Annotated in this window: 52 protein-coding genes and 1 riboswitch (2 of these 53 only partly in view); of the genes, 14 read left to right on the forward strand and 38 right to left on the reverse strand. The window is 67.8% G+C overall.

All coding sequences use genetic code 11. The annotated features are described in order from the left end of the window. A protein-coding gene (locus AC1DJ5_RS05960; protein ID WP_477019990.1) for a putative bifunctional diguanylate cyclase/phosphodiesterase crosses the window boundary here: on the forward strand, nucleotides 1-989 show its 3' portion. The gene continues 679 nt to the left of window position 1, outside the view; the window shows 989 of its 1,668 coding nt (coding positions 680-1,668); its start codon lies off the left edge, out of view; its stop codon occupies nucleotides 987-989. Between the two features lie 16 nt (nucleotides 990-1,005). On the opposite strand, the gene AC1DJ5_RS05965 is transcribed toward AC1DJ5_RS05960, so the two are convergent. Beyond that, nucleotides 1,006-1,578 (reverse strand): YqgE/AlgH family protein, encoded by a 573-nt coding sequence (locus AC1DJ5_RS05965; RefSeq protein ID WP_441454196.1) that lies wholly within the window; start codon nucleotides 1,576-1,578, stop codon nucleotides 1,006-1,008. Between the two features lie 140 nt (nucleotides 1,579-1,718). Here AC1DJ5_RS05965 and AC1DJ5_RS05970 point away from each other — a divergent pair, with 140 nt between their 5' ends. Together AC1DJ5_RS05970 and AC1DJ5_RS05975 are read left to right on the forward strand one after the other, a co-directional pair. After that, nucleotides 1,719-2,207 (forward strand): peroxiredoxin, encoded by a 489-nt coding sequence (locus AC1DJ5_RS05970; protein WP_441454195.1) that lies wholly within the window; start codon nucleotides 1,719-1,721, stop codon nucleotides 2,205-2,207. A gap of 23 nt (nucleotides 2,208-2,230) precedes the next feature. Continuing rightward, nucleotides 2,231-2,653, forward strand: coding sequence for a very short patch repair endonuclease (locus AC1DJ5_RS05975; protein ID WP_441454194.1), 423 nt, complete (start codon nucleotides 2,231-2,233; stop codon nucleotides 2,651-2,653). 9 nt (nucleotides 2,654-2,662) lie between these two features. On the opposite strand, the gene AC1DJ5_RS05980 is transcribed toward AC1DJ5_RS05975, so the two are convergent. From AC1DJ5_RS05980 to AC1DJ5_RS06000, 5 genes are all read right to left on the reverse strand, one after another. Next, nucleotides 2,663-4,558: an ATP-binding protein gene (locus tag AC1DJ5_RS05980; RefSeq protein WP_477019991.1), complete on the reverse strand. Its 1,896-nt coding sequence runs from the start codon at nucleotides 4,556-4,558 to the stop codon at nucleotides 2,663-2,665. Nucleotides 4,559-4,626: 68 nt separating this feature from the next. Next, entirely contained in the window at nucleotides 4,627-5,664 is a 1,038-nt protein-coding gene (locus tag AC1DJ5_RS05985; RefSeq protein WP_477019992.1) for a quinone-dependent dihydroorotate dehydrogenase, read from the reverse strand. Then, a complete protein-coding gene (locus tag AC1DJ5_RS05990; protein ID WP_477019993.1) occupies nucleotides 5,661-6,017 on the reverse strand; it encodes a DUF952 domain-containing protein in 357 nt (118 codons plus the stop codon). The genes AC1DJ5_RS05985 and AC1DJ5_RS05990 overlap by 4 nt, the downstream gene beginning before the upstream one ends. Continuing rightward, nucleotides 6,014-6,511: a SixA phosphatase family protein gene (locus AC1DJ5_RS05995; protein WP_441454190.1), complete on the reverse strand. Its 498-nt coding sequence runs from the start codon at nucleotides 6,509-6,511 to the stop codon at nucleotides 6,014-6,016. Before AC1DJ5_RS05995 ends, AC1DJ5_RS05990 begins: the two co-directional genes overlap by 4 nt. A gap of 10 nt (nucleotides 6,512-6,521) precedes the next feature. Further along, nucleotides 6,522-7,313 carry a class I SAM-dependent methyltransferase gene (locus AC1DJ5_RS06000; RefSeq protein WP_441454189.1) on the reverse strand — a complete coding sequence of 264 codons (792 nt, stop codon included), beginning with the start codon at nucleotides 7,311-7,313 and terminating at the stop codon, nucleotides 6,522-6,524. Between the two features lie 46 nt (nucleotides 7,314-7,359). Between AC1DJ5_RS06000 and gloB the strand changes: the two genes are divergently transcribed. Further along, nucleotides 7,360-8,088: a hydroxyacylglutathione hydrolase gene (gloB, locus tag AC1DJ5_RS06005; RefSeq protein ID WP_441454188.1), complete on the forward strand. Its 729-nt coding sequence runs from the start codon at nucleotides 7,360-7,362 to the stop codon at nucleotides 8,086-8,088. Between the two features lie 37 nt (nucleotides 8,089-8,125). On the opposite strand, the gene AC1DJ5_RS06010 is transcribed toward gloB, so the two are convergent. The 6 genes from AC1DJ5_RS06010 to AC1DJ5_RS06035 all read right to left on the reverse strand — a co-directional run bounded on the left by AC1DJ5_RS06010 (nucleotide 8,126) and on the right by AC1DJ5_RS06035 (nucleotide 13,416). Continuing rightward, entirely contained in the window at nucleotides 8,126-8,803 is a 678-nt protein-coding gene (locus tag AC1DJ5_RS06010; protein ID WP_477019994.1) for a hypothetical protein, read from the reverse strand. A 137-nt stretch (nucleotides 8,804-8,940) separates the two neighbouring features. Continuing rightward, nucleotides 8,941-9,777 (reverse strand): DUF4908 domain-containing protein, encoded by an 837-nt coding sequence (locus tag AC1DJ5_RS06015; protein ID WP_441454186.1) that lies wholly within the window; start codon nucleotides 9,775-9,777, stop codon nucleotides 8,941-8,943. 48 nt (nucleotides 9,778-9,825) lie between these two features. Beyond that, nucleotides 9,826-10,551 carry an acetoacetyl-CoA reductase gene (gene phbB / locus AC1DJ5_RS06020; protein ID WP_441454185.1) on the reverse strand — a complete coding sequence of 242 codons (726 nt, stop codon included), beginning with the start codon at nucleotides 10,549-10,551 and terminating at the stop codon, nucleotides 9,826-9,828. A gap of 94 nt (nucleotides 10,552-10,645) precedes the next feature. Further along, the gene (locus tag AC1DJ5_RS06025; protein ID WP_441454184.1) at nucleotides 10,646-11,716 is read right to left on the reverse strand and encodes an NAD(P)-dependent alcohol dehydrogenase; all 1,071 of its coding nucleotides are present in this window, start codon (nucleotides 11,714-11,716) and stop codon (nucleotides 10,646-10,648) included. Nucleotides 11,717-11,721: 5 nt separating this feature from the next. Then, nucleotides 11,722-12,474, reverse strand: a complete 753-nt coding sequence (locus AC1DJ5_RS06030; RefSeq protein WP_441454183.1) for a DUF72 domain-containing protein — start codon at nucleotides 12,472-12,474, stop codon at nucleotides 11,722-11,724. 153 nt (nucleotides 12,475-12,627) lie between these two features. Then, nucleotides 12,628-13,416, reverse strand: coding sequence for a hypothetical protein (locus AC1DJ5_RS06035; RefSeq protein ID WP_477019995.1), 789 nt, complete (start codon nucleotides 13,414-13,416; stop codon nucleotides 12,628-12,630). A gap of 255 nt (nucleotides 13,417-13,671) precedes the next feature. Here AC1DJ5_RS06035 and AC1DJ5_RS06040 point away from each other — a divergent pair, with 255 nt between their 5' ends. Continuing rightward, nucleotides 13,672-14,463 (forward strand): TSUP family transporter, encoded by a 792-nt coding sequence (locus AC1DJ5_RS06040; RefSeq protein WP_477019996.1) that lies wholly within the window; start codon nucleotides 13,672-13,674, stop codon nucleotides 14,461-14,463. Between the two features lie 56 nt (nucleotides 14,464-14,519). Continuing rightward, on the forward strand, nucleotides 14,520-15,527 hold the full coding sequence (locus tag AC1DJ5_RS06045) for a histone deacetylase family protein (protein ID WP_477019997.1): 1,008 nt from the start codon (nucleotides 14,520-14,522) through the stop codon (nucleotides 15,525-15,527). 6 nt (nucleotides 15,528-15,533) lie between these two features. Here AC1DJ5_RS06045 and AC1DJ5_RS06050 read toward each other — a convergent pair whose 3' ends face one another. From AC1DJ5_RS06050 to AC1DJ5_RS06095, 10 genes are all read right to left on the reverse strand, one after another. After that, nucleotides 15,534-17,108 (reverse strand): ATP-binding protein, encoded by a 1,575-nt coding sequence (locus AC1DJ5_RS06050; protein WP_477019998.1) that lies wholly within the window; start codon nucleotides 17,106-17,108, stop codon nucleotides 15,534-15,536. A 61-nt stretch (nucleotides 17,109-17,169) separates the two neighbouring features. Next, nucleotides 17,170-18,531: a glutamate--cysteine ligase gene (locus AC1DJ5_RS06055; protein ID WP_441454178.1), complete on the reverse strand. Its 1,362-nt coding sequence runs from the start codon at nucleotides 18,529-18,531 to the stop codon at nucleotides 17,170-17,172. 69 nt (nucleotides 18,532-18,600) lie between these two features. Next, nucleotides 18,601-19,320 carry a 16S rRNA (uracil(1498)-N(3))-methyltransferase gene (locus AC1DJ5_RS06060; RefSeq protein WP_477019999.1) on the reverse strand — a complete coding sequence of 240 codons (720 nt, stop codon included), beginning with the start codon at nucleotides 19,318-19,320 and terminating at the stop codon, nucleotides 18,601-18,603. Further along, entirely contained in the window at nucleotides 19,317-19,562 is a 246-nt protein-coding gene (locus AC1DJ5_RS06065) for a hypothetical protein (RefSeq protein WP_441454176.1), read from the reverse strand. Before AC1DJ5_RS06065 ends, AC1DJ5_RS06060 begins: the two co-directional genes overlap by 4 nt. Before the next feature lie 32 nt (nucleotides 19,563-19,594). Continuing rightward, entirely contained in the window at nucleotides 19,595-20,758 is a 1,164-nt protein-coding gene (locus AC1DJ5_RS06070) for an acyl-CoA dehydrogenase family protein (protein WP_441454175.1), read from the reverse strand. Next, the gene (locus AC1DJ5_RS06075) at nucleotides 20,755-21,801 is read right to left on the reverse strand and encodes an alpha/beta fold hydrolase (protein WP_477020000.1); all 1,047 of its coding nucleotides are present in this window, start codon (nucleotides 21,799-21,801) and stop codon (nucleotides 20,755-20,757) included. The genes AC1DJ5_RS06070 and AC1DJ5_RS06075 overlap by 4 nt, the downstream gene beginning before the upstream one ends. Before the next feature lie 27 nt (nucleotides 21,802-21,828). Continuing rightward, nucleotides 21,829-23,610 (reverse strand): acyl-CoA dehydrogenase C-terminal domain-containing protein, encoded by a 1,782-nt coding sequence (locus tag AC1DJ5_RS06080; protein ID WP_477020001.1) that lies wholly within the window; start codon nucleotides 23,608-23,610, stop codon nucleotides 21,829-21,831. 2 nt (nucleotides 23,611-23,612) lie between these two features. Then, entirely contained in the window at nucleotides 23,613-24,098 is a 486-nt protein-coding gene (locus tag AC1DJ5_RS06085; protein ID WP_441454173.1) for a MerR family transcriptional regulator, read from the reverse strand. A gap of 158 nt (nucleotides 24,099-24,256) precedes the next feature. Then, nucleotides 24,257-24,667, reverse strand: coding sequence for a DoxX family protein (locus AC1DJ5_RS06090; RefSeq protein ID WP_441454172.1), 411 nt, complete (start codon nucleotides 24,665-24,667; stop codon nucleotides 24,257-24,259). A gap of 214 nt (nucleotides 24,668-24,881) precedes the next feature. Then, the gene (locus AC1DJ5_RS06095; RefSeq protein ID WP_441454171.1) at nucleotides 24,882-26,342 is read right to left on the reverse strand and encodes a protein adenylyltransferase SelO family protein; all 1,461 of its coding nucleotides are present in this window, start codon (nucleotides 26,340-26,342) and stop codon (nucleotides 24,882-24,884) included. 212 nt (nucleotides 26,343-26,554) lie between these two features. Between AC1DJ5_RS06095 and nhaA the strand changes: the two genes are divergently transcribed. Both nhaA and AC1DJ5_RS06105 read left to right on the forward strand, forming a co-directional pair. Continuing rightward, nucleotides 26,555-27,766 carry a Na+/H+ antiporter NhaA gene (gene nhaA / locus AC1DJ5_RS06100; RefSeq protein ID WP_441454170.1) on the forward strand — a complete coding sequence of 404 codons (1,212 nt, stop codon included), beginning with the start codon at nucleotides 26,555-26,557 and terminating at the stop codon, nucleotides 27,764-27,766. A gap of 231 nt (nucleotides 27,767-27,997) precedes the next feature. Next, nucleotides 27,998-30,598: a TonB-dependent receptor gene (locus AC1DJ5_RS06105; protein ID WP_441454169.1), complete on the forward strand. Its 2,601-nt coding sequence runs from the start codon at nucleotides 27,998-28,000 to the stop codon at nucleotides 30,596-30,598. Nucleotides 30,599-30,763: 165 nt separating this feature from the next. On the opposite strand, the gene AC1DJ5_RS06110 is transcribed toward AC1DJ5_RS06105, so the two are convergent. From AC1DJ5_RS06110 to AC1DJ5_RS06150, 9 genes are all read right to left on the reverse strand, one after another. Next, nucleotides 30,764-33,850: an efflux RND transporter permease subunit gene (locus AC1DJ5_RS06110; RefSeq protein ID WP_477020002.1), complete on the reverse strand. Its 3,087-nt coding sequence runs from the start codon at nucleotides 33,848-33,850 to the stop codon at nucleotides 30,764-30,766. A gap of 9 nt (nucleotides 33,851-33,859) precedes the next feature. Beyond that, nucleotides 33,860-35,008, reverse strand: coding sequence for an efflux RND transporter periplasmic adaptor subunit (locus AC1DJ5_RS06115; protein ID WP_477020003.1), 1,149 nt, complete (start codon nucleotides 35,006-35,008; stop codon nucleotides 33,860-33,862). A gap of 172 nt (nucleotides 35,009-35,180) precedes the next feature. Continuing rightward, nucleotides 35,181-35,594 carry a DUF6491 family protein gene (locus tag AC1DJ5_RS06120; protein WP_441454166.1) on the reverse strand — a complete coding sequence of 138 codons (414 nt, stop codon included), beginning with the start codon at nucleotides 35,592-35,594 and terminating at the stop codon, nucleotides 35,181-35,183. A 58-nt stretch (nucleotides 35,595-35,652) separates the two neighbouring features. Continuing rightward, the gene (gene mnmC, locus AC1DJ5_RS06125) at nucleotides 35,653-37,485 is read right to left on the reverse strand and encodes a bifunctional tRNA (5-methylaminomethyl-2-thiouridine)(34)-methyltransferase MnmC2/FAD-dependent 5-carboxymethylaminomethyl-2-thiouridine(34) oxidoreductase MnmC1 (RefSeq protein WP_477020004.1); all 1,833 of its coding nucleotides are present in this window, start codon (nucleotides 37,483-37,485) and stop codon (nucleotides 35,653-35,655) included. Nucleotides 37,486-37,600: 115 nt separating this feature from the next. Then, nucleotides 37,601-37,870, reverse strand: coding sequence for a hypothetical protein (locus AC1DJ5_RS06130; protein WP_441454164.1), 270 nt, complete (start codon nucleotides 37,868-37,870; stop codon nucleotides 37,601-37,603). A gap of 178 nt (nucleotides 37,871-38,048) precedes the next feature. Beyond that, entirely contained in the window at nucleotides 38,049-38,357 is a 309-nt protein-coding gene (locus AC1DJ5_RS06135; RefSeq protein WP_441454163.1) for a hypothetical protein, read from the reverse strand. Nucleotides 38,358-38,533: 176 nt separating this feature from the next. Beyond that, the gene (gene motA, locus AC1DJ5_RS06140; protein ID WP_441454162.1) at nucleotides 38,534-39,403 is read right to left on the reverse strand and encodes a flagellar motor stator protein MotA; all 870 of its coding nucleotides are present in this window, start codon (nucleotides 39,401-39,403) and stop codon (nucleotides 38,534-38,536) included. Between the two features lie 97 nt (nucleotides 39,404-39,500). After that, entirely contained in the window at nucleotides 39,501-41,300 is a 1,800-nt protein-coding gene (locus AC1DJ5_RS06145; protein WP_477020005.1) for a long-chain-acyl-CoA synthetase, read from the reverse strand. A 251-nt stretch (nucleotides 41,301-41,551) separates the two neighbouring features. Then, on the reverse strand, nucleotides 41,552-42,883 hold the full coding sequence (locus tag AC1DJ5_RS06150; protein WP_477020006.1) for a PQQ-dependent sugar dehydrogenase: 1,332 nt from the start codon (nucleotides 42,881-42,883) through the stop codon (nucleotides 41,552-41,554). Nucleotides 42,884-43,044: 161 nt separating this feature from the next. On the opposite strand from AC1DJ5_RS06150, the gene AC1DJ5_RS06155 reads away from it, so the two are divergent. From AC1DJ5_RS06155 to AC1DJ5_RS06165, 3 genes are all read left to right on the forward strand, one after another. Continuing rightward, nucleotides 43,045-43,980: an ABC transporter ATP-binding protein gene (locus tag AC1DJ5_RS06155; RefSeq protein WP_477020007.1), complete on the forward strand. Its 936-nt coding sequence runs from the start codon at nucleotides 43,045-43,047 to the stop codon at nucleotides 43,978-43,980. Further along, nucleotides 43,980-44,762: an ABC transporter permease gene (locus tag AC1DJ5_RS06160; protein WP_477020008.1), complete on the forward strand. Its 783-nt coding sequence runs from the start codon at nucleotides 43,980-43,982 to the stop codon at nucleotides 44,760-44,762. The genes AC1DJ5_RS06155 and AC1DJ5_RS06160 overlap by 1 nt, the downstream gene beginning before the upstream one ends. A 98-nt stretch (nucleotides 44,763-44,860) precedes the next feature. Continuing rightward, nucleotides 44,861-45,868: a hypothetical protein gene (locus tag AC1DJ5_RS06165; protein WP_477020009.1), complete on the forward strand. Its 1,008-nt coding sequence runs from the start codon at nucleotides 44,861-44,863 to the stop codon at nucleotides 45,866-45,868. On the opposite strand, the gene AC1DJ5_RS06170 is transcribed toward AC1DJ5_RS06165, so the two are convergent. From AC1DJ5_RS06170 to AC1DJ5_RS06180, 3 genes are read right to left on the reverse strand one after another with little or no spacing between them, the layout of a single operon-like run. Continuing rightward, the gene (locus AC1DJ5_RS06170; protein ID WP_477020010.1) at nucleotides 45,865-46,410 is read right to left on the reverse strand and encodes a hypothetical protein; all 546 of its coding nucleotides are present in this window, start codon (nucleotides 46,408-46,410) and stop codon (nucleotides 45,865-45,867) included. The genes AC1DJ5_RS06165 and AC1DJ5_RS06170 overlap by 4 nt on opposite strands. Nucleotides 46,411-46,437: 27 nt before the next feature. Next, nucleotides 46,438-46,815 (reverse strand): hypothetical protein, encoded by a 378-nt coding sequence (locus tag AC1DJ5_RS06175; protein ID WP_477020011.1) that lies wholly within the window; start codon nucleotides 46,813-46,815, stop codon nucleotides 46,438-46,440. A gap of 47 nt (nucleotides 46,816-46,862) precedes the next feature. Further along, nucleotides 46,863-47,642 (reverse strand): ribonuclease T2 family protein, encoded by a 780-nt coding sequence (locus AC1DJ5_RS06180; RefSeq protein WP_477020012.1) that lies wholly within the window; start codon nucleotides 47,640-47,642, stop codon nucleotides 46,863-46,865. A gap of 122 nt (nucleotides 47,643-47,764) precedes the next feature. Between AC1DJ5_RS06180 and AC1DJ5_RS06185 the strand changes: the two genes are divergently transcribed. Together AC1DJ5_RS06185 and AC1DJ5_RS06190 are read left to right on the forward strand one after the other, a co-directional pair. After that, complete coding sequence (locus tag AC1DJ5_RS06185) at nucleotides 47,765-48,052, forward strand: hypothetical protein (protein ID WP_441454153.1); 288 nt, start codon at nucleotides 47,765-47,767, stop codon at nucleotides 48,050-48,052. Between the two features lie 75 nt (nucleotides 48,053-48,127). Continuing rightward, nucleotides 48,128-48,802: a DsbA family oxidoreductase gene (locus tag AC1DJ5_RS06190; protein ID WP_477020013.1), complete on the forward strand. Its 675-nt coding sequence runs from the start codon at nucleotides 48,128-48,130 to the stop codon at nucleotides 48,800-48,802. Between the two features lie 146 nt (nucleotides 48,803-48,948). Here the strand turns inward: AC1DJ5_RS06190 and AC1DJ5_RS06195 are convergent, their stop codons facing one another. The 4 genes from AC1DJ5_RS06195 to thiC form a co-directional block, all read right to left on the reverse strand. After that, nucleotides 48,949-49,827 (reverse strand): hypothetical protein, encoded by an 879-nt coding sequence (locus AC1DJ5_RS06195; protein ID WP_477020014.1) that lies wholly within the window; start codon nucleotides 49,825-49,827, stop codon nucleotides 48,949-48,951. A gap of 112 nt (nucleotides 49,828-49,939) precedes the next feature. Beyond that, on the reverse strand, nucleotides 49,940-51,067 hold the full coding sequence (locus AC1DJ5_RS06200; protein WP_477020015.1) for a helix-turn-helix domain-containing protein: 1,128 nt from the start codon (nucleotides 51,065-51,067) through the stop codon (nucleotides 49,940-49,942). 34 nt (nucleotides 51,068-51,101) lie between these two features. Then, nucleotides 51,102-51,776, reverse strand: coding sequence for a hypothetical protein (locus AC1DJ5_RS06205; protein ID WP_477020016.1), 675 nt, complete (start codon nucleotides 51,774-51,776; stop codon nucleotides 51,102-51,104). Nucleotides 51,777-52,049: 273 nt separating this feature from the next. Beyond that, nucleotides 52,050-53,969, reverse strand: coding sequence for a phosphomethylpyrimidine synthase ThiC (gene thiC / locus AC1DJ5_RS06210; protein ID WP_477020017.1), 1,920 nt, complete (start codon nucleotides 53,967-53,969; stop codon nucleotides 52,050-52,052). Between the two features lie 68 nt (nucleotides 53,970-54,037). After that, a riboswitch (TPP riboswitch) is annotated at nucleotides 54,038-54,147 on the reverse strand. Nucleotides 54,148-54,365: 218 nt separating this feature from the next. On the opposite strand from thiC, the gene cuyA reads away from it, so the two are divergent. Continuing rightward, on the forward strand, nucleotides 54,366-54,425 hold the beginning of the coding sequence (gene cuyA / locus AC1DJ5_RS06215; protein ID WP_477020018.1) for a D-cysteate sulfo-lyase. 942 nt of this gene lie beyond the right edge of the window; 60 of the gene's 1,002 nt are visible here — the first part of the coding sequence; it begins with the start codon at nucleotides 54,366-54,368; its stop codon lies beyond the right edge, outside the window.

Raw genomic sequence — 54,425 nt, forward strand, 5'->3', positions numbered from 1 at the left:
CCGGCTTCGACATCTATCCGACCGTCTCCATCGGCGCCGTCGCCGCCGAGGGCGGGCCGGACGCGGCCGATCCGGCCGAACTTCTGCGCCGGGTCGAATTGGCCGTCGAGCAGGCCAAGACGGCCGGGCGCGGCGGAGCGGCCGCCTATGGCCGGGCGCTGGAGTCAGACAGCCTGTCGCGGCTGGCGCTGGAAGCGGATCTGCGCAACGCCTTCGTGCGCGGTGAGGTCGAGCCCTTCTACCAGCCCATCGTCAACCTCAACACCGGGGCCGTCGCCGGGTTCGAGGCCCTGGTGCGCTGGCGTCACCCCCGGCGCGGCCTGGTGCCGCCGGACGAGTTTCTCACCCTGGCCGATGAAATGGGCCTGATGAACGAACTGGGTCTGCTGATGATGACCCAGGCGTCGCGTCAACTGGCGGAATGGCTGCAGCGCCACCCCAGCGCGGGCAAGCTGTTCTGCAGCGTCAACCTGTCGGTCGGCGAGATCGAGCGGCCGCACCTGGTCGAGGACGTGGCGCGCATCATCCAGGAGGCCGGGCTGCCGCGCGGCGCGTTGAAGCTGGAGGTCACCGAGGGCGACATCATGCGCGACACCGCGCACGCCGCCGAGGTCCTGACCCGGCTGCGCGAGGTCGGGGCCAGTCTGGCGCTGGACGATTTCGGCACCGGGTTCTCGTCACTGTCCTATCTGGCCCGCCTGCCGTTCGACACACTCAAGATCGACCGCTACTTCGTTCTGACGATGGACAAGGACGAGGGGTCGGCCAAGATCGTCAAGTCCGTCGTCAACCTGGGCCGCGACCTGTCGCTCGAGGTCGTCGCCGAAGGGGTGGAGAACGCCGGGCTGGCGCGGTTGCTGTTGGACGCCAGTTGCCACTACGGTCAGGGTTTCGGCTATGCGCCCGCCCTGCCGGCCCAGGAGGCCGAGGTCTATCTGAACGAGTCGCTGGCCGACGGCACGGCGCCGATCAAGGCGCGCTCGGCCTAGCGTCTGCGGCCGGCCGTCAGGCGCGGCCGCTCTGAGCGGACAAACGGGCGGCGTCGACGCCGAGACCCGCCAGGACACGGCTCCACTTGGTCTGATAGTCGCCGTCGAAGATCAGGTCGGAATCGGCGTCGGCGGTCAGCCAGACGTTCTCGCTGAGCTCTTCCTCCAACTGACCTTCGCCCCAGCCGGCGTAGCCCAGCAGCAGGATCGACTGGCGCGGTCCGTCCTCGGCGTCGGTCATGGCGCTCAGGGCGTCGCGCGTGCCGGTCATGGCCAGGCCGTCGCCGAAGGTCAGGGTGACGTCCTCCTCGCTGGTCCAGTCGTCGGTGTGCAGGACGAAGCCGCGCTCGCGTTCCACCGGCCCGCCGATCAGCACGGAGCGGTCCTTCATGGCGTCGGCGTTCGGCGTGTCCAGCTTATGAAGCACGTCGGACAGGGAGACGCCCGGCGCCGGCTGGTCCAGCCGCAGACCCATGGCGTGCTCGTCGTCGTGGGCGCAGATCAGGATGACGGCGTGGCGGAAACGGTCGTCGTCGATGCCCGGCATGGCTACCAGAAGACGCCCGGTCAGGGAGGAAAAGGCGGTCATTCCTCTATCATCGGGGTCCGGCGGCCCCGACGCAAGGCGCACATGGAACGAAGCCGCCTTGGCGATCCCGGTTAGCCTCTCTATCTGAGCATCTGAACGCCGCCCGGATTCCCCGGGCCTTTCAGCCCCGGAGACCCCGCATGACTATCCAGATCGGCGACCGCATCCCCGACGCGACCCTGACCACCATGACCGCCGACGGCCCCAAGCCGGTCACCACCAGCGAACTGTTCGCGGGCAAGACCGTGGCCCTGTTCGCCGTGCCGGGCGCCTTCACCCCGACCTGCTCGGCCCGCCACCTGCCGGGCTACGCGGACAACCGCGCCGACCTGGCGGCCAAGGGCGTCGACACGGTCGCCTGCCTGTCTGTCAACGACGCCTTCGTCATGGGCGCCTGGGCCAAGGACCATGGCCTCAACGGCGCGGACGACATCGTCATGCTGGCCGACGGCAACGGCGACTTCACCCGCAGCGTCGGCCTGACGCTGGACGCCAAGGGCTTCGGCATGGGCGAGCGTTCGCAGCGCTACTCCATGCTGGTGAAGGACGGCGTGGTCGACCAACTGAACATCGAACAGGGCGGCGAGTTCAAGGTGTCCACGGCCGAACACCTGCTGGCCCAGCTGTGATCCCGGCCGTCATGGGTTGAACCATGACGACCGACGTCTTCACCCCGGAAAAACGCAGCGCGGTCATGCGTCGGGTGAAGGGGCGCGACACCGCGCCCGAACTGAAGGTCCGGCGGATGCTGCGCGCCGCCGGGATCGGCTATCGTCTGGGCGGCTGCGGCCTGCCCGGACGGCCTGATCTGGTGATGAAGGGGCGCAAGCTCGCCGTCTTCGTCCACGGCTGTTTCTGGCACGGCCACGACTGTCCGCGCGGCGCGCGAAAGCCCCAGACCAACGCGGACTATTGGATCGCCAAGATCGACAGAAATCGCGCCCGCGACGCCCGCGTGGAGGCGGAACTGACGGCGGCGGGCTGGCGGGTCGTGACGGTGTGGGAATGCCGTCTGCGCGAGCCCGACTTTGGCGAGGCTCTTCTGGCCGAGATCCGCGGCGAAGCCGTCAACTAGAAGCGGAGGTCAGGCCGCCGCGCTCTCGGGGGCGACAGCGGCTTCTTCCAGGACCTGAGACAGGGCTTGAAGCAGGGCGCCCGGCGTCAGGGGCTTGGACACGAAATAGTTCATCCCGGCGGCGGTGCAGGCGGCGATGTCCTCGGGCGCGGTGTCGGCGGTGACGGCGATGACCGGCGTCGCTGCGTTGATCCCGCCGGCGGCGCGCAGGCGGCGCGTGGTCTCGCGGCCATCCAGTTCGGGCATCCGCACGTCCATGAAGATGACGTCGAAGGGCGCGCCCTCGCAGGCCTGAAGCGCGGCCATCCCGTCTTCGGCCATAGTGATTTCGCAGTCCAGCGACTGGAGGATCAACTGGATGGCGCGTCGGTTGATGGCGTGGTCGTCCACCACCAGCACCCGCAGCGGGCGTCCGTCGTCCGGCTGGGCGGCCTCTTCGACTTCGGCGGGAGGCTCGACGGCCGCGAGCGGTTCCGGCTCTGCCGCAGCCGGAGGCGAAGGCGCGACTGATCTCGTTCGGGGCAGGGGTTTGGCGACTAGGCCTCGCGCTTGGGGCGTCAGGACGGTTTGAATATCGGCGGCCGAGCCGCGCGGCAGGACCAGGGAAACGGTGAAGACGGCGCCTTCGCCGGGCGCGCTGCGCACTGTCAGCCGTCCGCCCATCAGCTGGATCAGGTCGCGGCTGATCGCCAGCCCCAGGCCCGACCCGCCGTACAGGGCGGCGACGCCGTCCGTCGTCTGGTCGAAGGGCGTGAACAGGCGGGCCAGTTGGGCGGCGCTCATGCCGGGGCCGGTGTCGGCGACGCTGATCAGCAGTACATGGGCGCCGTGTTCGTCCGGCCAGGCCTGAAGGTCGAGCGTGATCGAACCCGCCTCGGTGAATTTCATCGCGTTGGAGATCAGATTGTTCAGCACCTGACGCAGCCGCATGGCGTCGCCGCGCACCATGCGGGGCAGGAGGCGAGCGCCCTCCATCCGCAGGCGCAGACCCTTGGCGCGCGCCGGTCCGGCCCACAGGCGGGCCGTCTGGGACAGCAGCAGCCGCAGATCGAAATCGCGGCTCTCGACATTCATCCGCCCGGCGTCGAGCCGCGCGTGATCCAGAAGATCGTCCAGCATCGCCTTCATCATCAGGCCGGCGTCGGTGATCAGGGCGATCTGTTGACGGGCCAGGGCGGGCTTGGCGGCTATATCGAGTTCGTTGGCGCCCGTCAGGATGGCGCTGATCGGCGTGCGCAGGTCGTGGCCGACAGCCGCCAGGAAGGCGCTGCGGTCCGCCATGGCGGTCTCCGCCTCTTCGCGCCTGCGCTCCGCGTCCAGGCGCGCGCGGCTTTCGGCGAGGCCGACGCGGTAGATGTGCTGGCGCGTGTTCAGGCAGAAGACGGTGTAGGACAGGACGCCGATGGCGACGGCGGTGACGAAATGCGGCGGCGCGCCCCACTGAATCATGAACAGCGGTGTGAGGGCGAGATAGGCCAGTTGCGGCAGCACGGTGCAGGCGAAGACCCGCATGGATCCGGCCGACATGACCACCGAGTTGACCGTTCCGGCCGAAAGGAGGATGGCGGCCGCCACGCCGCCCATCGGGCCTCCGATCAGCCACAGCGGGATCGCCAGAACGCCCAGGAAGCCGGCGTTGAGGATCAGCACTAGGTCGCCGCACAGGCCCCGCCATCCAGCGGGGGCCGTGACCTTGCCCGCCACCACGGGGGCGAAGATCGCCGCTTCGGCGAACTGGATCAGGAAATAGATCGCCAGCCAGGCCGTGCTGAGCCCCCAGCCCAGCACCGGGCTGAACACCAATGCCGTCGCCGCGCCCATGACGAGGCGTTGCAGCATCGACTTGCGTCGCTGGCGAATGGCGGGCGCCCATACGGTCAGGGCGTCGGCGGCGATTTGCGTCATGCGTCCTTCCGAGCAGGCGGGAGTCCGCCTATCGAGACGATGATGGCGCGGTTTGCCCTAATGCTCCGTCAACGGCCCGAACCGACCGCTTCGGAAAGCGCGGCGAAGCCCTCGGCGCGCAGACGCGCGGCGAGGTCCCGTTTGATCCGTCCGATCAGGCCGGGGCCTTCATAGATGAGGGCCGAATAGACCTGGACCGCCGAGGCGCCGGCGCGGATGCGGGCGAAGGCGTCCTCGCCGCTCTCGATGCCGCCCACCGCGATCAGCGGCAGCCGCCCGGCGGCGGCTTCGGCGGCGGCCTGCAGCGCCTTCAGCGCGAAGGGTTTCAGCGGCGCGCCCGATAGGCCGCCGGCCTCGCCCGCGAAGGCGGATCTCAGCGAGGCGGGCCGTTCCAGCGTGGTGTTGGACACGATCAGGGCGTCGATGCCGTGCGCCAGCGACGCCTCGACGATCATGCCGATTTCTTCGCCGATCAGGTCGGGGGCGATCTTCAGGAAGACCGGGGCGCCGTCACCGGGGCGGGCCTCGTTGATGCGGCCCAGCAGGTCGTCCAGCGCCTCGCGGCCCTGAAGCGCCCGCAGGCCCGGCGTATTGGGCGAGGAGATGTTGATGGTGAAATAGTCCGCGAGGCCCGCCAGACGACGCAGACCCGCGACATAGTCAGCTGCCTTGTCCTCGGTGTCCTTGTTGGCCCCCAGGTTGGCGCCGACGACGGCGCGTTTTGGGCGACGCGCCAGCCGGACGGCGAAGGGCTCCAGCCCCTCGTTGTTGAAGCCCATCCGGTTGATGACGGCCCGGTCCTCCGCCAGGCGGAACAGGCGCGGCTTGGGATTTCCGGCTTGAGCGCGCGGCGTGACCGAGCCGCATTCCACCGCGCCGAAGCCGAGCCGCGACAGGCCTTCCAGCGCCTCGCCGTTCTTGTCGAGGCCCGCCGCCAAACCGACGGGATTGGGCATGTCCAGACCGGCCACACGGGTGCGCAGGATCGGATCGTCGGCGCCCGGCGTCGGAAGCGGCGTGACCTGAAGGGCGCGGATCGCCAACCGGTGCGCGGTCTCGGGGTCCAGCTGGCGCAGGGCGATGGCGCCGAGGTCGGTCAGGCTCATGGGGTCTCGCTCAGGATCATCTCGCCCGCGTCCGTCACCAACAGGGCGCGCACGCCCCGCGTCGCCGCGACGGGCAGGGGGCCGTAGATGTGGGGGAACAACGCCCCGCCGCGCGACGGTTCCCAGACGAGGGCGTTGCCCAGGGCCGTCAGGTCGACCTCGACCAGCATCAACTCGTCCTGGCCCGCATAATGCTTGGCGGCGGTGCCGGCCAACTGGTCGGCGGCGGACAGGTGGATATAGCCGTCAGCATGGTCGACGGGTGAACCGTCATAGCCGCCCTCGGCCAGGGCGGCGCGCCAATCGGCGCGGCTCAGGATCTTGAAGGCCGTGGTCGGCAGGTCGTCGGTCATTTTTCGACGTCGTGCGGGGTCAGCCAACCCTCATAGGAAGGGCGTCCGGCGACATCGACGGCGAAGACGGCCGCCGCCCCGGTGGGGAAGCCGCCGCTCATCTTGTCCAGCACGCTGGGCGAGGCCGCGCTCTCGATCAGATATTCGACAGCCAGCTGATGCACCCCCGGATTGTGCGCCACCAGCAGCAGGCAGCCGGCCTCGTCCTCGGCGGCCTCGACCGCGCGGCGCAGCGTTGCGGTGGAGGCGTTGTAGAGGGAGGGAAGCAGATGCACCTCGACGTCGCCCATGGCTTCGCTGACCGCATCCCAGGTTTCGTGGGTGCGACGCGCGCTGGACACCAGGGCCGTGTCGGGGCGCAGACCGCGTTCCGCCAGGGCGCGGCCCATGGCCAAGGCGTCGTCGCGGCCATGCTTGGACAGGGGGCGGTCGATGTCGCCGCCGGGGGCGGTCTTCTCGGCCTTGGCGTGGCGCATCAGGATCAGTCGCTGCATGGGGCCCGCCTTAAGGCCGTTTGGGCGCGGCGCCCATAGCGGCGTGGGCGGTTTGGGCCGCATGGGCGGGCGGTCCGTGGTCGCGCGAAGCCGGCGACGGCGTCAGCGACGGCCGCGCGGCCAGCACCGCCTGGGCCAGTCCCTGCGGCCGCACCCGGGCATAGGCCTGACGCGTGGCCTCCAGCATGATCAGGCCCGCCGCGCCGGGGAAGACCCGACTTCCGACCTGCTCGAACCCCTCAGCCATGGGAAGAAGGAGGCGCCACGGCGGGACATAGAGGGCTTGCGACCAGGCGGCGGGCTCCAGCCCGACCTCGCGCACCAGCCGCTCCAGCTGACCGCGCGTAAAGGGCCGTCCATGGCCGAAGGGGGTGGTTTCCGCCCGCGCCCAGAGGCCCCCGCGCGCCGCCGTGGCCAGAATGATCCGTCCGGCGGGGGCCAGGGCCCGCACCGCCTCGGTCAGCAGGGCCAGGGGATCGTCGGCCTCCTCCAGCGCATGGACCAGCAGGATGCGGTCGAAGGCGCCGGCGGCGAAGGGCAGGCGTTTCTCATCCACCAGCAGGGTGCGGTTTCGCCCCGCCGCCGCCCATTGCTCGGCCCCCTGCGCCCCCGGCATGGCGGCGATCACCCGCCGCGCGCCGACGAAGCCGCCCAGCCAGGGCGTGGCGTAGCCCAGGCCCAGAACGTCGCAGCCCGTCGCCTCGCCCCAGGCGTCGTCCAGCCGCCGCGCCAGCATGCGCCGCACCAGCGCGCCGGTCGGCTCGCCGTAGAAGGTGCGAAGATCGTCGATGCTGCGCCGCATGGACGCACTATAGTCCGTTGACCGCCCCCGCTGCTAGGATGCGTCCATGACCCTGACCGTGCGCCAATTTTCCTGTCTGTCGGACAATTACGGCTTCCTGATTCGGGACGAGGCGACCGGTCTGGTCGCCACTGTGGACACGCCCGACGCCGAGGCCATCCTCGCCGATCTGGCGGCCTCGGGCTGGGGCCGGCTGGACCTGATCCTCAACACCCACTGGCACCCCGACCACACGGGCGGCAACGAACGGCTGAAGGCCGAGACCGGCTGCGAGATCGTGGGACCGGAGGAAGTCCGTCGCGCCGCGCCTCTGGACCGCGTCGTGGTCGACGGCGACGTGGTGATGCTGGGCCAGACGGCGTTGGAGGTCATGGTCACGCCCGGCCATACCCTGGACCATGTGGTCTATCGGTCGGTCGAGGATGATCTGGCCTTCGTCGGCGACACCCTGTTCGCCCTCGGCTGCGGCCGGCTGTTCGAAGGGACGCCGGACCAGATGTGGGACAGTCTGAACCGCATCGCGGCCTGGCCCGAATCGACGACCCTCTATTGCGCTCACGAATACACCGCCGCCAACGCCCGCTTCGCCCTCAGCCTGGACGACCGGCCGGAAATGCAGACCCACGCCGAGGCGATCTTCGCCGCCCGCGAACGCGGCCAACCGACCGTGCCGACCCGCGTCGGTCTGGAGCGCCGCTTCAACCCCTTCCTTCGCGCCGCGAACGCCGCCGACTTCGCCGCGCGGCGCGCCGCCAAGGACGGGTTCACGGGGTAGGGCGAGTGTCCGCCAAGGACATCAAGGGGATGGGCGGCTAGGCGATGAAGCCTTGGCGTCCAAGCGCGCCAGCGCGGCTGAGCCGGATAGGGCGCAGACTGTACCAAATGATGAAACCGACTATCGCCGCCATGCCAACGGCCGAAGGAAGGACCTGGCTCAGTGGCTGCCACTCGGCCAGAAGATTGCCAGCGCCGGCCGAGAGCATGGCGAAGTAGAAGCCGATCATCTTGACGCCGTGATCCAGCGGCCGAACCCGGCGATACCAAACCCCGACCCACAGCGGGCGGCTGAGATCATAGGCGGTCATCGTGAGCAGATAGCCGATGGCCGAGTAACCGATGGCTGGGGTCCACGAGGCATCGCCTTGTCCCATCTGGAACGCCACGAGCAAGGCCAATCCCACGCCCAGCATTGAAAGCAGCGTGTCCGGCAGGCGCGGCCCGCGACGGGTAAGCGACAGGCTGCGTAGCCCGCTCAAATATTGATAGCCGGCCGTGAGGGTCGCGGCGACCAGCGGCGCGGGCGGCCGGAACAGGATCACCGCCAGCACCGCGCTGGACAGGACCACCAGTCCCAGCCCTGCGGTCGCTCGCCCAGACCAGCGATGCAGCGGGCCGCCTTTGCGGCTGAACAGCGGTATAAGGCCAATGAGCAGGGCCAGGGCCCCGGTCGCGACATGGGTTAGTATGTTCAACGTGTGCGCATCGATCATACGCAGAACATGCATATCCGAAAGCGACTTTGGCAAGCGGGTTAGGATGACCAAGGTGTTCGCCGCACTAGCGGGCGTGTGGAGGGCCTGGAAGCGGACTCTCCCGGCGTCCGCAACCGACCGCGCAGGCGGCGGCCTCAGTCCTGCGGGATCACTGCACGGATGACGCGGGCCGAGGAGGGGCGGCCGGCGATGCCGCGTTTGGGGTCGACGACGACACGCAGGTCGCCCTGGGCGTAGCTGACCGAGGCGCGCGAGCCTTCGACGATGGTGATGCTGCGCAGCCGTTCCAGGAAGGGGCGGGCGCTGGGCGAGCGGGCGATGCGGACCACGGCGTCGGTGGTGACGATCAGGGCCTCGATGCACAGGGCCTCGGATTCCTCGCCGAAGACGTTGATACGGACCAGCCGGCCCATGGCTTCGCTGACCACGCCGCTTCGGCGGGTCATCAGATTGAACATCTGCACCGGGCCGAGGGTGGGGGGCTCCAGGCTGGCGGCGGGACCGGACAGGGACACGGGCGAACCGCCCGGACTGCGGCTCGTATAGACGGTGACGCCGCCGCTGGCCGTGACGCGCAGCACCTGTTCCCCGGCGTCGTTGCGATAGATGGTGTCGCCGCGCGGGGCCGAAGACGGGCGCAGGGCCCAGGTCTCGCTCGACCGTTCAAAGCGCAGCAGGGTCAGGGAGCCCGCACGGTCCAGCATGAAGCTCTGACCGGCTTCGGAAACATAGCGTCCCGGCGGAGGCAGGGTGCGGGTCACCGACTGGTCGCGGATCACCCGACTCTGTTCGACCTGGACGTTGGAGCGGGTCTGAGCCTCGGCCGCGCCGGCGGCACCCGCCGTCAGGCAGGCGGCCAGCACCAGCAGGCAGGCGGCGTCCAGGCGCAGACCCGCGACCGTCGTGGCGCGCGGCGCCGCGACGGCGAAGCACGACGGATTCTCCGCCTCGACCTCGACCGTTCCCATCATGAGGAAAGTGGTGGAACGCCCGAACGGCGGATTTTGGGCGAAGCAGGCTTAGCCAACCAGGTACTGGCCGCCGTTCAGCGACAGGGTGCAGCCTGTGACATATCCGGCACGCTCGCCGGTCAGCCACGACACCATGTCGGCGATTTCCTCGCCTTTTCCGAGTCTTCCAACGGGGATCTGGGAGATGATGGCGTCCAGCACCTTTTGATCCATGGCTCCGACCATTTCGGTGTCGATATAGCCCGGTGCGATGCAGTTCACGGTCACGCCCTTGCGCGCGTTTTCCAGCGCCAGCGCCTTGGTGAAGCCGATCATCCCGGCCTTGGCGGCGGAATAGTTGGTCTGGCCGATCTGGCCCTTCTGCCCGTTGATCGAGGAGATGTTGACGATCCGGCCGAAGCCCCGGTCGCGCATGCCGTTGATCACCTGACGCGTCATGTTGAAGACGCTGTCCATGTTGACGCGGATCACGTCGGACCACTGGTCCGCGCTCATCTTGTGGAAGAAGCCGTCGCGGGTGATACCGGCGTTGTTCACCAAGATGTCGATGGGACCCAGTTCGGTCTCGACCTCCTTCACGGCGCGCTCGCAATCCGCGAACGAGCCGACATTGCCCTTGATCACCATGACGCCCAGTTCGCGCGCCGTGGCGGCGGCCGCTTCGTCATTGCCGGAATAGCCCGCGGCGACGGCCATGCCGTCTTCCCTCAGCCGCTGGACGATCGCCTTGCCTATGCCCCGGGTTCCCCCGGTCACCAGAGCCACTCGCGCCATGATCCGCTCCCCTGTGCTGACGACGCCCGCTTGAACGTCGACCTACCCTCTGGAACAAGCCTTAGCTTGGCAAGGCTTGCGCGAGAAGACGCCGTCAGGCGGCTTGACCCATCTGGGCCATGTCGATGACGAAGCGATAACGGACGTCGGACTTCTCCATCCGCGCATAGGCCTCGTTGATCTGATGCGGGGCTATGGTTTCGATGTCGCAGACGATGCCGTGCTGGGCGCAGAAATCGAGCATCTCCTGGGTCTCGCGGATGCCGCCGATCAGGCTGCCGGCGACGCTGCGGCGACGCCACAACAGCGGCAGGGCGAAGATCGGCAGACCCTCGGTGGTCAGGCCCAGCATGACCATGGTCCCGTCGCGGGCCAAAAGGCCCACGTGGCGGGCGATCTCGTGGGTGGCGGACACCGTGTTGATGATCAGGTCGAACGTCTCGCCCGCCGCCTTCATCGCCGCCTTGTCGGAATTGATCAGGAAGTGCCTGGCTCCCATCCGTTCGGCGTCGGCCTTCTTGCGATCCGAGGTCGACAGGACGGTGACCTCGGCCCCCATGGCGACGGCCAGCTTCACGGCCATGTGACCCAGACCGCCCAGGCCGACGACCGCCACCTTGGACCCCGGCCCAACCTTCCAGTGACGCAAGGGGCTGTAGGTGGTGATCCCGGCGCACAGCAGGGGCGCGGCCGCATCCAGCGGCAGGCTGTCGGGAATGGACAGGATATAGGCCTGATCCACCGTGATGTGGTCGGAATAGCCGCCCTGGGTCATGGTCTGGCCGACCGCCGCCCCCTTGGGGTCCGGCGAGCCATAGGTGCCGGTCAGGCCGGGGACGCAGTATTGCTCCTCGCCCGACTGGCACGAGGAACAGGTGCGGCAACTGTCGACCATGCAGCCGACGCCGACCCGGTCGCCTTCCTTGAAGCGGACGACATTGGCGCCGACCGCCGTGATCACGCCCGCGATCTCGTGGCCCGGCACGATGGGATAGACGGTCCCGCCCATGTCGTTCTGAACCGCATGCAGGTCGGAATGGCAGACGCCGCAGTATTTGATCTCGATCGCCACATCGTCCGGCCCCGGATCGCGCCGGTCAAAGCTATAGGGGGCCAGCGGCTGGTCAGCAGCGGTGGCGGCGAAGGCGCGGGTCTTGATGGCCATGAGGCTCAGTCCTTGAGTTTGGCGATCAGCGCCTGGGCCGCCGCGGGGTTCCGCACCTTCGCCCCCGAGATGAAGTAGGCGAAGACATCGCCGCGCCTGGCCCATTCGCGGGTCTGGACCGCCACGGCGTCCAGTTCGGCCGAGGTCATGCCAGTCGGCTCGTCCTCGCGGCTGGACATCAGACGGGCGTAGGTAAAGTCGGCGGTGGCCTCGTCGATCTGCGGCCAGGTCGGGGATTCGTCATCGACGGCATAGACGATGGCCGCGCCGTACTGGCGGGCCAGGTCATAGAATTCCTGACAGGCGAAGGTCGGGTTGCGGACCTCCAGGGCATGGCGCAGACGCACGCCGTCCTTCTCCTGGGGCAGCAGCTTCAGGAAGCCCTCGAAGTCCTCGGCGTCGAACTTCTTGGTGCCCATGAACTGCCAGTTGATCGGTCCCAGCTTGTCGCCCAGCAGGGTCAGTCCCTGCGACAGGAAGCGGTCGAAGCTCTCGCCGCCCTCGGACAGGACCTTGCGGTTGGTGCAGAACCGGCTGGCCTTGACCGCAAAGACGAAGCCGTCCGGCGTCTCGTCGCGCCACTTCATCCAGCTGTCGGGCTTGAAGGTTGAATAGTAGGTCCCGTTGATCTCGATCGAGGTCAGCGCCCGGCTGGCGAACTCCAACTCGCGCTTCTGCGTCAGCCCCTCGGGATAGAAGACTCCGCGCCACGGCTCGAAGGTCCAGCCGCCGACGCCTATCCTGATCGCACCCGTCATGATGTCCTCCTGCTCCGGCCTTGATCGCAGGAATTTCGAGCCTTCGCTACGGGAAGCGGACCTGGGGGACCTTCGTCGCGTCGACCCGACAAGAACGCGGCCCCGCCTGACGTCAGGCGGGGCCGTTCTCCGATCAACCCTGGCGACAGACGCCTATTGCCTGATCACCTTGTAGGTCGTGGTCGTGCCGTCTTTCAGGCTTTCATACTTGATCGTCATCGCCCCGTCCGCCGGCGGCGTCAGGGTCGTTATCGAAGTCGCCTCGCCGTTGATGTGTTCGGCTTCTTCGATGCTCCCGTCCGCCAGTTGGCGTACGGTCGCTGTGGCCCCCGCCAGGTCGCCGATGATCGGAACCGCCGGGCCGCCGAGGCGAGCTTCATAGCGGTAGCCGGTCCCCGACGTGAAGCTGAAGACGCCGTCCGCCAGATGCACGGTCGCGGTGAGGCTGGCCTCCGAGGCGCTGGACACGGCTTCGCTCTTCCACGACCCCGAAATCGCGTGGGCGCCCGTCGCGCCGGCGGCGATCCGGCTCATCGTGCCTTCGCCGGAACCGGTCGTGCCGTCGGGCGCGCTGGTGTCCGTCCAGGCCGTGATCAGCGTAGCGCCGTCGGCCGAGACCTGGCTCCGGAACGTGGCCACTGGCCGCCCGCGCAGCTTCTGGGCCTCCTCCACCGTCTGGCCGTCCACGATCCGCATCGAAGTCTCGTCCCAATACGAGAAGCCCTCGACCTTGTGCATCTTGCCGTCGGCCGGGATCGAATAGACGGGCACGCAAGAGCTGCAGGTATAGACCCCGTCCTTGAGCGACTGGACGTAGGGCTTGTCCGGCAGTTGGGCCGATGCGAGGTCGACCTTCCACACGCCGTCGAAGGCACTCTGGGCGAAGGCTGGCGTGGTCAGGGTGAGCAGGCCAGCCAACGCGAACGGGAGAACCAGTTTCATCATGGGTTTCCTCCGGAAGACATCGACGCGCGTCACGCTCGCCGTGCAAAGCCAAGGTTACACGAACAATGTTCGTCGACATAACGCTTTCCAATCGTAGCCAGGATTGGGCCCATCCCCTCAGCCGCAGAAGCCCGACATTAGCCAGCGGCGGTCCATAGAGCTTTTCCCCACCGAGCCATCCAAGCCTGTCGGCGCGGTGGCGGTTTCCGGCCGCGGGGTCTATAGCGCCGCCGTTGCTGGAGTATTGTGCGCGTGTTGGACCTGACGCCTGAAGTCATCGGCCTGTTGGGTCTTGCGGCGGCAGTCGCCGGTTTCATCGATGCCATCGCGGGTGGCGGGGGGCTGATTTCCTTGCCCGCCCTGTTGTCGGTGGGGCTGAACCCTGTGGCGGCGATCGCCACCAACAAGGTGCAGGGCAGCGTCGGAACGGCCTCCGCCCTGTGGAATTTCTGGCGCAAGGGGCGGGTGGATTTCCGCCTGATCCGCTGGCCGCTGATACTGGTCGGCGTCGGCGCGGGGCTGGGGGCCATGGCCGTGACCCTGGTGGATACCCGCTGGCTGATGATCCTGCTGCCGGTGCTGCTGATCGGCATCGCCCTGTATTTTCTGTTCGGTCCCAAGGCGTCGGACGAGGACGCCCATGCCCGGCTGACCCCCCTGGCCTACGCCTTCGTGGCGGGCGGGATCGGTTTCTACGACGGCTTTTTCGGGCCGGGGACGGGCTCCTTTTTCGCCCTCAGTCTGGTGATGTTGCTGGGCATGGGGCTGACGCGGGCGACGGCGCACACCAAGGCGCTGAACCTGATGAGCAATGTCGTCGGCATCGTGGTGCTGGCGGCCGGCGGGCACGTGGTCTGGGCCCTGGCGGGCATCATGGCCGTGGGCCAGTTCGTCGGCGGGCGGCTAGGGTCGCACGCCGCCATGCGGTTCGGGCCGCGCTTGATCCGGCCCCTGCTGGTGATCATCTCCCTGGCCATCACCGCTCGGCTGCTGTCCGACCCGGCCAACCCGTTGCGGGTCATGGCAGCGGGCTGGCTTTCCTAGGCGGTTTCTGGTCCGTTTGTGGGGAAGGACGACGATGGAATGGCGGAGGGACCCCGATGTTCAAGGTGTTCGACGAGCGGCAGCTGGCGCACGCGCCGGCGCAGGAGATGCACAACGGCGGCTGGACGGCCTATAACGAGACCCCGTCGCGCGCCCTGCTGCTGCGCGAGCGGCTTGGGCCCTTGGCGCCGGCCCGGGACTTCGGCCGGGGGCCGCTGGAACGGGTGCACGCGCCCGACTATCTCGACTTCCTTGAACACGCCCACGCCCGCTGGGTCGCCGCGGGCCGTGAGGGCGACGCCGTAGGCTACGTCTGGCCCGTGGTGCGGCGCCGACCGCTGAACCTCGACCGCATCGACGCCCAGCTGGGCCGGTTCAGCTACGACGCCGGGACGCCGATCACCGCCCAGACCTGGGACGCGGCCTACTGGGCGGCGCAGACGGCGCTGACGGCGCTGCAGCCGCTGCTGGAGGGGACCGAGCGTGCGACCTTCGCCCTGTGCCGTCCGCCGGGGCACCACGCCGGCGCCGACTACATGGGCGGCTACTGCTACCTGAACAACGCCGCCATCGTCGCGCGGGCGGCACGCGATGGCGGGATCGACCGCGTGGCGATCCTCGACGTGGACTACCACCACGGCAACGGCACCCAGGACATCTTCTGGGAGGACGGCTCAGTCTTCTTCGCCTCGATCCACGGCGACCCGAGGACCGAGTATCCCTTCTTCTGGGGCCATGCGGACGAGCACGGCGAGGGCGACGGCGAGGGCGCCACCCTCAACCTGCCGCTGCCGCGCGGCACGACTGCCGAGCCCTATCTGGCGGCGTTGGACCGGGCGATGGAGGCGATCGCCGCCTTTGACCCCGGGCTGCTGGTGGTGTCGTTCGGCGCCGACACCTGGGAGGAGGACCCGATCTCGCACTTCAAGCTGACCACCGAGGACTTTCCGAAGCTGGCGGCGCGCATCGCCACGCTCGACCGACCGACCCTGATCGTCATGGAAGGCGGCTATGCGGTGGGCGCTCTGGGCGACAACGTGGCCGGGTTCCTGGCGGGCTTCTAAGGCGGCTCAGCCGGGGATCAGCATCGCCAGCGCGGTCAGCAGGTCGCGGGCGGTGATCGGTTTGGCCAGGTGCAGGTCGGCGCCGGCGGCGCGGGCGGCGTCGCGGTGCTCGGCCATGGCGTTGGCGCTCAGCATCAGGATCGGCGTGCGCTGGGCTGCGGGGCGGGCGGCCTCAAGGGCGCGGATGGCGCGGGTCGCCGTCAGCCCGTCCATGCCGGGCATCTGCATGTCCATCAGCACCACGTCGAACTGCCGGGTCTCCAAGGCGACGACCGCCTGGGCGCCGTCGTCCACGATCACCAGCTCGCTGGTATGGTCGGCCAGGATCAACTGGACGAGGCGCTGGTTGATCGGATGGTCCTCCGCCAGCAGGACGCGCAGGGGCCGCGACGGTCGCGGGGCGACAGCGATGTCGCTTTGCTCGAAGCCATGGGCGCGGGGCAGGGGCAGTTCGACCCGGAACCGGCTGCCGACCCCGGGCGTCGAGGCCCCCTCGATCCGCCCGCCCATCATCTCGACTAGGGAGCGGCAGATCGACAGGCCCAGCCCCGTGCCGCCAAAGCGCCGCGTGATGCTGCTGTCGGCCTGGGAGAAGCGCTGGAACAACTGGGCGGCGTGGTCGGCGTCGAAGCCGACGCCCGTGTCCTCGATCTCGAACGACAGCAGGGTCGGGGCGCCGTCGTCCTCGCTCAGGGCGAAGCGGACAGAGACGGAGCCTTCGGCGGTGAATTTGACGGCGTTGGACAACAGGTTGCCCAGGATCTGGCCGACGCGGACGCTGTCGCCGATGAAGGCGCCGCGCGCATGGGGGGCGCGCTCGACATGGAAGGCCAGTCCCTTGACCTCGGCGCGCATCCGCATTGTGTCCAAAGGGGCGCCCAGGGCCTCGTCCAGATCGAAGGGCCGCAGTTCCAACTCCAGCTTGCCGGCCTCGATCCGCGACACGTCCAGCATGTCCGAAACCAGCCGCTCCAGAGTGATGCCCGAAGTGGCGATCAGGGCGACCATCTCGGCCTGATCGGGCGACAGCGGGGTGCGCGACAGGGCGTCGACGATGCCGATCACGCCGTTCAGCGGGGTGCGGATCTCGTGGCTCATATTGGCCAGGAAGTCGGACTTGGCCCGGTTGGCGGCCTCGGCGGCGGCCTTGGCCTCGATCAGAGCCTGTTCGGCGGCGATCTTGGCGGTCACGTCGCGGGCCACGGCGTAGATGCGGTCGCCGAACCTCTGGGCGCGCCACTCCAGGGTGACGTAGTGGCCGTCGCGGTGGCGGTAGCGGTTGACGTGGCCCAGGACCGGGGCGCCGGGCCCCCGAGTCTCGACCTCGACCACGCTGTCGTGGGTGCCGGGCAGGTCGTCGGGATGAACCAGAGTCAGGATGGCGAGGCCGACCAGATCTTCCGGCCGATAGCCCAGGGCAGGGAACCATGAGGCGCTGACCCGGACGATGAACCCCTCCAGATCGCGGATCACCAGCAGGTCCAGCGACACGTCGAAAAAGGTCGCCAGATCGGCCGCCACGTCGCGCGCCGGCTGCGGCTGTCCCGTCAGCGATGGGGCGGCGGCGGGGGCGAAAGTCATGGGCGATCCTTACGAACTCGACGCCCTGTCTAGACCGGGTCGGTTAAGGCCGCCTTGCGTCTCAGTAGGCGAAGTCGCGATAGATGCGGCTGACGTCGCCCTGCCATTCGCCGTGATACAGCTCCAGCAGCCGGTCGGCCGGGGTCACGCCGCTGTCGGCGATGTCTTCCAGTTCCGACAGATAGCCGCGCTCGTCGACCATGCCGCCGCTGAAGCGGGCGCGGTTCTTCAGGCCGTGCTTGGCGATCTCGACCAGATCGACGGCGATGTCGCGCACGCTGCGGCCCGCCACCTCGGCCTTGAGGCCCAGACGGGTCACGTCGCGGCGCAGGCGCTCGTGGTCGGCGATGTCCCAGTCCTTGCACAGGTCCCAGGCCGCCGCGAGCGACGGCGCATCGTACAGGATCCCGGCCCACAGGGCGGGCAGGGCGCAGATCCGGCTCCACGGGCCGCCGTCGGCGCCACGCATCTCAAGATACTGTTTCAGCCGGACTTCGGGGAAGAGGGTGGTCAGGTGGTCGACCCAGTCCTTATCCGTGGCGCGGTCGCCGGGCAGGGCGTCCAGCTTGCCCTCGATGAAGGCGCGGAACGACTGGCCCGACAAGTCGACATAGGTCTCGCCGCGCTTGGCGAAATACATGGGGGTGTCCAGGGCGTAGTCGGCGTAGCGCTCGTAGCCGAAGCCGTCGGCGAAGACGAAGTCCAGCATCCCCGTGCGGTCGGGGTCGGTGTCGGTCCAGACGTTGGCGCGCGCCGACAGGAAGCCGGTCGGCTTGCCCTCGATGAAGGGCGAACAGGCGAACAGGGCGGTGGCGATGGGCTGAAGCGCCAGCGAGGTGCGGAACTTCATCACCATGTCGGCTTCGGATTCGAAGTCGAGATTGGCCTGGATGGTGCAGGTGCGCAGCATCATGTCGAGGCCCAGCGTGCCCCGCTTGGGCATGTAGGCGCGCATGATGTCATAGCGACCCTTGGGCATGACGGGGATGTCCTCGCGCCGCCACAGGGGGTCGAAGCCGGCGCCGAGGAAGCCGAGGTTCAGCTGATCCGCCACCTGTTTCACCTCCATCAGGTGCTGGCCGGTTTCCGAACAGATGTCGTGGATGGTCTGCAGCGGCGCGCCCGATAGCTCGAACTGACCGCCCGGCTCCAAGCTGATGGAGGCGGTCAAGCCCTCGGCGTTCTTGCGCTCCAGGGCGATGACGTGGCCGGCTTCTTCCACCGGCGCCCAGCCAAAGCGTTGCAGCCCGGTCAGCATAGCCAGGATGCCGCTGTCGCCCTCATAGGCGGGGCGGCGCAGGGTGGATTTGTCGAAGCCGAACTTCTCGTGCTCCGTGCCGATGCGCCACTGGTCGGCGGGCTTCTCGCCCTTCGACATGGCGTGGATCAGGTCATCTCTGGAAAGCGGCGCCGTGTCGGACATCTGTAACCCCTGCTGTCGCGGCTAGATGGGCGACGAAACGGCCTCGCTCAAGAGGGGAGAGGCAAACTTCTAGCGTTCCCAGTCGCCGATCGCAGCCTGCCACAGGGTCAGGGCGGCGATGGCGGCGGTGTCGGCGCGCAGGATGCGCGGGCCGAGAGAGACGGCGGTGGTGAAGGGCAGGGCGCGCAGACGCGCGCCTTCTTCGGGCGAGAAACCGCCCTCGGGACCGATCAGGATGGCCCATTTGCCTTCGCCAGCAGCCGCCAGAGCCGACATGGCGGGCGCGCCGCCGGTCTCGTCGCAGAACATCAGGCGGCGCGAGGCGTCCCAGCCGTCCAGCAGGGCGTCCAGCTTGACCGGGTCATCGACCGGCGGCACGTCCAGGCGCCCGGTCTGTTCGGCGGCCTCCTCGGCGATGGCGTCCAGCCGGTCCAGCCGAAGCCGCTCGGCGTTGGTGCGATGGGTCAGGACCAGACGCACCCGCTTGGCGCCCAGTTCGGTCGCCTTCTCGACGATGGTTTCGACGCGGGCCTTCTTCACTACGGCGACGATCAGTTCCAGATCAGGGCCGTGGGTCTGCTCGCGCACCTGCTCCTCGGCGCGCAGGACGACGCCCTTCTTCAGCACCTCGGCGACGCTGGCGCGCCACTCGCCGTGACGGCCGTTGAAGACCAGCAGGTCGTCGCCCGCCTTCAGCCGCATCACTTGGGTCAGGTAGCGCGACTGGTCGAGGGTCGGGGCGACGGCGAGGCCGGGGGCGAGGTCGGAGGTGACGTGGAGGCGGATCATCGTTGGGGCGTGTCATCATCGGGAGGATTTCCCCGACCCGCTTGCTCCTGCGTCTTTTCCTTGCGCGCTTCAATCACATGTTCAGTTGATGGGCTGACGAATTTCTGCAGTTCGACCATTGCTCCGGCCATGCCGCCACCGCCGCCGCGACGCCGGGCGTCCGCCTGCATTGCGCCTACCGCCCGGGGCAACAGCCACAAGGCGCCGAGTAAAACGACCGCCGCCGCCAGCCATTCCCACATTGCATGCTCCCCGATTTGAAAAGTGGATGACTTTACAGCGTGCGCGCGATTAGCAGCTTCATGATCTCGTTCGTCCCGCCGTAGATGCGCTGGACACGGGCGTCCTTGTAGAGCTGGGCGATCGGATACTCGTTCATGTAGCCGTAGCCGCCGAAGAGCTGAAGCATCTCGTCGATGGTCTCGCCCTGGATGTCGGTGACCCAATATTTGGCCATGGAGGCCGTGGCGGCGTCCAACTGGCCCTTCAGGTGCAGGCCGATGCAGTGGTCGACGAAGACCTTGGCCACGGTCAGCTTGGTCTTGACCTCGGCCAGCTTGAACTGGGTGTTCTGGAAGTCGATGACGCGTTTCCCAAACGCCTTGCGCTGCTTGACGTAGTCGAGCGTCGCCTCCAGCCCGCGCTCGGCGGCGGCCACGCCCTGGACGGCGATGTTCAGGCGTTCCTGCGGCAACTGCTGCATCAGCTGGACGAAGCCCTGGCCCTCGCCGCCGCCGATGACGTTCTCCAGCGGCACCTTCACGTCGTTGAAGAAGAGCTCGGAGGTGTCGTTGGCCTCCATGCCGATCTTGTGCAGGTTGCGGCCGCGCTCGAAGCCTTCCGCGCCATCGGTCTCGACCACGATCAGGCTGGTGCCCTTGGCGCCCTCGGCCGGGTCGGTCTTGGCGACGACGATGATGAAGTTGGCCAGCTGGCCGTTGGTGATGAAGGTCTTGGAGCCGTTCAGGACGTAGTGGTCGCCCGACTTGATGGCGGTGGTCTTGACGCCCTGCAGGTCGGACCCGGCGCCCGGCTCAGTCATGGCGATGGCGCCGACCAGTTCGCCCGAGGCCAGACGCGGCAGCCAGCGCGCCTTCTGCTCATCGGTGCCATAATGCCAGACGTAGGGCATGACGATGGCGTTGTGCAGACTGATGCCGAAGTGGTCCGCGCCCTTCCAGCCCAGTTGGCGCATCAGCACGACTTCATGGCGATAGTCGCCGCCCATGCCGCCGTCTTCCTCGGGCAGGGAGATGCCCAGAAGGCCCGCGTCGCCCGCGTCGTTCCACAACTGACGCGGCACCGACGAGTTGGCGATCCACTGCTGGAACTTCTCGGGCGGGGCGTGCTCGTCGATCCATTTGCCGACGCTGTCGGAGAAGAGGACGATCTCCTCGTCCTGCATGAAGTCGGGTTCGGGGACGTTGAGGATGTTCATGGTGTCGGCGTTTCCTTGGAGCGGGCCGTTTTGACGACCTCTAGGATTGTGGCGATGACGATGTCGGGGCGATCCGTCTGGATGTAGTGGGTCGCGTCTTGAACCACGCGATTGACTCCGCGCGTCGAGAGGGCGGCGACTTGGTCGTGAGCACGCATCCAGGCGGCGCGCCAGAGCGGCAATTGGGCCAGAACGGGTTCAGGCAGTTCGGGCGGTGTTTCATCCCCAGCCGTCAGCACGACTAAAGGCATGTCGCCGTAATTGCGGGCTGGATTGACCAGTTGATCGCCGCTTTCGACGAACTGTTCGGTGAGGGAAGCCTGGGTCGCCAGCCGCCGAGGATCGCTGTCGCGTCGACCGAGGTTTTCGGCCAGGGAGGCCGGAAAGGCCGCCGGTTGGCGCAGACAGCCGTCAGGGTCCGAGTCGCCGAAACTGACGCGAGCCGCCTCGAGATCGGCGATGCATTTGTGGAGCGGCGCTGTAGCGCTCGCGATATAGGCGTCGAAACCATCGGCGACGAGCGGCGCAGCCGCCCGCATGAGGCCCATCTGGTTCGGAACGCTGCCATCGACGGACACCATGCCGACGACTTCGGCCTGGCGTCGGTCGGTGAACGCCAGGGTTTCGTAGGCGCCCATGGAGTGGCCGACCATGACATAGGGACCCTCGATCCGGGCAGACGTCAGCGCGGCCTCCAGATCGGCGGTGGTCGTCATGGAGGTCTGAGCCTTGGCGCTCGCGTCGCTGAGGCCGAAACCGGCCCGGTCCCAGGCGCAGACGCGGGTATGTTCGGCGACCGGCCGTTGCACCTTGATCCAGGTCGCGCTCCAATCTCCCATGCCCGCCGTCAGGATGACCGTCGGCGCCCCCTGGCCCATGCAGACGAGGTGAATTAGCCGGCCATCGGGCAGGACCGCCATCTGCCCGTCCCCATAGCCGTCATAGGCGGGGTCGGGAGCTGGCGGCTCCGCGGTCTGCGCCTGGACGGAGACTGGAAGCAGCAAGGTCCCAAGCATGACGAGGCGGATGGCGTTCGTGCGCATGATCTTGTCCCATAAGACGTCGACCGATCAGAACGCCTCGGCCGGCATCTGCATTAGCACGTCTGCTCCGGTCTTCATCTTGGCCAGGTGGGCCTGCGCGTCAGGCAGGATGCGCTCGACGAAGTAGCGGCCGGTCTGCAGCTTGGTCGCGTAGTAGGGATCGGCGTCGCCGGCGGCGATCTTGGCTTGGGCGGCCTTGGCCATCTGCGCCCACATATAGGCCAGGGCCGTCAGGCCGAAGATGTGCAGGTAGTCGGTCGAGGCGGCGGCGGCGTTGTCGGGGTTGGCCATGCCGTTCTGCATCAGCCACATGGTGCCGTCCTGCAGCTTCTTCTTGGTGTCGGCCAAGCCGTCGACGAAAGGCTTGATGGCCTCGTCGTCGCCGTTCTCCGCTGTGAAGGCGTCGATGTCGGCGAACCAGCTCATGATGGCCCGGCCGCCGTTCGACGGCAGCTTGCGGCCCACCAAGTCGAGCGCCTGAATGCCGTTGGTGCCTTCGTAGATCATGGTGATCCGCGCATCGCGCAGATATTGCGAGGCGGGGAAGTGCTCGGTGTAGCCCGAGCCGCCGTGGACCTGCATGGCCAGCGAGGCGACGTGGAAGCCCTTGTCGGTCAGGTAGGCCTTCAGCACGGGCGTGATCAGGCCCATGTAGTCCTTGGCCTTGGTCGCCGTGGCCTCGTCCGAGGACTTCTGCAGGTCGGCTTGCAGGGCGGTCCACAGGATGAAGGCGCGGCCGCCTTCGACAAAAGCCTTCGACTCCAGCAGCATCCGGCGCACGTCGGGGTGGACCATGATGGGGTCGGCGGGGCCGTCTGGATTCTTGGCGCCGGTCAGGGCGCGGCCTTGCAGGCGGTCGTTGGCGAACTCGACGGCGGCTTGATAGGCGGCGTCGCCGATGGCCAGGCCCTGCAGGCCGGTGCCCAGGCGGGCCTCATTCATGACCACGAACATGTTGTTCATGCCCCGGCCTTCTTCGCCGATCAGCCAGCCCTTGGCGTTGTCATAGGCCATGACGCAGGTGGCGTTGCCGTGGATGCCCATCTTGTGCTCCAAGCCGGCGCAACTCACGCCGTTGCGCTCGCCGACGGAGCCGTCGTCGTTCACGAGGAACTTCGGCACCACGAACAGGCTCAGGCCCTTGATGCCCGGAACCGCGCCTTCGACGCGGGCCAGCACGGTGTGGATGATGTTGTCGGCGAAGTCGTGCTCGCCCGCCGAAATCCAGATCTTCTGGCCGGTGATCGAATAGGAGCCGTCGCCGTTCGGCGCAGCCTTGGTGCGGACCATGCCCAGGTCGGTGCCGCACTGGGGCTCGGTCAGGTTCATGGTGCCGGTCCATTCGCCGGTCGCCATCTTCGGCAGGTATTTCTGCTTCAGCTCGTCCGACCCGCTGGCCTCGATGCCGTGATAGGCGCCGCCCGTCAGGCCGGGATACATGGAGAAGGCGGCCGATGCGCCGGCCGTGAACTGGCCCACCGCCATCGACACGATCGCGGGCAGACCCTGGCCGCCGAATTCCGTGCCGAAGGACAGGCTGGTCCAGCCGGCCTCGACCATCTGGCGATAGGCTTCTTTCCAGCCCTTGGGCGTGGTGACGACGTCGCCCTGGATATGGCAGCCTTCCTGATCGCCCGCACGGTTGATCGGGGCGATGACCTCCTCGGCGAACTTGCCGCCCTCCGCGATGATCTGGTCGATCAGGTCGCGCGACAGGTCGGCGTCGGCGAAATGGTTGGCGTAGCGTTCGACCTCCAGCACGTCGTGCAGGACGAAGGACAGGTCGCGGACAGGCGCCTTGTAGGCCATGGTCAGGCTCTCGCTTTGAAGGGCTGGAACTGGGTGTCGGGGTTGAGCCGTTCGCTCAGCAGCGTGGCGTATTCCTCGGCTCCCGGCAGAAGGTCGGGGCGGTGTTCGCCCAGTTTGGACTCCATCCAGGCGCAGGCCTCCTCGGCCGTCTGGATGGCGCCTTCGATGTCTTCGAGCTGTTGTTTCAGCGCCTCGACCTGGGCGCGGTGACGACGCAGAGCCACTGCCATCTGATGGACGTTGTGATCCTTGCGATCGTACAGATCCAGCATCTCCTGGATCTCCTGCAGGGTGAAGCCGATGCGGCGTCCCCTTAGGATCAGCTTCAGTCGGGCGCGGTCGCGGGCGTCATAGACGCGCGTCTGGCCCTTGCGGGCAGGGGTCAGCAGACCCTTGTCCTCATAGAAGCGGAGGGCGCGCGCGGTGGCGCCGAACTCGCGGCACAGGTGCCGGATGGAATAGGTGCGGTGATCGTCAGCGGTCGCCATACGTCACACATAACTTGACGCGGACGTAAAGGGAAGCTTCTCACTGTCCGCTTCGACAACTTGTGAACGTCGTCGGCGGGAGCGGCGCTCAAACGCAAATCGGCCGCGGAGAGCTTGCGCCCGCCGCGGCCGATCCGGGGAGGAAATCTGTCGGGCGATCAGGCGCGGCGGAACCACAGCACCGGCGCCGTGATGGCGATCAGGAAGAGGTTGGTCAGGGCCAAGCCGATGTCCAGGTTCAGAGCATGCACGCCCAGCATGATGGTCTCGAGCGCCAGAAGGCCTGCAGCCCCCGTCAGCAGCAGGGGGCGGCCGAAGCGCCATGAGATCAGCGGCGTCAGAACCATGACCGCCAATACGATCTCGGCGATGCCCAGGCCGCGCACGAAGCTGACGCTGGCCATGGCTGGCCAGTGCATCAGCACCGTCAGGTTCTCCATCGACTCGGTCAGCTTGGCGTAACCGGCGGCGATGAAGAACATCGCGATCCAACCCTGGAACGTCCACAGCGTCAGGTTCAGGTAGTCGGCTTTCGCGCGGGAACGGGGAGAGAGGGTGGTGGAGGTCATGGCCGCATCAAGGGGGTTGATTGGTAACAGTCACTAGATCAGATTGCTTGGCTCCCGATTCAAGGAACTGTAACAAAACTGTGAACAGAGGTACGCGCGACCTGCGGCGGAGACGTGGCTGAAACCACAATTTCTCGTAACCCAACGCCGGTCACGAAACGGCATTAGGCCGGTCGAAAGCGTTCGTCAACGGTCGATGACATCAATTGATGACTTAGAACGCCCAGGCGTCCCGCGCGGCGTCCAGGCGGGTCAGCTTGGCATGCAGCGGCGCCCAGTCGTCGCCCTGTTCGATGGCGGACCACAGGGCCTCGACCTCGTCGATCAGCATCTCTTCCGGCTCGGGGGCGGCGAACATCGGATGCTCCAGCCGTTCGGGCCGGTCGGGCTCGTGCTCCAGCAGGGCGAAGCGGAAGGCGTCGAAAGTCTCGCCCTGATAGGTCTTGCCGCGCAGCCCGCCCAGCGCCCGCGCGCCGGAACTGAACCCGCCGAACCAGTCGAAGAAGAGGGGCTCCCAGCGCAGGGCCTCGCCCTTGTCCCGCGCCAGGGCCAGGGTCGCGTCCAGCAGCCGTTGGTCCGCCGCCTCGCCCAGGCTCTTGACCCCCAGGCGGTTGAGGAAGGCGGCGCGCAGATGACGGATATAGGCGGGACCGAAACCATTCAGCGCCTCGGTCAGGGCGGCGACCTGCGGCTCTGCGATCAGCTTCAGGCAGCCGGCCAGCTGGGTCAGGTTCCAGAACACGGCCTCGGGCTGACGCGCGAAGGCGTAGAGGCCCTCGCGGTCGAAATAGGCGGCGGTGAAGCCGGGTTCGTAGTGGGGCAGGAAGCGCCACGGCCCGTAGTCGAAGCTCTCGCCTGTCACGTTCAGATTGTCGGTGTTCAGCACCCCGTGGACGAAGCCGGCGGAAATCCATTTCGCCGTCAGCCGGGCCGAGGCCTCGACCACGGCGGCGAGGAAGCCCGGCGCGTCGCCGGTCGCGACCGACGGATGATACAGGCTGCGGGCATGCTCCAGCAGGACCTCGATCTGATCCTTGCGGCCGTAATAGGCGGCGCGCTGGAAGGTGCCGAAGCGAATATGGCTGTGCGACAGCCGCACCATGACGGCCGAGCGGGTGGGCGAGGGTTCGTCGTGACGCTCCAGCGCTTCGCCGGTCTCGACCAGCGACAGGATGCGGCAGGTCGGCACGCCCAGGCTTTCCAGCATGGCGGCGGCCAACACCTCGCGCACTCCGCCCTTCAGCGTCAGCCGCCCGTCGGCGTGTCGCGACCAGGGCGTCTGGCCCGAGCCTTTTGTGCCCAGATCGAGAAGTCGGCCTGGAAGGGCGCTATCGCTCGCGACGCGGTCGCTCGCTGCTTGAGTGCCGACCATCTCGCGCAGTTGCGCCGCCAGAAACCCGCGCCCGTCGCCGATGTCGGGGTTGTAGGTGCGGAACTGATGGCCGTGATAGCGCATGGCTAAGGGGGCGGGCTGGCCGGGCAGGGGCTGGAAACGGCCGAAATGGGCCAGCCATTCCGCATCCGTCAGCGTCTCCAGCCCGACGCTCGCCGCCGCCCGGTCGTTGCGGACGCGCAGAATGGTCTGGGGGAAGTCCGCCGCCTGCACCGGATCGCCGTAGTCGGGGCCGAGGTCGATGAAGCGCGGGTCGGGGCGATAGGCGGGGGAGACGGGCATGGTCGGCAGATGCGCGCTCGCAGCGTCTTTCGCAACCGCGAAGCCGGGGTTGAATCGCGGGCTGGGTCGCGTATTTTCAACGGCAGAGATCAGGTCCCGCTTCGCCAAATGCGCGTCGGGGCCAGGCCGGCGCCGTCATCCGACGGGCGAATCCGGTCCGGCGTCCGTCGATAACCTGACGCCACGACAGTCCTTTGATTTCGGAGACCGCCGTGGCCAGAAAAACCACCCTCGAATTTCTCAAGACCGAAGCTGGTTCGGGCGCCGCCCTCGGGCTGGCGGCCCTGGCGGCCCTGATCGTCGCCAACTCGCCCTGGGCCGGCGACTATTACGCCTGGCTGAAGAGCGTCCACGTGCTTCAGGTCGGCCCGCTGCGGCTGGAGGAGACGATCTCCAACTGGATCAAGGAAGGCCTGATGGCGGTCTTCTTCCTCGTGGTCGGGCTGGAGATCAAATACGAGATTCTCAAGGGCGAACTGAGCAATCCCAAGAAGCTGGCCCTGCCGATCATCGCCGCCATCGGCGGGATGGCGGTTCCCGGCCTGGTCTATCTGGCCGTCGCCCAGATGCTGGGCGGGCCGGGCCAGGGCTGGCCCATCCCCCTGGCCACCGACATCGCCTTCGCCCTGGCCGTCTTCGCGGTGGTGGGCAAGGGCCTGCCCAGTTCGCTGCGGGTCTTCCTGCTGACCCTGGCCATCGTCGACGACCTGGGGGCCATCGCCCTGATCGCCGTCCTGTTCAGCCAGGGCGTGCAGTGGCTGCCGCTGCTTGGCGTGGCGGGCCTGCTGGCCGCCTTTGCGCTTCTGGGCCGTCGGCGTCTGGCCGGACCCTTCTGGGTGTTGGGCTTTGCGGCGGTGTGGTGGCTGACGGTCCAGTCCGGCCTGTCGACATCGCTGACGGCGGTGGCCTTCGCCATGATCGTGCCGGTCGAACCGCGCCGCGAAACCTCGCAAAGTCCGCTGAAGGAGGCCATGCACGACCTCCACCCCTATGTCGCCTTCCTGGTCCTGCCGCTGTTCGCCTTCGCCAAGGCGGGGGTGTCGTTCGCCGGTCTGTCGCTGGAGCAGGCGTTTGCGCCCCTGGTCATCGCCATCGCCCTGGGTCTGTTCATCGGCAAGCAGATCGGCGTCTTCGGCGCCGCCTGGCTGGCCGCCAAGCTGAAGATCGGCGCCAAGCCCTCGGGCGCCAGCTGGCTGCAGCTCTACGGCGTCAGCCTGTTGTGCGGCATCGGCTTCACCATGAGCCTGTTCATCGGCGTCCTCGCCTTCCCCGGCGCCGTGGATTCGCCCGAACAGGTCGAGGTCAAACTGGGCGTGATCGGCGGATCAGTGCTGTCGGCCCTCGTCGCAGCCGGGATTTTGAACCTGGCCGGGCGGCGTCAGCAGCAAAGAGAAGATGCGTCATCTGCTAAAATATTGTCCTGAACGCCGGTAATATTGACCTTGCGTAACCGGTTTTTGTCGCTTTCCCGCCACACGTAGAGCGGCGTTGGCTGAAATCGCCGTTCGCAGCTTGGCGGCTTCTTGTCGCTGTCTCAGGCTTAGCTTACCCAAAGCCATGGAGAATTCGCGTCGTTCAATGAGCGCGGATCGACTGGGACAGGAATCGCCACGGTCGCCGCGGGCGGCCGGGCCATAGAGCCGGGGAGCCGCCTTATGCGTTTCAACCTAATTCTTCGCTGCACCGCGTCGGCCGCCGTCGTCGGCGCCGTGGCGTTCGGCTTCGTCGGCGCCGCGTCGGCCCAGGAAGGCCCGACCACGGTCGACGACATCATCGTCACCGCCCAGAAGCGCGAGCAAAGCCTGCAGGACGTGCCGATCGTGGTCACGACCCTGTCGCAGGAACAACTGCACGGCGCCGGGGTGCGCGACATCAAGGATCTGCAGATCCTGACGCCGGGCATGACCGTCACCTCGACCCAGTCGGAAGCCTCGACCACGGCCCGCATCCGCGGCGTCGGCACGGTCGGCGACAACCCGGGCCTGGAAAGCTCGGTCGGCGTGGTCATCGACGGCGTCTATCGTTCGCGTAACGGCGTCGGCTTCGGCGACCTCGGCGAACTGAGCCGCATCGAAGTGCTGAAGGGGCCGCAGGGCACCCTGTTCGGCAAGAACACCTCGGCCGGCGTCATCAACATCATCACCGAGGCGCCGTCCTTCACGCCGGGCTTCAACGCCGAGGCGACCTACGGCAATTTCAACGCCTGGGGCGTGGCGGGCTCGGTCACCGGCCCGATCACCGATCAGATCGCCGGCCGCCTCTATGTGGCCAAGCGCGAGCGTGACGGCTTCTACGACGTGATCACCGGCGCCGGTCCGCGCACCGAGACCGACGACCAGAACCAGAACTTCTGGACCGCGCGCGGCCAACTGCTGATCCTGCCCTCGGACCAAGTGTCGATCCGTCTGATCGCCGACTATTCCAAGCGCGACGAATACTGCTGCGTCACCACCCAGCTCCGCACCGGCCCGACCTATGGCGCCGTCACGGCCGTCGGCGGGCAACAACATCCGCCGGCCGCCGGCTTCGGCCCGTTGCCCTTCTCGCGCACGGCCTACGCCAATCGCGGCACCGGCCAGCAGATGAAAGACATGGGCTTCTCGGCCGAGGCCAATATCGACATCCCGTCGTGGAACGCGACCCTGACCTCGATCACCTCCTGGCGGAACTGGGAGGGGGTCAACGGGATGGACCTCGACTACACCACCGCCGACCTGCTCTATCGCCAGAATGACGGCAGCTATGGTTTCAAGCTCGACAACCTGACCCAGGAATTCCGCCTGGCTGGCTCCACCGACCGCCTGGACTGGCTGTTCGGCGCCTTCTTCACCAAGGAGGACATCAGCCGGGCCGACAGCTACTGGTATGGAGCCGGCTATACGCCCTTCCTGTCCCTGCTGCTCTCGTCGCAGTTGAACGCCGCCAATCCGGTCTTCCCCGTCAGCCCCAACGACATCGGCTGCTTCAGCCGGCCGGGCCAGTCGGCCGCCGGCCTGAGCGGCTGCCTCGCGACAGGCGGCATGACGCCCTCGGGGGCGACCGCCGCGACCGGACCGGGCTTCGGCGTCGGCGAGGGCGTGCGCGACCATTACAGCCAGGGCACCGAATCCTTCGCCTTGTTCACCAACAACACGGTGCATCTGACCGACAAGCTCGATCTGACCCTGGGCCTGCGGTACACTCAGGACCACAAGCAGTTGCTGGCGTTGCAGGACAACGTCGGCACGAACGGCGCGGCTTGCGGCGGGACCTTGGCCAACGCCGCCGCCATCCAGGGCGTCTTCGGCCCCGCGACCGGACCGCGCCTTATCGGCAACATCTGCCTGCCGTGGGCCAACCCGCTGTTCGACAATCGCACTCTGTCGGAAGAGAACACCGGAGGAGAGTTCACCGGCACGATCAAGGCTGCCTATCGCTTCAACGACAGCGTCATGGCCTACGGCTCCTACGCGCATGGCTACAAGTCGTTCGGCTACAATCTGGACCGCGTGCAGAACGGCGTGACCCCGACGTCGTCGCTGTATTTCCCGGCCGAAACGGTCGACAGCTATGAGCTGGGCCTGAAGAACACGCTGTTCAACCGCAGCGTCCTGCTCAACGTCACCTACTTCCACCAGAAGTTCGAAGACTTCCAGCTCAACACCTTCCTGGGCACGGCCTTCGTGGTCGAATCCATCCCCGTGCTGAAGTCGCACGGCTTCGACGCCGACTTCGTCTGGTTCACGCCGATCCAGGGCCTGTCGTTCACCAGCGGCCTGACCTACACCGACACCAAGTACGGCAGCTTCACCGCCGCCGACCTGACCAACCCCGGCAACTTCCCGCAGCTGTCGCTGCTGCCGGGGGCGCGGGCCTCGTTCGCGCCGGAATGGTCGGCCACGGGTTCGGTGGCGTTCGACCGTTCGATCGGTTCCGGCCTGAGGGTGGGCTTCAACCTGTCGGCCAAGTACACGACGGATTACAACACCGGGTCCGACCTGCTGCCCTTCAAGATGCAGGACTCCATGACCCTGCTGAACGGCCGCATCACCCTGGGCGCGGAAAATCAGCGTTGGGCGCTGGACATCTGGGGCCAGAACCTGACGGACGAGGAATATGTTCAGGTCGCCATCAACGCCCCGCTTCAGGGCTCGGCCTTCCAGACCACGCTCCAGCCGAACGGGACCTATTTCAACCCGGCGCTGGACACCCAGACCTACAACGCCTTCCTGGGCCAGCCGCGCACCTACGGCGCGACCCTGCGCATCAAATACTGATCGATCCTCCGCTTTCGGGCAGAGGCGAGGCGGGCCGGAGCAATCCGGTCCGCCTTTTTCTTTGGGCGGTCATGAGGCGCTGGAACCCGAGGTCGGTTATGCCCATGAAAAAGCCCCCGGAGATCGCTCTCCGGGGGCCTTGTCGTCACGGGCCTTCCCGCTCGATTATTCCGTGGTGACGGGCGGGTCTTCGGCCAGTCGCCGCTGGCCGGCGAAGGCCTTGCCGATGCGGCGGCGGCCCCAGCCTGCGACGTCGTCGATGATGGTGAAGATGGCCGGGATGTAGAGCAGGGACAGGAAGGTCGAGGAGATCAAACCGCCCAGCACGGCGATGGCCATGGGCGAGCGGAACTCGACGTCGGCGCCCCAGCCGATGGCCACGGGCACCATGCCTGCCCCCATGGCGAAGGTGGTCATCAGGATGGGCCGCGCCCGCTTGTGGGCGGCGTCCATGATCGCTTCGAAGCGCGTCATCCCGCTCTTCTCGGCCATGACGACATAGTCGACCAGAAGGATGGAGTTCTTGGCCGCGATCCCCATCAGCATCAGCACCCCGATCAGCGACGAGATCGAGAAGCTGGATTGCCCCACGACCAGGCCGATGATGGCGCCGCCGACGGCCAGGGGCAGGGCCGCCATGATGGTGATCGGATAGGCGAAGCTTTTGAACAGCAGGACCAGAACCGCATACATCAGCAGGATGCCGGTGCCGAAGGCGATGGCGAAGCCGGTGATCATTTCCTGGATGAATTCGGCGTCCCCTGCCGGGACCTGGCGGACGCCCTCGGGAAGTTGTTTGACGGAGGGCAGCTTCTGCACCCGTTGGGCGGCCTCGCCGGTGCGGATGCCGTCGAGTTCGGCTGTGATCGAGGCGATGCGCGACCGGTCCTGGCGTCTGACGGCGGCGGGGCCGGCGCCGAACTCGATGTCGGCCACGGCGCTCAGCGGCACGGCGGCGCCCGAGGCGGTCGGGACGCGCAGGGTCTCGAGCACGTTCAGGTCCTGGCGCGCCTTCTCGGTCAGTTGCAGCCGGATCGGCACCTGACGGTCGCCGAGGTTGTATTTCGGCAGGTTCTGATCGACGTCGCCCAGGGTGGCGACGCGCACGGCCTGGGAGATGGTCCCGGTCGAGACGCCGGCCAGCGCCGCCTCGTCGGGGCGCGGCGTGACCATGATTTCGGGACGGGCGATGGCGGCGGTGTTGACCACATTGGCCAGGCCGGGCACGCCGCGCATCTCTTCCTCGACCTTGCGGGCCGCGGCGTTCAGGCCGGCGGGATTGTCGCCCAGGATGGCGAAGGTGTAGCGGGTGCCGTCGCTGGGGCCGCCGCCCTGCTGGGCGATGCCGGCGCTGATGCGGGCGCCGGGGATGGTCTTCAGCTGGTCGACCATTACGCGGGCGAATTCCTGCTGGCTCAGTCGGCGCTCGCCCTTCTTGACCATGTCGGCATAGACGCTGGCCTTGTTGACGTCCTGACCGCCGATGGCGGCATAGACCGAGAGGACCTCGAGCCGGTCCTCAAGCGCGTGGGTCACGCGCTGAACCACGGCGTCGGTCTCGCGCAAGGTGGCGCCGGGCGGCAGTTCGATCTGGAAGGCGGCGCGCGACTGGTCGCCCGAGGGGCTGAACTCGAATGACAGGGCGACGACCGCCAGGGCGATGGAGCCGACGAGGAAGGCCGCGCCTCCGCCGAACACCTTCCAGCGATTGCCCAGGCACCAGCGCAGCGCGCGCAGATAGCCGGGCATCCACATGGGGTCCTTGTCTTCGTGCTTGGTGTGTTTCAGCAGATAGGCGGCCATCAGCGGCGTCAGGGTCCGCGCCACGATCAGCGAGAAGGCGACGGAGACGCAGGCCGCCAGGGCGAAGGCCTTGAAGAACTGGCCGATGATGCCGGGCATGAAGCCGACGGGCGCGAAGACGGCGATGATGGTCGAGGTGGTGGCCACGACCGCCAGGCCGATCTCGTCGGCGGCCTCCATCGAGGCGTCGTAGGGCGTCTTCCCATCGCGCATGTGCCGCACGATGTTCTCGATCTCGACGATGGCGTCATCGACCAGGATGCCGATGGTCAGCGACAGGGCCAGCAGCGTCACCCCGTTCAGCGACTGGTTCAGCGGTCCCAGGATGGCGAAGGTCGGGATCAGGGCCATCGGCATGGCGGTCGCCGCGATCAGGGTCGCCCGCCAGTCGCGCAGGAAGATGAAGACGGCGATGACGGCCAGGACCGCGCCGAGGAGCAGGGCTTCCAGCGAGGCGACATAGCTTTCCTCGATATACTTAACGCTGGACGTGACCTGTTCGATGGTCAGCTCGGGGTGGGCCTCGTCGATCTTGGCCACGACGCGGCGAACCTTCTCGGCCACCTTGACCTCGCTGGCCTCGCGCGAGCGCAGGAAGTTGAAGGTCACGGCTTCCTGGCCGTTGTAGCGGGCCAGGCGGCGCGGCTCGGTCCATTTGTCCTCGACGCGGCCCAGGTCGCCCAGGCGCACGTTGCGGCCGCCGCCGAGCGGGATCAGGGTCTGGCGCAACTGGTCGACCGAACCGGCCGAGCCCAGGGTGCGGATGGCGCGCTCAGAACCCGCTACGGTGATGCGGCCGCCCGGCAGGTCGGTGTTGACGCTGGTCAGGGCCTGGCTGACCGCCGCCGCCGTCACGCCGTAGGCGGCGAGGCGGTCGGGGTCCAGTTCGACGCGGATCTCGCGGTCCACGCCCCCGGAGCGGTTGACCTCGCCCACGCCGCCCAGGGCCAGCAGCGAGCGGCTGACCTCATTGTCGATGAACCAACTGATCTGTTCCGGCGACATGGTCGGCGAACGGACCACATAGGTGATCAGGGCGTCGCCGGTGATGTCGATGCGCTGGACCGTCGGCTCCTGCATGTCCTGGGGCAGGGAGGCGCGCACGCCGCTCATGGCGTTGCGCACGTCGTTGGTGGCGCGTTCGGTGTCGGTGCCCAGTTCGAACTCGATCTGGGTGTTGGAGACGCCGTCGGTGATCTGGGAGGTGATGTGGCGCACCCCGGACAGGCCAGCCAGCGAGTCCTCGATCAGCCGCGTGACCTGCACCTCCATCTCGCTCGGCGCCGCGCCCGGGCGGACGGCCGTGACGTTGACCAGGGGGAAGTCGATGTCGGGGTTGTTGTTGATCCGCATCCCCATGAAGCCGATCACCCCGCCGATCGTCAGCAGGATGAACAGCAGGATGATGGGGATGGGGTTCTTGATGGCCCAGGAGGAGATCTGGTTCATGGCCGGGCCTTACTTCTTGGCCGGGGCGGCCGTGACGACGGGCGTCGGGACCGTCTGTCCAGTCGAAACCGTCACCTTGTCTCCGTCGTTCAGGAAGCCGGCGCCCTGAACGACGACGCGGACGCCGGGCTCGACGCCGCTGACCGAGGTCTGGTCGTCGCGGCGCGACAGCACCGTCACGGGACGGAAATGGGCCGCTGCGTCGGCGTCCAGCACGAAGACCCCGGCCTTGTTGTTGCGATAGAGGACTGCGCCGGTCGGCACCACGGTCGCGGGCTGGGCGCCGGCGTCGATGGTGGCGCGGGCGAACATGCCGGTCTTCAGGCCGCTGGCAGGCGACAGGGTGATGCGGGCGACGCCGAGCCGGGTCTGGGCGTCAACCTGGGGCGTGACGATGCGGACCGTGCCGGTGGTCGTCAGGCCTTCGTTCGACGTGACGGTCGCCGTTTGCCCCGCGCGGATGGCGGGCAGGTCGGTTTCCGGCACCTGGGCGTCCAGCTCCAGCCGGCCGTCGCGGACCATGCGGAACAGCTCGGTTCCGGCCGAGACGATCTGGCCGCGCGTGACGCTGCGGCTGATGATCAGGCCCGAGACCGGCGCCTTGATCTCGCTCTGGGCCAGGCGGGTGCGGGTTTCCGACAGGGAGGCGCGGGCCGCGGCGAGATTGGCCTGGGAGGCGCGCTGATTGGCCAGGGCGATGTCCAGCGAAGCCTGGCTGAGGAAGCCGCGCGTCTTCAACTCCTGGGCGCGGGCCAGGGCAGCGTCGTCGCGGGCGGCGTTGGCCTCGGCGGTCTGGACCGCCGCCTGCTGCTGACGCAACTGGGCCTGGAGCAGGGCGTCGTTCAGCTTGACCAGGGTCTGACCCTGACGGACGTAGGTTCCTTCGTCGACAAACACGCCGACGGCGGTTAGGCCGCCGGTCTCGGCGCCGACAGGCACTTCTTGCCAGGCCGACACCGTGCCCGAGGCGACGATGGCGCGGGGCAGGGCGGTCAGGGTGGCGGTCGCCGCGCTGACGGTCTGGCGCGAGGCGCCGGCGGGCTTGTCGCCGGCTTTCTTCTTGTCATCGCCGTGTCCGCCGCAGGCGGTCAGAGCCAGGGCGGCCGCAGCCAGCAGCAGGGCCGGGGCGGCGCCCGGAATACGAAGGGTGTTCGCCACGTGCGAGGATCCTTGAAGGGTCGGTGCAGGGAGGGCGCGAACCTTCTGTCCGGCGCCGGACGCGAGTTTGATAGCCACGCTTCATAGCGTTTGCGTGAAGCGTCCTCAAACCTCGCACGCCACCATTACCGCGAAGTAATCCGCCGGCTGCGGGCGCAGGAAAATTCCGTCGTCAGGGGCGGTCGCGCTCGGGCAGGGCCGCGACCTCGGCCTCGCTCAGGCGTTTGACGATGCGGACGCGGCAGGGCGTGACCGGGGGCGTCGCGCCGGAGGGCACGACCATCGTCCAGTCGCCGGTGCACAGGCGATCCAGTCCGCGTTGCGGCAGGAAGGCCAGTCCCATGGCGTCTTCCAGGTTGGGGCAATAGCCGGCCGTCTCCAGTTCGAACACCGTCTTGCCCGATCCACGAATGAAGATGGTCTGATCCGGCGAGCGGATGCGGAAGCTCTGGATCTGATCCTGGAACATGCACTGGCGTTCCGGGCCGACCGATGTCGCGCGTTCGGTCGACGTGGTCGGAGCACACCCGGCCAGGGCGGCGACGCCGGAAACGGCGACCAGAAGCAAAGGGATGAGGCGCGACATGGGGGAGCTCCGTGAAAGCTGTGCGTTTCCTACTGTCGGAATGATGAACCTTGGCTTTCTAAGCGTCCGAACCGGCCTGGGGGTTGCATTCGGCGGACGCGAAACGCGCAGGCGACAGTCGTTGCCGGGCCGCCTGTGGCAGGGGCGAAGGCCGGCCCAGAATCTGGGCCGCCAGATCCTCGCCCAGCAGGGGGGCGACGCAGAAGCCGCGCGACCCCAGGCCGCCCAGAATGAACAGTCCGGGATGGTGTTCCAGACGGCCTGAAATCGGCAGGCGGTCGGGCGTGGTGGCGCGCACGGCCTTGCGACGCTGACGGTCAGGGGCCCTGGCGACGGCTTCGGCCAGATGCGGGCGGGCGGCCGCCAGGGCGCTCAGATTGTGCGCCGAACCTGCGTCGTCGGGCGTGACGTCGGTCACGCCTCGTTCGTGGGTCGCGCCGAAGAGCAGGCCCGAACCGGTGGGCGCGGCGTAACCGCCCCAGGCCGTCGGCGCGCTCGTCGGCCCCTCGACCCAGTCCGCCTGACCGGCGACGGGCGAGAGCGGCGTTTCGGCGAGGGCGGCGACGCCCCATCCCGCGGTCAGCACCACGGCGTCGGCCTCGACGATGGGCTCGCCATCGCCGTCCAGCAGCCGCCAGCCGTCCTCGCCGCGTTCGACCACGGCGACGGTCGCCTGCCGACGCGCCGCGCCCGCCAGCCACGGTTCCAGCACCGCCGAGGGCCGCAGCGCCAGCCCGCTCTGCATCAGCAAGCCGCCGGTCTGGACCGGCTCGCCCAGGCGTTCGGCGCAGGCGGCGGCGTCCAGCCGGGTCATGGCGCCGACCGGCCACAGGTCCTGGGCCGCGATCTTGTCGAAGCGGACGGCGTCGCGCGGAGCTTGTTCCAGTTGCAGCACGCCTTCGGCGATCACCGCCTCGGGCAGGGCGCGGTAGAGGGTGCGGGCGCGTTCCAGCGCCTGGGCGTGGAAGCCGGCGATCAGCGCGTCTCCGGCGTCGAGGCGGGGCGTCACCAGGGCGGCGGGAAAGCCCGAGCCGCCCGCGCCGGGGCGGTCGGCCTCGATGACGGTGACGCGAGCCCCGCCGGCGATCAGGGCGCGCGCGACCGAGGCCCCGGCGATCCCGGCGCCGACCACCGCGACATGGCGCGGCGGCGCCGGCGTGGGGGGCGGCGAGGGCAGGCGCGCTTCAAGCCGTTCGCGCTTGCGGCCGTGGCCGGGCTTCTTTTCAACGACGAAGCCCTGCTCGGCCAGACCGCGCCGCACGGCGCCGGCGACGGTGAAGGTGGCGACCCGCGCGCCGGGCGCGGAGCGGGCGGCGATCAGGGCCATGATCTCGGCCGACCACATGCCGGGGTTCAGCGCGGGCGAAAAGCCGTCCAGGAACCAGGCGTCGGCGGGGCCGGACCATTGGGCCAACGCCCATTGGACGTCGCCCACGGCCAGATCGACGGCGACGTTCCATTGCGGCAGGTCGAGACGGTGGAAGCCGGGCGTTCCTTCCGGCCAGACGGCGAGAACGGCGGCGGCGGTCTCGGCCAGTTCGGGCCAGGCGGCCAGGGCGCGCGCGGCCTCGTCGCGGGTCAGGGGGAAGCCTTCGATGGAGAAGACGTGCAGGCGGCCGTGGTCCGGTCGGGCGCGGCGCCACAGGTCCAGCAGGGCCACGATGTTCAGCCCGGTGCCGAAGCCCAGTTCGGCGACGGTGAAGTCAGCGCGTCCGGCCCAGGCCTCGGGCAGGCCGCAGCCCTCGAGGAAGACGGCGCGGGTCTCGGCCAGGCCGTCGTCCTTGGAAAAATAGACGTCGCCGAAACGGCCGGAGCGCGGCGAGCCGTCCTCGGCCCAGAACAGCTTGGGAGAGGCGTTGTCGGTTACGTCGTCGGGCAGTTCATCGGCCATGGCCGGGCTTTAGCGGCCCCCGGCCCGACTGGATAGCGCGCACGAAAAAAGGGGCCGCCCGAAGGCGACCCCTTTCCGCATCGCGACCCGGAGGCCGCGATCCAAGACGTAAGTCTTAGTGAGCAGCAGCCGGAGCGGCAGCGGCCGGAGCAGCGGCGGCCGGAGCAGCAGCGGCGTCAGCAGCCGGAGCGGCGGCAGCGGCTTCACCAGCAGCGGCGGCAGCGTCGGTGGCGGCGGCGTCGGCGGTGGCGGCGGCGTCCGTAGCGGTCGCAGCGGCGTCCGTGGCGTCGGCAGCGGCGTCTTCAGCCTTGTCGGTGGCGGCCGGTTGGCAAGCAGCCAGGGCCAGAGCGGCGGCCGAAGCGGCGATCAGAGCGGTGATGCGCATAGTTTTTATCCTTCAGAAGGGAACCGCGAGATCATGAATCCTCGCTGAAGGGAGATAACGGGATCGTGAGCGAAACCGCAAGCGAAATTCTCACGCGTTCGTGAACTCGCGTTACGCCCATGAAAAAAGGCCGCCTCGACGGATGTCGAAGCGGCCCTTTGCGTTCGTCTGAACCGGCTTAGTAGGCGGGTTTGGCGGGCGCCTTCTCGGGGGCCTTCTCGGCGGCGGGGGCCGCGGTCATGGCGGCGCCGGCGGCGTCGGCGGCTTTTTCACTGGCGGCGCCGGCGGAAGCGGCGGCGTCGGTGGCGGCGCCGGCGGCCTGATTGGCGGCCATAGCGGCCTGGTCGGCGGCGGTCCCGGCCGTATTGGCGGCGGCATCAGCGGCCGCAGCCGCTTCTTCGGTCTTCTTCTCGGCAGGTTTCTGGCAGGCGGCCAGCGACAGGGCGCTCAGGCCGGCGGCGACGATCATCAGGCGACGGATAGTCATGACATACCCTCTTTGAGATCCATGGAACGGCGGAAAACCCCGCCGCCCACAGGCGTAACGCGACAAGAGGGGCGACGGCAACCCTTGTTCTTCGTAAGCGCCGGGGCGGCGCGACGGACCTGCACGCGTTCGTGAGTCCTGGAGATCGGGCGTGATCGATCCGTGTTTGTCGCGGGTCAGGCGTCCATCGGCGCCGCCGCCAGAGCTTCTTCCATCTCGGTGAAGGACGGCTGGGCCGTCGAGGGGATGTCGCCGCGGCCGATCTCGACCGAGATCTGGGCGGCGTTGCCGTGCAGGTGGGCGACCAGCACCGACTGGATGATCTTGTAGTAGGCGCCTTCCTCTTCGATGATCGCGGTCAGGCGGGCGGCGAAGGGGCCGACCAGGCCATAGGCCAGGAAGACGCCGAGGAAGGTGCCGACCAGGGCGCCGCCGATCATGCCGCCCAGGACTTCCGGCGGCTCCGTGATCGAGCCCATGGTTTTCACGATGCCCAGAACGGCGGCGACGATGCCCAGGGCGGGCAGGCCGTCGGCCAGAGTCTGAAGCGCGTGGGCGGGGGCCAGGGCTTCGTGGTGATGTTTCTCGAGCTGTTTTTCCATGGCGTCCTCGATCTGGTGGGGATCCTCGAGGTTCATGGTCATCATCCGCAGGGTGTCGCAGATGAAGTCGGTGGCGAAATGGTCCTTCAGCACCTTGGGGTATTTCTGGAAGATGCTGCTCTCGGCCGGCTTTTCGATGTGGCTTTCCAGGGCGATGACGCCCTTGGACTTCATCGTTTTGGTCAGCTGGAACAGCAGGCTGAGCAGGTCAATGTAATCCTGCTTCTTCCATTTCGGTCCGGCGAACGTCTTGCCGAGGCCCGAAAGGGATTTCTTGATCACCGGCAGGCTGTTGGAGATCAGGAAGGCGGCCACGCCCGCGCCGCCGATGGCCATGAACTCATGCGGCAGGGCGTGCATGATGACGCCGAACTTGCCGCCGCCCAGGATGTAGCTGCCGAACACCATGCCGAACAGCAGGACAATGCCGATAATCTGGAACATGAAACGGTCGGACGTCCTGCAGGAGAAGGGTCAGGACGACGTTATCGGCGTTAATGCTTAAGGGCGGGTTTCGCCGATCCCGGTTCGGGACGCGAAATCAGAGGCGGGTCGTTCCGTCGATGATCGCCGCATAGGCTTTGGGCGTCAGCTTCTGATAGCCGGCCTTGCCGCCGCGCACATAGATGGGGCCGTCGACCTTCTCCAGATCGAAGCCGTCGGCGACCAGATCGACCTTGCGGTATTTGAAGGTGCCGGTGGTCTCGGCCGACTTCATCAGGCGCAGGAAGACCGGGCGGGCGTAGGGCGGCAACTGTTCATCGGCGTAGGCGGCGAAGGCGGCGGGATCGAACTTGCCCTCCATCACCAGTCCGGCCATGCCCGCCTTGCCTTCCTGGCCGGGGACGGCGACGCCGTAGGCGATGACCTCCTGAACGCCCGGCGCGTCATGCAGCCGCTGCTCGACCTCGGCGGTCGAGACGTTCTCGCCCTTCCAGCGGTAGGTGTCGCCCAGCCGGTCCATGAAGTAGAAATAGCCGTCGCGATCCTGACGCATCAGGTCGCCGGTGCGGAACCAGCGGTCGCCCTTCTTGAAGACGTCGGTGAGGATCTTCTTTTCCGAGGCCTTCTTGTCGGCGTAGCCTGAGAAGTCGTGGCGGATGTCCGAGGCGATCTGGCCGATGGCTTCGCCGGTCTGGCCGACCGAAACCAGCTGACACAGGCTGTCCGAGCGGCGCAGCGGCTCGCCCGTCTCGGGGTCGAGCGCGACCAGGCGGATGTTGATCTGCGACTTCAGATAGCTGGGCACGCGGCCTATGGCCCCCGCCTTGCCGTCGAAGTTGAACAGGGAGACGTTGCCCTCGGTGGAGCCGTAGAACTCCATGATGTCCTTGATGCCGAAGCGCTGCTGGAAGGCGGGCCAGACGTCGGGGCGCAGGCCGTTGCCGAAGGCCAGGCGCAGCTTGTGGGCGCGCTCGTCCTCGTTCGGCGGGCAGTTGACCAAATAGCGGCACAGCTCGCCGATATAGACGAACATGGTGGCGCCCGAGGCCTTCACGTCGGGCCAGAAGCCGGTCGCCGAGAACTTGCGGCGGATGATCATCCGCCCCCCGTTCAGCAGCACGGAGCCGACCCCGACCAGACCGCCGGTCGAATGATACAGCGGCAGGCAGTTATAAAGCGCGTCCTTGGTCGTCGAGGCGGTGGCCCCGGCGAAGGCGCGCATATAGGTCCGCGCCCGCGAATGGGGGATGCGCGCGGCCTTGGGCAGGCCCGTGGTGCCCGAGGTGAAGATGAACAGGGCCGTGTCGCGGTTGGTCAGCCCCTTGCGCAGGGCCCGGTCGGGCCGCACCGAGGAGGCGCTGCGCACCGCATTGTCGATATCGCGGCGGCTGTTGGTCTCGTCCTCGTCGGCCAGGCCGTGGCCCCAGATCATCAGGCTGCGGTCGATGAAGGGGCGGGCCTCTTCCACCGCGCGCCAGGATTCCTGATCGGTGACGACGTTGAAGGCGTTGGAGATGGACAGGCAGTGGGCCAAAGCCGCGCCGGTCAGATTGGTGTTGATCAGGGCCGTGGCCACGCCGACCTTGGAGAAGCCGATCCAGGCCGCCAGGTATTCGACGCGGTTGTGCATCACCAGGGCGATGACGTCCGACCGTTTCAGGTTCCGCGCCTTGGCCCAGTGGGCGTAGCGGTTGGCCAGGGCGTCCAGCTGGCGATAGGTCAGGCGGCGGTTTTCATCCTCGACCGCCACATGGTCCGAGAATTTGTCGACCGCCTCCTCGATGTCGTCGCAGAGCAGGACATCGCTATCGAGGGTGATGGGCTTGATGCGCTTGAGGAGGCGGTACAGCCCGCTCGCGAACTTGATATCGCGCCGGATGTTCGCTGCCAGACCCATGGTTGCGCCGCCCCTCGATGAACTGTGGTCCCATGGTGATGGACGGGCGGCGACGACGGGTCAACCGGAAGACCGTGGTGAAGCGCCATCAGGCCGAGAATATCTCGAAATCCGCGCATCCGACTGTTACCCAAGGTCAATATCGCCACGTGCCGTCTACAGTCGTCGGCGGCGTTGGTTTCGGATGACGTCAATCGCTGAAAAGCGAAAGAAGCGTCGTGATCCTGAGCCTCCGTCGTCGTGACTTTGGATCAGGGGGCGGACGGCGTGGCGCGGGCTGGCGTCACGCGCCAGACGGCGTCGCCCACGTCGTCCGCGACCAGCAGCGCGCCGGAACGGATGCCCAGAACCCCGACCGGACGGCCCATGGCCTCGCCCTTGTCGTTGCGGAAGCCGGTCAGGACATCCTGCGGCGGACCCGCCGGGCGGCCGCCGCGGAAGGGAACGAAGATGACCTTGTAGCCGGATGGCGGGTTGCGGTTCCACGAGCCGTGCTGGCCGATGATCGCCCCGTTGCGCCACTGGGGCATCAGCGTTCCCGTATAGAAGGTCAGCCCCAGCGAGGCGGTGTGCGCGCCCAGGGCGTAGTCGGGCTTGATGGCCTTGGCCGTCATGTCGGGTCGGGGCGGGTGGACCCGGGGATCGACCGTCTGGCCGAAGTAGCTCCATGGCCAGCCGTAGAAGCCGCCCGGCGTGATCGCGGTCATGTAGTCGGGGACCAGATCGTCGCCGAGCGCGTCGCGTTCGTTGACCGCGACCCACAGCCGTCCGTCCTCGGGGTTCCAGGCCATGCCGACCGGATTGCGCAGACCTGAGGCGAAGACGCGCCGCGCGCCGGTCGCGCGGTCGATCTCCAGCACGGCGGCGCGGTCGACCTCTTCGCCCAGCCCGTTCTCTCCGACGTTGGAGTTGGAGCCGACCCCGACATAGAGCTTCGAGCCGTCGGCCGAGGCGACCAGGCTCTTGGTCCAGTGGTAATTGCGGCCGGCGGGCAGGTCCGCGACCTTGACCGGGACGGCGGTGATCCGGGTCTGGCCGGCGCGATAGGGGACGGCGACCAGGGCGTCGGCGTCGGCGACATAGAGGCGATCGCCGATCAGGGCCATGCCGAAGGGCGAGGTCAGGCCGGACAGGAAGACGGTCCTGGTTTCGGCTGTGCCGTCACCGTCGGCGTCGCGCAGCAGGGTGATGCGGTCGGCGCTGGCCACGCCCGCGCCCGCCTGGCCCATGACGCGGCGCTCGAACCAGCCGCGAACGCCGCCGCCGCCGCTTTCGGCGGGTTTGGCCGGGGCGTTGGTCTCGGCGACCAGAACGTCGCCGTTGGGCAGTTCATAGAGCCAGCGCGGATGGTGCAGTCCCGTGGCGAAGGCGTTGACCTGCAGGCCCGCGGCCGCGACCGGCGTCCGCCCGGGAGGCCAGCCGACGGCGGGGGCGATCTTCACCGTGGGGATGGTCTGGATATGCGCCGCCGGCAGTTGCGGGTTCGGGCCGAAACCGGCGCTCACGGGCAGGGCCTTTTCCGCGCCGCAGGCGGCCAGGGCGAGGGCCAAAGCGAGGGGCGGGGCGAGGCGGCGGCGAAGCATGGGCGGACCCTCGGCGTTCGGATCGGGCGGGAAGGCCCGGAGACCCGACATCATAGCCCCGCGTCGGATGCGCGGCGCGCGAAATGATCCGGCCTTGCGGAACGGCGCTCTTGAGCGCGTCCTGCGGCCTGCCTATCTGCGAACCTATGCCGGGAGGGCTCATGACGTCCGTGATCGCCATCGAGGGTCTGACCAAGACCTATAAGTCCGGGCTTCAGGCGCTGAAGCACGTCGATCTGAATATCCGCAAGGGCGAGATCTTCGCCCTGCTGGGGCCGAACGGGGCGGGCAAGACCACCCTGATCTCCATCGTCTGCGGCATCGTCACGCCGTCGAGCGGGACGGTGACGGCCGAGGGCTTCGACATCCTCAAGGACTACCGCGCCGCGCGCACGCGCATCGGCCTGGTGCCGCAGGAACTGACGACCGACGCCTTCGAGACCGTCCTGGCCACCGTCACCTTCAGTCGCGGCCTGTTCGGCAAGGCGTCGAACCCGGCCCATATCGAAAAGGTGCTGCGTGAACTGTCCCTGTGGGACAAGAAGGACGCCAAGATCATGACCCTGTCCGGCGGGATGAAGCGCCGGGTCATGATCGCCAAGGCCCTGAGCCACGAGCCTGATATCCTGTTCCTGGACGAACCGACGGCGGGCGTGGACGTGGAACTGCGCCGCGACATGTGGGCCCTGGTGCGTCAACTGCGTGATCGGGGCGTCACCATCATCCTGACCACCCACTATATCGAGGAGGCCGAGGAGATGGCCGATCGGGTGGGGGTCATCCTGAAGGGCGAACTGATCCTGGTCGAGGACAAGGCCGTCCTGATGACGAAGCTGGGCAAGAAGACCCTAACCCTGAATCTGCAGACGCCGATGGCGGCGATCCCGCCGGAACTGGCTGAATGGGACCTGAGCCTGAGGAACGAGGGCGGCGAACTGGAATACGCCTTTGACGCCCAGGCCGAGGACACAGGCGTGCCGACCCTGTTGCGCAAGCTGGAGGGGCTCGGCGTCGCCTTCAAGGATTTGAACACCCGCCAGAGCTCGCTGGAAGACATCTTCGTCAGCCTGGTCCACCGCGATCGGGAGGATGTGTGATGACGTTCAACGGACACGGCGCCAATCCACGGGGCGTCTGGGCCATCTATCGCTTCGAGATGGCGCGGGCGCTGCGCACCCTGTGGCAGTCCATCGTCACCCCGGTCATCACCACGGCCCTGTATTTCGTCGTCTTCGGCGGGGCCATCGGCAGCCGCATGACCGAGATCGGCGGCGTGCCCTACGGCGCCTTCATCGTGCCCGGTCTGATCATGCTGAGCCTGTTCACCCAGTCGATCTTCAACGCCAGTTTCGGCATCTACTTCCCCAAATTCACCGGCACTATCTACGAGATCCTGTCGGCGCCCGTCAGCCCGCTGGAGATCGTCATCGCCTATGTCGGGGCGGCCGCGACCAAGTCGGCGCTGCTGGGGCTGATCATTCTGGCGACGGCATCGTTGTTCGTGCCGTTGCAGATCCTGCATCCCTTCTGGATGTTGGCCTTCCTGGTCCTGATCGCCACCACCTTCAGCCTGTTCGGCTTCATCATCGGCGTCTGGGCGCAGAATTTCGAACAGCTGCAGATGATCCCCATGCTGATCGTGACGCCCCTGACCTTCCTCGGCGGGGCCTTTTATTCGATCGACATGCTGCCCGACGGCTGGCGCACGGTGACCTTGTTCAACCCGGTGGTCTATCTGATCTCGGGCTTCCGCTGGGCCTTCTACGGCATAGGCGACGTCAGCGTCGGGATCAGTCTGAGCGCGACGCTGGGTTTCTTCTTCCTGTGCCTGGCGGTGGTGGGCTGGATTTTCAAGACGGGGTACCGGCTGAAGAACTGAGGCCGCATTCCGCGCGTCACGAAACCGCCGAACTCCCTTAGCAGGTTGAGGCTCCGCCGACCCTTTCGTGATGCGCCCCGCCCGGCGCCGGAGCCCGAATGTCCGACGCCGACGACAAGCCCGTTCCCTTCGCCCGCCGCCCCGTTCAGTGGGGCCGGCCGCCCCAGACCGTGTTCCGCGTCGGGCCGCTGCCGCGCGGGGGCGCCCTGCCGCCTCAGGCCGCGGCGCCGACGCCCCGTCCTGCTGCGCCGCGCCCGGCCTCGAGCGGGGTCTTTGCCGGTTCGCTGGTGCCGCAACGCCGCGCACCGCAACCGGCCGCTGCCCCCAGCCTGATCACCGCCCCGATCCCGACGCTGTCCGAGGCTCCGCAGCGGCAGCCGCTGCGCGCCGCCGCCCCCGCCGCCCCGGCGGCGCCCGTCGATACGACGCCCAGGCCCTTGTCGCCGGTTGCGGCGCCGCTCGCCCCGGCCGTCGCTCGCGCGCCTCAAGCCGCGCCGACGCCCGCAGTTGCCGTGGCTGCGCCCAAGGTGGAGCCGTCCAGTTTCGCAACGCCCTTGGCGGCGCGACGACCCGCCCGCAGCGCTGTCAGCCGCGCGCCCCTCTACATCACCGCCGCCGCCGTGGTGGTGATCGGGGCTCCGCTAGCGACCTGGCTGATCACCCGTTCGAACAGCCAACCGACGCCCGCCGCGCCGTCGTCGGCCCGGATCGCCTCGCCCGGGCTGGAGGCCGAGACCCCCGCCGCTCCGGCGGTCCAGGCCGCTTCCGGCCTGGTCGCCGCGCCTGTCGCTGCGCCTCTGGCGACGGCTCCGACGCCCGCGTCCGCCGCGCGTTCGGCAGCCCGACCGCCGCGCCGGGCTGCCGCCGCATCGCCGGAAACCCTGGCCGCGAACACGGCCCCGTCGTCCGCCGCGACGCCGCCGGCCGGCCTTGCGCCCGTTGTGCCGGCGTCCGTTATGGCTGCGTCTGTCGTGTCTGCGCCTGTCGTGCTGGTCGCCCCGGCGCCCGAACCGGCTCAGCCCGCCGGCCCGGCGCCCACTGCTGCGCGTCCGCCTCAGACCGATCCCAACGCCCCGGTGGTCACCAAGCCTCAGCCGCTGGATTAGGGCTTGGGCGGGGGCGTCTGCTCGGCCAGGGGCGGCACGCCGGCCGCCTGGCGAACGGCGTCCGTGAGGAGGTCGCGGTCGAGCGCGCTCTGTCTGATGGGCTGGTCCCCACTCTGGACGAACTGGGTGCCGTAGATCTGCGGTCGGCCGGTCGCCAGCAGGTAGCGATCCAGACTGGCGGCGGCCAGCCTGGCGCCGCGCTTTTCGCCCTGGCTCAGGGCGGCGGTCGCCAGCGCGTGGGCCAGCAGATAGTCGTCCGGCTCCAGGCTGTGCTGGAAGATGAGGCCTGCCCGCAAGTAGTCCGCGCCGGACCTGACCTCGCCGCGCTTGAGCATCGCACGGACCTCGACCAGACGCTCGGCGTCGGCCATGACCTCCATCAGATCGATCACGCCGTCCTTGCGCGCCGCCTGGTCGGCGTTGAACAGGGCGGCGAGCGCCCGATTGTCGGCCACGGGCGGGGGCGCCTGGTCAGGACGGTCCGAAGGGCGGCAGGCGGCGAGAAGCAGCGCCGTCGCCAGGAGTGTGGCTACGAGTTTCATGCTCCTGGATAAGGGGAACGGCAGCGCTTAGCGCAAGGTCAGGTATCCGCGTTCGATCATGCGGCGCAGGGCCTCATAGACCTCGGCCAACTCCTCATAGGCGGTGCGGGCGGCGGTCAGGCGGGCGGTCTGGTCCGGGGTGACGGCCGAGCCGGATTCCAACAGGCGCAGGGCCTCGGCGGCCCAGCGGGCCCGGGCGCTGGCGGTCAGGACGGCCAGTTTCTGAAACGTGGCCACATCGACCCGCGACAGGGTCTGACCGATGACTTCGCGGTTCGAGATGAAGGCGGTGTAGTCGATCTGCTCCAGCAGGCCGCGCAGGCGGCGCTGCTCCTGCGGGTCGAGATCCTGCGGCTCGAAATGGTCGCGCGGGCGGCGGTAGCTCTGGGTCAGCACGGTCGACATCGGCGGCGCTCCACTAGGACTGCGGAGCCGAGGCTGCGCCGCTTCGGTTAACGGGTCGTTTGCGCCGCCGCCGAGATGCCCGTGGGCGCGAGTTTCAGCGGCTCGTGATCGGGCGCGCCCTGGCCGCGCGGGCAGGCCATGGGGCGATAGGTCTTGGAGTAGCAGAGCCGCGCCTCGCGGAACCAGCCGTCGGTCGTGGCGATGAAGACGCCGTCGCGCGGCAGGCCCGGGTTGGCGGCGACGAAGGCGTCGCGGATGGCGCCGGCGGTCAGGCGCGCCTCGGGGATGGCCTCCAGATCGGGCTTGTTCAGCCTGTTCCACAGCTGCGCCGCCTGTTCGAAATAGGCCTCGGGGCTGTCCCAGCCGCAGGCGCCGTGGGCGGCCCATTCGTGCTGCTGAAGGCTGGGAGACGGGGTCATGCAGAAGGTCTTGCGCACGGTTTCCAGCGGTATGCCGGAAACCGGCTTGCAGTAGCGCGGGTGCCTGTCGCCGTCGCCGTTGGGCCACAGGCCGTGCAGGGTCAGGCCGAAGCGGTTCTGGGCGCACTGATGGCGTTCGTCGGGATAGTCCTTGCCCGAGCGGCAGGCCTGGGGCGACCAACTGACGGCCAGCATGTTGAAGGCGACCGGCACGTCGGCGGCGACCTCGTCCGCGGGGGGCGTATAGGGGCGGGCGGGGCTCAGGTCGGCGGGAACGGCGCAGGTCGCGACCGCGGGCGAGGCCGTCATGACCGGCGGCGACAGGCGGGCCTCGCAGCCGGCCAGCAGCGCGGCGGCGCTCAGAACGGCGCCCCAGACGGCGGGCGAGGGCAGCAAGGTCGGCCGCATGGCGCAGGCTCCGGGTCGGACAGGACGGTTTCCGACGCCTAACCGTTAAGTCGGCGACGGTCGAGACGGAACCCGGCGCCCGCTCCGCTCATTCCACAAAGCGTCAGTGTTGAGGAGCCCCCATGCCCGACGACCGCAACGCCTTCGAGGCCGCCCTGGAAGAGGCGATCGCCCTGTTCGAACAGGGCGAGGGGCTGGATCACATGCGCTTCGACGCCCTGCTGGCCGAGATCGAGGCCCGCCGGGCGGCCCTGGTCGCCGTGCCGGAGAGCGATCCCCGCGTCGAGGAGATCCGCCGCCTTCAGGCCCGCGCCGACGAGCTGGAGGCCCGCGTCGCGGCGGGCAAGGGTTCGGTCATGGACGAGGTCAACCAGACCCTGTCGCCCCTGATGGGGCGGAAGGGGGCTTAGGGCGCCCGGAGGGGTAGCGGCGGCGATCAGCAACACCATATGGTGCGGAATAACCCTGCCCGAGGAACCGCTCCCATGACCGACGCCGCCCCCGCTCTGAAGACCCTGAAGATCGACTTCGTTTCGGACGTGGTCTGCCCCTGGTGCGTGGTGGGGCTGGGCGGGCTGACGACCGCGCTGGAGACGCTGAAGGGCGAGGGCGTCACGGCGGATGTGAGATTCCAGCCGTTCGAGCTGAACCCGCAGATGGCGCCCGAGGGCGAGAACATCGTCGAGCACATCGGCCGCAAATACGGCTCCACCCCCGAGCAGTCGGCGGCCAACCGCGTCATGATCCGCGAGCGCGCCGCCGAGGTCGGCTTTGACATGCGGATGGGCGACGACAGCCGCATCTGGAACACCTTTGACGCCCACCGCCTGCTGCACTGGGCGGGCGAGGCGGCGCCCGACCAGCAGGCGGCGCTGAAGCGCGCCCTGTTCACCGCCCACTTCACCGAGGGCCGCAACTTGACCGACGCCGGGGTGCTGACCCAGGCGGCCGAGGCGGCGGGGCTGGGCCGGGCCGAGGCGGCCGAGGTGCTGGCCTCGGGCCGCTATGCGCCGGAGGTGCGCGCCGCCGAGGACCTGTGGCGGGCGCGGGGCATCACCTCGGTCCCCGCCGTGGTGGTCGAGGGGAAATACCTGATCAGCGGCGGCCAGCCGCCGGCGGCCTTTGAAGAGGCGCTGAGGAAGATCGCGGCGGAGGTTTAGGGGCCGCGCTCAAGCAGCCCGAAGGGCGTTAGCGCACTAAGACTCCTTCTGAGAAGGTGGGCGAGCGAAGCGAGGTCGGATGAGGGGTTGCGCCCCCGTCCGGCCTTTTGCTGTTTTTGAGGGCGGCGAGACCCCTCATCCGGCCCTTACGGGCCACCCGTCGTCAGCTCGCGGTGCGAGCTTCCTCCACCCGCAAGGGGAGAAGGATCAGGCAGCGGCGGCTTCGCTTCCAGAAAAACAGAGTCCAATTCGTCTGAATCGTCTGAAATCCGCCCCTCGGGATCGAGGCGGGCCTTGAGGGCGGCCATGCGGGCTTCGATGGCGCGGCGGCCGGCGTGGTCGTCGGGGGACAGGAGGGCGGCGTCGCGGGCGACCTCGGCGACGGCTTTCAGGTCGGCGTCCAGCGTGGCGGCGGGATCGGGGGCGGGTTCTGGCGTGAGGGCGGCCAGCAGGGCGGGGTCGGTCAGGGCGCGCCAGGTGCGCAGCCAGGAGGCGGCCTCGACGGCGCGGCCGCGCTGCAGGGCGCGGTTCAGCCGCATCAGGGCCTGGGCCGCCATCTGGGCCAGGTCGGGGGCGGGGGCTTCGGGGTCTTCGTCCTGCGGATCGGGCCAGACGTCCTCCATGTCGCTGCGGCGCCAGCCCTCGCGCGCGGCGCGGGACCGCAGGGTTCCCAGCTTCAGGTCATAGCGGGCGCAGACGGCCTCGGCCGGGTCTCCGGCCAGATAGTCGCGCCGCGCCGCCGCCCAGGTCCGCTCCGAGCGGACGCGATAGCCAGTGTCGCCAGTGGGGTCGCCGGTGGGGTCGCCCATGAGGTCGCCCATGACGCCATCGGGGGCCTCGGGTGCGGCGCCGCCGCCGAGAGGCGGGCCGTCCGCCCCGGCGGGCGCCGTCGGGTCGGGGGCCGTCGAGGGCCGGACATGGTCCGGGATGTAGGTGACGTCGCCGAGCTCATCCTGCTCCCACCGCCCCGAGGCGATGATCCGGGGCTCGCCCTCGTGCCAGTATGCCTCCCGCGCGTCGTCCATCTCGCCTCCTCCTGCCTGCGGGAAGGAGGTTGGCGGACGGGTGCGTCAGGATCGGACGGGGGCTGCTCGGCGGAGCCGGTGAACGTCATTCGTCAGCCCCGCCCGATGTAGATCAAACTACGCGCAGGCGAACGACGGGCGCGGCTTCTTGCCTCAAGTAGCCGCGTGGTAATGCTGCCAACGATTCGAGATCAGCCGCTTCAAGGCCTGTTCCGTCCAAAATTTCCTGTCGAGTGAACGCCTTGCTTTCGATCCCCAGTTTCACAGCCTCTGCGAGGGCAACAGGGATTTCGAACGGGATTTCATCATCAAGCGGCTCGGCTTTTCTCCAGCCTCTTGCGCTCAGGTATTTGAAGAGCCGTTCTTTATACTCCTCACCGAATGCGCCCAACGATGACGCTCGCATGATCATCCCAGCGATGGAGACACGCCATTTCCGCTTCAAAGAAACGAAATGTTCCAATTCAAGCCTGGAGATGTCGCGGGCGAACGTTTCTGCTGGAAGCAAAAACGCGCTGGCGAATTTGTGAGCTTGCCGCTCCATCTCCGCGTACTCGGCCTTGTTCAAAAGGGCCGGTTTAACGCCGCGATGCATAACGAGATGCCCCAACTCATGCGCGGCATCAAAACGTGACCTTACTGCCGACGCCTTATCAGCGGAGAGCAGAACAACTGGTCTGTGGCAATCAAGGGACCAAGCCGATACGCCGTCCATTTTGACGCCCCCGAGTTCCTCGCGAACTACTAAGGCTCCAGCATTTTCTAGTACTGCGACAACATCAGCGATGGGGCCTTGGCCCAACTGCCAGTGCAACCGGCACTCAGCGGCCGCATCTTCAATCGCCGCGTCGTCAATCTGGCCGAGTGTGCCGAGGTTCAGATGGGGAAAATCTACCTCAGCGAAGTCAACCCATTCAGCTAGGTACTGTTCTAGGAGTTCGGCCCAGCGCAGGCGGGATTTGGACTTCTTTTGAAGCCCAACCGTGATGCTCGCATTCGAGCGGAAAAAATGATCAGTGCAAGCAGTGCCTGACTGCTCAAACAGCGTTGCCCTTACGCCCAGCGCGACCGACAGACGAGAAATGGCATCCCAATCAGGGTTCTGTCTGCCAGTCTCCCAAGCGGAAACGGTAGATGAATCTCGCCCGACAATCTGGGCAAGCGAGGTCTGCGTAAGGCCACGGGCGAGCCGCGCCTCCTCCAGTCGTTCCCCGTTAAAGGTGAGTGCGCCTCGCGCCATAAAATACCTAGCAGTTACAAATTGGTACCGGGGATTAACCCTCGGTACCCGTATCTTCGTCTGATCCCGTTGAGCGGCGGATAGCGCGCAAACGCGGGATCCGTCGATCAGCGACAGGTGTTTCGGCCCAGTCGGCTTCTTCGTAAAGCCCCCGCACCGAATCCATGGACTGATAGAAGTGCCACGACCTGAGCGACACCGTCGGTACGCCAAAGAAGATGCCCCCGGGCAGACTCTGGTCGGCGTCTCGATGAGGCTTCGCCACAAGGATCATCGCGAAGCGATAGCCATCCAGCGGAGGCTCGTCCTCCTCGGTTTCCAGAAGGCTTAATTGAACAGGATCAAGTGCCGCATTGAGCTTTGCCAACTCCAGCCGTGCTTGGGATCGGCGAAGATTGTCCAGGGAGTCGGTGATGGAGGTCGCAATGATGGTACCCCCCATCCGAACCAGCGACATGGGATATCGGGAAGTGCCGATGCGAGCGGTCATTTGCTCTGCACCGAGAGACACGGCTGCATCAACCACTCCGCGTTGGACGGCGTAGTGACGATCCGTGCCGCGGGCATAAGCCATTTGCTCGGGGAGCACTCGCCCATCCATCGTCGCGCGTCGATGCGATGATGCGAACGCACCATCGATACGTTCAGGCACCTGCGAGAAGAACGCGCCCGGAATGTCGGATCGGATTACTCGCGAGAAAAAGCCCATTAGCCGCCTGCCTGTTTGCGCCAAGCGGGAAAATGACGCAAAATTCTGCGCGAAGCAAGTCTAATGATCAAATCATTGCGTTTCTGAGCGAAGGCACTCCTTTATCTTTGGCGCGATGAACTTCCCCGACCGTTCCTCGCGCGTGCCGGTCTTGGCGATGGTATCGGGGTCGATGCGGGACTTCATGGTTAGCGCTCCGCGCAGGGGTAGGACGCGAGGCTAATCGAAGCCGCCTCGCGTCCATAGTCCTGATCCCGGCGTGGGCCGCGCCGGTTAGACCTTCACCTCAATCGCCGCGCCGCCCGCCCGGAACTTGGCGCTCATTTCGGCCATGCCGGCTTCGGCTTCCTGAGCGGCGAGGCTGGCGCCGGCGTCATTTTGCGCCAGGGCGTCGCGGCGGATGTCCTGGCTGATCTTCATGCTGCAGAACTTGGGGCCGCACATGGAGCAGAAGTGGGCGGTCTTGTGCGCTTCCTTGGGCAGGGTGGCGTCGTGGTATTTGCGGGCGGTTTCGGGGTCGAGGCCGAGGTTGAACTGGTCCTCCCAGCGGAACTCGAAGCGGGCGCGTGAAAGCGCGTCGTCGTGCATGCGGGCGGCGGGGTGGCCCTTGGCCAGGTCGGCGGCGTGGGCGGCGATCTTGTAGGTGATGACGCCGTCCTTGACGTCCTGACGGTCGGGCAGGCCCAGGTGCTCTTTCGGCGTGACGTAGCAGAGCATGGCCGTGCCGAACCAGCCGATCATGGCCGCGCCGATGGCGCTGGTGATGTGGTCGTAGCCGGGGGCGATGTCGGTGGTCAGCGGGCCCAAGGTATAGAAGGGCGCCTCGTGGCAGTGCTTGAGCTGCTCATCCATGTTGGCCTTGATCTTGTGCATCGGCACGTGGCCGGGGCCTTCGATCATGACCTGACAGCCCTTGGCCCAGGCGATCTTGGTCAGTTCGCCGAGGGTGCGCAGTTCGGCGAACTGGGCCTCGTCATTGGCGTCGGCGATGGAGCCGGGGCGCAGGCCGTCGCCCAGCGAGAAGCTGACATCATAGGCGCGCATGATGTCGCAGATGTCCTCGAAGTGCTCGTAGAGGAAGCTCTCCTTGTGGTGGGCCAGGCACCACTTGGCCATGATGGAGCCGCCGCGCGAGACGATGCCCGTCACGCGCTTGGCCGTCATCGGCACGAAGGGCAGGCGCACGCCCGCGTGGATGGTGAAGTAGTCCACACCCTGTTCCGCCTGTTCGATCAGGGTGTCGCGGAACACCTCCCAGGTCAGGTCCTCGGCGACGCCGTTCACCTTCTCCAGCGCCTGATAGATGGGCACGGTGCCGATGGGGACGGACGAGTTGCGGATGATCCAGTCGCGGATGTTGTGGATGTTGCGGCCCGTCGACAGATCCATGACGTTGTCGGCGCCCCAGCGGGTGGCCCAGACCAGCTTGTCCACCTCGTCGTCGACGCTGGAGAGAACGGCCGAGTTGCCGATGTTGGCGTTGATCTTCACCAGGAAGTTGCGGCCGATGATCATCGGCTCGACTTCGGGGTGGTTGATGTTGTGCGGGATGATGGCGCGGCCGCGGGCGATTTCCTGACGCACGAACTCGGGCGTCACGAAGTCCGGGATGCTGGCGCCGAAGTCTTCGCCGTCGCGGATGCAGGGGGCGTTCTGCTCGCGGCGCAGGTTCTCGCGGATGGCGACGTATTCCATTTCGGGGGTGATGATCCCGGCTTTGGCGTACTCGTATTGCGTGACGGGGCGGCCCTCGACGCCCTTGAAGACGTGGTGGTGCGAGGTGTCGAAGCGGGGGGCCAGGTTCTTGCCGCTGGCGTGGCCGTTGTCCTCGGGTTTGACCTCGCGCGGATTGGCCACGGGGGCGATGTCGCCGCGGTCCAGCTGCCAGCTGGATTTGACGCGGGGCAGGCCGCGCTTGATGTCGATGGTCGCGGTCGGGTCGGTGTAGGGGCCGGAGCTGTCGTACATCGTCACCGGCGGCTCGTTGGCCGAGGGGTGGACGGCGACCTCGCGGAAGGGGACGCGGATGTCGGGGTAGAGCTCGCCCGCCACATAGACCTTGACGCCCCCGGCGCGCGGGCCGGTGGGGATGCGGCCGGTCTCGGCCTCGACGGCCTTGCGGGCTTCGGCGAGGGGCAGTTCGATATTGGGTTCTGCGGGCGTGGTCGGAGTCGGGGTGACGGCGATGTTCATGGCGGCCTCTGTGCTTCAAGAGGTCCGCCGACGTCGGGCGAGGCGGTCCCATGGCGTAAAGCCGCCAGCGACCAAAGCGTTTCCCATCCCTTCGCCGGCATGACCCGGATCAGGTTCGACGGGTCAGAGGAAAAACCTCAATCTCAGCCGCTCAATTGCGACCCCCCGGAGAACGGCGCGAACCTAGCCGGTTCCGCGTTGGGGTCAAGCCGATGGCGCAAGAGGGGAGGGGGGCGGCCCGGCTTCTCAGTCGGGGGGGCGTTAAGGCCGGGCCGCCACAGACGTCGTCGGGGTTGGGGGGCGTCCGACGGGTCCGATCACATAACCACGGACCCCAAACTTGGTTCCGCAAGAATTTGCGTGTTAGCCATGATTATTGAACCGGAGCCCCCGACCATGCATCTCGCCCGCTTTCCCCGCGTCCGCCTGGCCCATCTGCCGACCCCGCTGGAGCCC

The sequence above is a fragment of the Brevundimonas sp. 01N35 genome (assembly GCF_056399785.1).

What these genes read in the sequence shown, in the direction of transcription:
- AC1DJ5_RS05965 (WP_441454196.1), bottom strand. Translation starts at nt 1,578, where the DNA reads ATGACCGCCTTTTCCTCCCTGACCGGGCGTCTTCTGGTAGCCATGCCG.
- AC1DJ5_RS05970 (WP_441454195.1), top strand. Translation starts at nt 1,719, where the DNA reads ATGACTATCCAGATCGGCGACCGCATCCCCGACGCGACCCTGACCACC.
- AC1DJ5_RS05975 (WP_441454194.1), top strand. Translation starts at nt 2,231, where the DNA reads ATGACGACCGACGTCTTCACCCCGGAAAAACGCAGCGCGGTCATGCGT.
- AC1DJ5_RS05980 (WP_477019991.1), bottom strand. Translation starts at nt 4,558, where the DNA reads ATGACGCAAATCGCCGCCGACGCCCTGACCGTATGGGCGCCCGCCATT.
- AC1DJ5_RS05985 (WP_477019992.1), bottom strand. Translation starts at nt 5,664, where the DNA reads ATGAGCCTGACCGACCTCGGCGCCATCGCCCTGCGCCAGCTGGACCCC.
- AC1DJ5_RS05990 (WP_477019993.1), bottom strand. Translation starts at nt 6,017, where the DNA reads ATGACCGACGACCTGCCGACCACGGCCTTCAAGATCCTGAGCCGCGCC.
- AC1DJ5_RS05995 (WP_441454190.1), bottom strand. Translation starts at nt 6,511, where the DNA reads ATGCAGCGACTGATCCTGATGCGCCACGCCAAGGCCGAGAAGACCGCC.
- AC1DJ5_RS06000 (WP_441454189.1), bottom strand. Translation starts at nt 7,313, where the DNA reads ATGCGGCGCAGCATCGACGATCTTCGCACCTTCTACGGCGAGCCGACC.
- gloB (WP_441454188.1), top strand. Translation starts at nt 7,360, where the DNA reads ATGACCCTGACCGTGCGCCAATTTTCCTGTCTGTCGGACAATTACGGC.
- AC1DJ5_RS06010 (WP_477019994.1), bottom strand. Translation starts at nt 8,803, where the DNA reads ATGATCGATGCGCACACGTTGAACATACTAACCCATGTCGCGACCGGG.
- AC1DJ5_RS06015 (WP_441454186.1), bottom strand. Translation starts at nt 9,777, where the DNA reads ATGATGGGAACGGTCGAGGTCGAGGCGGAGAATCCGTCGTGCTTCGCC.
- phbB (WP_441454185.1), bottom strand. Translation starts at nt 10,551, where the DNA reads ATGGCGCGAGTGGCTCTGGTGACCGGGGGAACCCGGGGCATAGGCAAG.
- AC1DJ5_RS06025 (WP_441454184.1), bottom strand. Translation starts at nt 11,716, where the DNA reads ATGGCCATCAAGACCCGCGCCTTCGCCGCCACCGCTGCTGACCAGCCG.
- AC1DJ5_RS06030 (WP_441454183.1), bottom strand. Translation starts at nt 12,474, where the DNA reads ATGACGGGTGCGATCAGGATAGGCGTCGGCGGCTGGACCTTCGAGCCG.
- AC1DJ5_RS06035 (WP_477019995.1), bottom strand. Translation starts at nt 13,416, where the DNA reads ATGAAACTGGTTCTCCCGTTCGCGTTGGCTGGCCTGCTCACCCTGACC.
- AC1DJ5_RS06045 (WP_477019997.1), top strand. Translation starts at nt 14,520, where the DNA reads ATGTTCAAGGTGTTCGACGAGCGGCAGCTGGCGCACGCGCCGGCGCAG.
- AC1DJ5_RS06050 (WP_477019998.1), bottom strand. Translation starts at nt 17,108, where the DNA reads ATGACTTTCGCCCCCGCCGCCGCCCCATCGCTGACGGGACAGCCGCAG.
- AC1DJ5_RS06055 (WP_441454178.1), bottom strand. Translation starts at nt 18,531, where the DNA reads ATGTCCGACACGGCGCCGCTTTCCAGAGATGACCTGATCCACGCCATG.
- AC1DJ5_RS06060 (WP_477019999.1), bottom strand. Translation starts at nt 19,320, where the DNA reads ATGATCCGCCTCCACGTCACCTCCGACCTCGCCCCCGGCCTCGCCGTC.
- AC1DJ5_RS06065 (WP_441454176.1), bottom strand. Translation starts at nt 19,562, where the DNA reads ATGTGGGAATGGCTGGCGGCGGCGGTCGTTTTACTCGGCGCCTTGTGG.
- AC1DJ5_RS06070 (WP_441454175.1), bottom strand. Translation starts at nt 20,758, where the DNA reads ATGAACATCCTCAACGTCCCCGAACCCGACTTCATGCAGGACGAGGAG.
- AC1DJ5_RS06075 (WP_477020000.1), bottom strand. Translation starts at nt 21,801, where the DNA reads ATGCGCACGAACGCCATCCGCCTCGTCATGCTTGGGACCTTGCTGCTT.
- AC1DJ5_RS06080 (WP_477020001.1), bottom strand. Translation starts at nt 23,610, where the DNA reads ATGGCCTACAAGGCGCCTGTCCGCGACCTGTCCTTCGTCCTGCACGAC.
- AC1DJ5_RS06085 (WP_441454173.1), bottom strand. Translation starts at nt 24,098, where the DNA reads ATGGCGACCGCTGACGATCACCGCACCTATTCCATCCGGCACCTGTGC.
- AC1DJ5_RS06090 (WP_441454172.1), bottom strand. Translation starts at nt 24,667, where the DNA reads ATGACCTCCACCACCCTCTCTCCCCGTTCCCGCGCGAAAGCCGACTAC.
- AC1DJ5_RS06095 (WP_441454171.1), bottom strand. Translation starts at nt 26,342, where the DNA reads ATGCCCGTCTCCCCCGCCTATCGCCCCGACCCGCGCTTCATCGACCTC.
- AC1DJ5_RS06105 (WP_441454169.1), top strand. Translation starts at nt 27,998, where the DNA reads ATGCGTTTCAACCTAATTCTTCGCTGCACCGCGTCGGCCGCCGTCGTC.
- AC1DJ5_RS06110 (WP_477020002.1), bottom strand. Translation starts at nt 33,850, where the DNA reads ATGAACCAGATCTCCTCCTGGGCCATCAAGAACCCCATCCCCATCATC.
- AC1DJ5_RS06120 (WP_441454166.1), bottom strand. Translation starts at nt 35,594, where the DNA reads ATGTCGCGCCTCATCCCTTTGCTTCTGGTCGCCGTTTCCGGCGTCGCC.
- mnmC (WP_477020004.1), bottom strand. Translation starts at nt 37,485, where the DNA reads ATGGCCGATGAACTGCCCGACGACGTAACCGACAACGCCTCTCCCAAG.
- AC1DJ5_RS06130 (WP_441454164.1), bottom strand. Translation starts at nt 37,870, where the DNA reads ATGCGCATCACCGCTCTGATCGCCGCTTCGGCCGCCGCTCTGGCCCTG.
- AC1DJ5_RS06135 (WP_441454163.1), bottom strand. Translation starts at nt 38,357, where the DNA reads ATGACTATCCGTCGCCTGATGATCGTCGCCGCCGGCCTGAGCGCCCTG.
- motA (WP_441454162.1), bottom strand. Translation starts at nt 39,403, where the DNA reads ATGTTCCAGATTATCGGCATTGTCCTGCTGTTCGGCATGGTGTTCGGC.
- AC1DJ5_RS06145 (WP_477020005.1), bottom strand. Translation starts at nt 41,300, where the DNA reads ATGGGTCTGGCAGCGAACATCCGGCGCGATATCAAGTTCGCGAGCGGG.
- AC1DJ5_RS06150 (WP_477020006.1), bottom strand. Translation starts at nt 42,883, where the DNA reads ATGCTTCGCCGCCGCCTCGCCCCGCCCCTCGCTTTGGCCCTCGCCCTG.
- AC1DJ5_RS06155 (WP_477020007.1), top strand. Translation starts at nt 43,045, where the DNA reads ATGACGTCCGTGATCGCCATCGAGGGTCTGACCAAGACCTATAAGTCC.
- AC1DJ5_RS06160 (WP_477020008.1), top strand. Translation starts at nt 43,980, where the DNA reads ATGACGTTCAACGGACACGGCGCCAATCCACGGGGCGTCTGGGCCATC.
- AC1DJ5_RS06165 (WP_477020009.1), top strand. Translation starts at nt 44,861, where the DNA reads ATGTCCGACGCCGACGACAAGCCCGTTCCCTTCGCCCGCCGCCCCGTT.
- AC1DJ5_RS06170 (WP_477020010.1), bottom strand. Translation starts at nt 46,410, where the DNA reads ATGAAACTCGTAGCCACACTCCTGGCGACGGCGCTGCTTCTCGCCGCC.
- AC1DJ5_RS06175 (WP_477020011.1), bottom strand. Translation starts at nt 46,815, where the DNA reads ATGTCGACCGTGCTGACCCAGAGCTACCGCCGCCCGCGCGACCATTTC.
- AC1DJ5_RS06180 (WP_477020012.1), bottom strand. Translation starts at nt 47,642, where the DNA reads ATGCGGCCGACCTTGCTGCCCTCGCCCGCCGTCTGGGGCGCCGTTCTG.
- AC1DJ5_RS06185 (WP_441454153.1), top strand. Translation starts at nt 47,765, where the DNA reads ATGCCCGACGACCGCAACGCCTTCGAGGCCGCCCTGGAAGAGGCGATC.
- AC1DJ5_RS06190 (WP_477020013.1), top strand. Translation starts at nt 48,128, where the DNA reads ATGACCGACGCCGCCCCCGCTCTGAAGACCCTGAAGATCGACTTCGTT.
- AC1DJ5_RS06195 (WP_477020014.1), bottom strand. Translation starts at nt 49,827, where the DNA reads ATGGACGACGCGCGGGAGGCATACTGGCACGAGGGCGAGCCCCGGATC.
- AC1DJ5_RS06200 (WP_477020015.1), bottom strand. Translation starts at nt 51,067, where the DNA reads ATGGCGCGAGGCGCACTCACCTTTAACGGGGAACGACTGGAGGAGGCG.
- AC1DJ5_RS06205 (WP_477020016.1), bottom strand. Translation starts at nt 51,776, where the DNA reads ATGGGCTTTTTCTCGCGAGTAATCCGATCCGACATTCCGGGCGCGTTC.
- thiC (WP_477020017.1), bottom strand. Translation starts at nt 53,969, where the DNA reads ATGAACATCGCCGTCACCCCGACTCCGACCACGCCCGCAGAACCCAAT.